53 protein-coding genes (2 of these 53 cut by a window edge) are annotated in these 56300 nt (G+C 71.9%); 37 read left to right on the forward strand and 16 right to left on the reverse strand.

Annotated features, from left to right (window positions below; genetic code table 11):
- Together aceB and AC07EG_RS17605 are read left to right on the forward strand one after the other, a co-directional pair.
- Window positions 1-1281, forward strand: the 3' portion of a protein-coding gene (gene aceB, locus AC07EG_RS17600; RefSeq protein ID WP_478254158.1) for a malate synthase A. It extends 321 nt beyond the left edge of the window; only the last 1281 of its 1602 coding nucleotides appear in the window; its start codon lies beyond the left edge, outside the window; it ends in the stop codon at window positions 1279-1281.
- 131 nt (window positions 1282-1412) lie between these two features.
- On the forward strand, window positions 1413-2396 hold the full coding sequence (locus tag AC07EG_RS17605) for a M28 family metallopeptidase (RefSeq protein WP_478254159.1): 984 nt from the start codon (window positions 1413-1415) through the stop codon (window positions 2394-2396).
- Between the two features lie 58 nt (window positions 2397-2454).
- Here the strand turns inward: AC07EG_RS17605 and AC07EG_RS17610 are convergent, their stop codons facing one another.
- Window positions 2455-3708 (reverse strand): glycosyltransferase family 4 protein, encoded by a 1254-nt coding sequence (locus tag AC07EG_RS17610; RefSeq protein WP_478254160.1) that lies wholly within the window; start codon window positions 3706-3708, stop codon window positions 2455-2457.
- Between the two features lie 72 nt (window positions 3709-3780).
- On the opposite strand from AC07EG_RS17610, the gene AC07EG_RS17615 reads away from it, so the two are divergent.
- The 5 genes from AC07EG_RS17615 (at window position 3781) to AC07EG_RS17635 (ending at window position 8642) form a co-directional block, all read left to right on the forward strand.
- Window positions 3781-5502, forward strand: a complete 1722-nt coding sequence (locus tag AC07EG_RS17615; protein ID WP_478254161.1) for a glycoside hydrolase family 2 protein — start codon at window positions 3781-3783, stop codon at window positions 5500-5502.
- A gap of 75 nt (window positions 5503-5577) precedes the next feature.
- Window positions 5578-5970, forward strand: coding sequence for a pyridoxamine 5'-phosphate oxidase family protein (locus tag AC07EG_RS17620; protein WP_478254162.1), 393 nt, complete (start codon window positions 5578-5580; stop codon window positions 5968-5970).
- Entirely contained in the window at window positions 5967-6611 is a 645-nt protein-coding gene (locus AC07EG_RS17625) for a response regulator (protein WP_478254163.1), read from the forward strand. Before AC07EG_RS17620 ends, AC07EG_RS17625 begins: the two co-directional genes overlap by 4 nt.
- A gap of 51 nt (window positions 6612-6662) precedes the next feature.
- Window positions 6663-7658 carry a GAF domain-containing sensor histidine kinase gene (locus AC07EG_RS17630; RefSeq protein WP_478254164.1) on the forward strand — a complete coding sequence of 332 codons (996 nt, stop codon included), beginning with the start codon at window positions 6663-6665 and terminating at the stop codon, window positions 7656-7658.
- 96 nt (window positions 7659-7754) lie between these two features.
- Window positions 7755-8642: an Acg family FMN-binding oxidoreductase gene (locus tag AC07EG_RS17635; protein ID WP_478254165.1), complete on the forward strand. Its 888-nt coding sequence runs from the start codon at window positions 7755-7757 to the stop codon at window positions 8640-8642.
- A 693-nt stretch (window positions 8643-9335) separates the two neighbouring features.
- On the opposite strand, the gene AC07EG_RS17640 is transcribed toward AC07EG_RS17635, so the two are convergent.
- The 3 genes from AC07EG_RS17640 to AC07EG_RS17650 are packed head-to-tail and all read right to left on the reverse strand — an operon-like array spanning window position 9336 to window position 12051.
- Entirely contained in the window at window positions 9336-9824 is a 489-nt protein-coding gene (locus tag AC07EG_RS17640; RefSeq protein WP_478254166.1) for a glutathione peroxidase, read from the reverse strand.
- Between the two features lie 8 nt (window positions 9825-9832).
- Entirely contained in the window at window positions 9833-11290 is a 1458-nt protein-coding gene (locus AC07EG_RS17645) for a 1,4-alpha-glucan branching protein domain-containing protein (protein ID WP_478254167.1), read from the reverse strand.
- Window positions 11287-12051, reverse strand: a complete 765-nt coding sequence (locus AC07EG_RS17650) for a class I SAM-dependent methyltransferase (RefSeq protein ID WP_478254168.1) — start codon at window positions 12049-12051, stop codon at window positions 11287-11289. The genes AC07EG_RS17645 and AC07EG_RS17650 overlap by 4 nt, the downstream gene beginning before the upstream one ends.
- A 45-nt stretch (window positions 12052-12096) precedes the next feature.
- On the opposite strand from AC07EG_RS17650, the gene AC07EG_RS17655 reads away from it, so the two are divergent.
- A complete protein-coding gene (locus tag AC07EG_RS17655; protein ID WP_478254169.1) occupies window positions 12097-12525 on the forward strand; it encodes a hypothetical protein in 429 nt (142 codons plus the stop codon).
- Between the two features lie 78 nt (window positions 12526-12603).
- On the opposite strand, the gene AC07EG_RS17660 is transcribed toward AC07EG_RS17655, so the two are convergent.
- Window positions 12604-12759: a hypothetical protein gene (locus AC07EG_RS17660; protein WP_478254170.1), complete on the reverse strand. Its 156-nt coding sequence runs from the start codon at window positions 12757-12759 to the stop codon at window positions 12604-12606.
- Window positions 12760-12840: 81 nt separating this feature from the next.
- Window positions 12841-13665 carry a DegV family protein gene (locus AC07EG_RS17665; RefSeq protein ID WP_478254171.1) on the reverse strand — a complete coding sequence of 275 codons (825 nt, stop codon included), beginning with the start codon at window positions 13663-13665 and terminating at the stop codon, window positions 12841-12843.
- 264 nt (window positions 13666-13929) lie between these two features.
- Here AC07EG_RS17665 and AC07EG_RS17670 point away from each other — a divergent pair, with 264 nt between their 5' ends.
- From AC07EG_RS17670 to mnmA, 7 genes are all read left to right on the forward strand, one after another.
- Window positions 13930-14718, forward strand: coding sequence for an electron transfer flavoprotein subunit beta/FixA family protein (locus tag AC07EG_RS17670; RefSeq protein ID WP_478254172.1), 789 nt, complete (start codon window positions 13930-13932; stop codon window positions 14716-14718).
- Between the two features lie 25 nt (window positions 14719-14743).
- Window positions 14744-15703 carry an electron transfer flavoprotein subunit alpha/FixB family protein gene (locus AC07EG_RS17675; RefSeq protein ID WP_478254173.1) on the forward strand — a complete coding sequence of 320 codons (960 nt, stop codon included), beginning with the start codon at window positions 14744-14746 and terminating at the stop codon, window positions 15701-15703.
- Window positions 15704-16004: 301 nt separating this feature from the next.
- On the forward strand, window positions 16005-16787 hold the full coding sequence (locus AC07EG_RS17680) for a GNAT family N-acetyltransferase (RefSeq protein ID WP_478254174.1): 783 nt from the start codon (window positions 16005-16007) through the stop codon (window positions 16785-16787).
- On the forward strand, window positions 16784-17653 hold the full coding sequence (locus AC07EG_RS17685) for a lysophospholipid acyltransferase family protein (protein WP_478254175.1): 870 nt from the start codon (window positions 16784-16786) through the stop codon (window positions 17651-17653). Before AC07EG_RS17680 ends, AC07EG_RS17685 begins: the two co-directional genes overlap by 4 nt.
- Before the next feature lie 39 nt (window positions 17654-17692).
- A complete protein-coding gene (locus AC07EG_RS17690) occupies window positions 17693-19054 on the forward strand; it encodes an MFS transporter (protein WP_478254176.1) in 1362 nt (453 codons plus the stop codon).
- A gap of 40 nt (window positions 19055-19094) precedes the next feature.
- The gene (locus tag AC07EG_RS17695; RefSeq protein ID WP_478254177.1) at window positions 19095-20285 is read left to right on the forward strand and encodes a cysteine desulfurase family protein; all 1191 of its coding nucleotides are present in this window, start codon (window positions 19095-19097) and stop codon (window positions 20283-20285) included.
- 5 nt (window positions 20286-20290) lie between these two features.
- Window positions 20291-21379: a tRNA 2-thiouridine(34) synthase MnmA gene (gene mnmA / locus AC07EG_RS17700; RefSeq protein ID WP_478254178.1), complete on the forward strand. Its 1089-nt coding sequence runs from the start codon at window positions 20291-20293 to the stop codon at window positions 21377-21379.
- Window positions 21380-21991: 612 nt separating this feature from the next.
- Here mnmA and AC07EG_RS17705 read toward each other — a convergent pair.
- The 4 genes from AC07EG_RS17705 to AC07EG_RS17720 form a co-directional block, all read right to left on the reverse strand.
- Entirely contained in the window at window positions 21992-22387 is a 396-nt protein-coding gene (locus tag AC07EG_RS17705; RefSeq protein ID WP_478254361.1) for a GNAT family N-acetyltransferase, read from the reverse strand.
- A 61-nt stretch (window positions 22388-22448) separates the two neighbouring features.
- Entirely contained in the window at window positions 22449-23495 is a 1047-nt protein-coding gene (locus AC07EG_RS17710; protein WP_478254179.1) for an MBL fold metallo-hydrolase, read from the reverse strand.
- Window positions 23496-23498: 3 nt separating this feature from the next.
- Window positions 23499-24308: an LURP-one-related family protein gene (locus AC07EG_RS17715; RefSeq protein WP_478254180.1), complete on the reverse strand. Its 810-nt coding sequence runs from the start codon at window positions 24306-24308 to the stop codon at window positions 23499-23501.
- 71 nt (window positions 24309-24379) lie between these two features.
- On the reverse strand, window positions 24380-25213 hold the full coding sequence (locus AC07EG_RS17720) for a nitrilase-related carbon-nitrogen hydrolase (RefSeq protein WP_478254181.1): 834 nt from the start codon (window positions 25211-25213) through the stop codon (window positions 24380-24382).
- Window positions 25214-25337: 124 nt separating this feature from the next.
- Between AC07EG_RS17720 and AC07EG_RS17725 the strand changes: the two genes are divergently transcribed.
- From AC07EG_RS17725 to AC07EG_RS17750, 6 genes are all read left to right on the forward strand, one after another.
- Window positions 25338-26354: a methionine synthase gene (locus tag AC07EG_RS17725; protein ID WP_478254182.1), complete on the forward strand. Its 1017-nt coding sequence runs from the start codon at window positions 25338-25340 to the stop codon at window positions 26352-26354.
- Between the two features lie 15 nt (window positions 26355-26369).
- Complete coding sequence (locus tag AC07EG_RS17730) at window positions 26370-27065, forward strand: hypothetical protein (protein ID WP_478254183.1); 696 nt, start codon at window positions 26370-26372, stop codon at window positions 27063-27065.
- A gap of 11 nt (window positions 27066-27076) precedes the next feature.
- On the forward strand, window positions 27077-29227 hold the full coding sequence (gene ligA, locus AC07EG_RS17735; protein ID WP_478254184.1) for an NAD-dependent DNA ligase LigA: 2151 nt from the start codon (window positions 27077-27079) through the stop codon (window positions 29225-29227).
- Between the two features lie 531 nt (window positions 29228-29758).
- Entirely contained in the window at window positions 29759-30688 is a 930-nt protein-coding gene (locus AC07EG_RS17740; protein ID WP_478254185.1) for a TIGR03621 family F420-dependent LLM class oxidoreductase, read from the forward strand.
- Window positions 30681-30887, forward strand: coding sequence for a type II toxin-antitoxin system VapB family antitoxin (locus AC07EG_RS17745; RefSeq protein ID WP_478254186.1), 207 nt, complete (start codon window positions 30681-30683; stop codon window positions 30885-30887). Before AC07EG_RS17740 ends, AC07EG_RS17745 begins: the two co-directional genes overlap by 8 nt.
- Window positions 30888-30925: 38 nt before the next feature.
- Window positions 30926-31225: a PIN domain-containing protein gene (locus AC07EG_RS17750; protein ID WP_478254187.1), complete on the forward strand. Its 300-nt coding sequence runs from the start codon at window positions 30926-30928 to the stop codon at window positions 31223-31225.
- A gap of 4 nt (window positions 31226-31229) precedes the next feature.
- On the opposite strand, the gene AC07EG_RS17755 is transcribed toward AC07EG_RS17750, so the two are convergent.
- Window positions 31230-31883: an ACT domain-containing protein gene (locus AC07EG_RS17755; protein WP_478254188.1), complete on the reverse strand. Its 654-nt coding sequence runs from the start codon at window positions 31881-31883 to the stop codon at window positions 31230-31232.
- A 207-nt stretch (window positions 31884-32090) separates the two neighbouring features.
- Between AC07EG_RS17755 and gatC the strand changes: the two genes are divergently transcribed.
- From gatC to AC07EG_RS17785, 6 genes are read left to right on the forward strand one after another with little or no spacing between them, the layout of a single operon-like run.
- Entirely contained in the window at window positions 32091-32387 is a 297-nt protein-coding gene (gene gatC, locus AC07EG_RS17760; RefSeq protein WP_113693768.1) for an Asp-tRNA(Asn)/Glu-tRNA(Gln) amidotransferase subunit GatC, read from the forward strand.
- Between the two features lie 2 nt (window positions 32388-32389).
- The gene (gene gatA / locus AC07EG_RS17765; RefSeq protein WP_478254189.1) at window positions 32390-33904 is read left to right on the forward strand and encodes an Asp-tRNA(Asn)/Glu-tRNA(Gln) amidotransferase subunit GatA; all 1515 of its coding nucleotides are present in this window, start codon (window positions 32390-32392) and stop codon (window positions 33902-33904) included.
- Window positions 33901-34104 (forward strand): hypothetical protein, encoded by a 204-nt coding sequence (locus AC07EG_RS17770; RefSeq protein ID WP_478254190.1) that lies wholly within the window; start codon window positions 33901-33903, stop codon window positions 34102-34104. The genes gatA and AC07EG_RS17770 overlap by 4 nt, the downstream gene beginning before the upstream one ends.
- The gene (gene gatB, locus AC07EG_RS17775) at window positions 34101-35606 is read left to right on the forward strand and encodes an Asp-tRNA(Asn)/Glu-tRNA(Gln) amidotransferase subunit GatB (protein ID WP_478254191.1); all 1506 of its coding nucleotides are present in this window, start codon (window positions 34101-34103) and stop codon (window positions 35604-35606) included. Before AC07EG_RS17770 ends, gatB begins: the two co-directional genes overlap by 4 nt.
- 11 nt (window positions 35607-35617) lie before the next feature.
- Window positions 35618-36100, forward strand: coding sequence for a hypothetical protein (locus AC07EG_RS17780; RefSeq protein ID WP_478254192.1), 483 nt, complete (start codon window positions 35618-35620; stop codon window positions 36098-36100).
- A gap of 24 nt (window positions 36101-36124) precedes the next feature.
- Complete coding sequence (locus tag AC07EG_RS17785) at window positions 36125-36838, forward strand: cupin (RefSeq protein WP_478254193.1); 714 nt, start codon at window positions 36125-36127, stop codon at window positions 36836-36838.
- A 488-nt stretch (window positions 36839-37326) separates the two neighbouring features.
- On the opposite strand, the gene AC07EG_RS17790 is transcribed toward AC07EG_RS17785, so the two are convergent.
- Window positions 37327-38523: a PQQ-dependent sugar dehydrogenase gene (locus AC07EG_RS17790; protein ID WP_478254194.1), complete on the reverse strand. Its 1197-nt coding sequence runs from the start codon at window positions 38521-38523 to the stop codon at window positions 37327-37329.
- 68 nt (window positions 38524-38591) lie between these two features.
- Here AC07EG_RS17790 and AC07EG_RS17795 point away from each other — a divergent pair, with 68 nt between their 5' ends.
- Together AC07EG_RS17795 and AC07EG_RS17800 are read left to right on the forward strand one after the other, a co-directional pair.
- Window positions 38592-39500, forward strand: a complete 909-nt coding sequence (locus AC07EG_RS17795) for a 2-hydroxyacid dehydrogenase (protein ID WP_478254195.1) — start codon at window positions 38592-38594, stop codon at window positions 39498-39500.
- A gap of 50 nt (window positions 39501-39550) precedes the next feature.
- A complete protein-coding gene (locus AC07EG_RS17800; RefSeq protein WP_478254196.1) occupies window positions 39551-40183 on the forward strand; it encodes a DoxX family membrane protein in 633 nt (210 codons plus the stop codon).
- Window positions 40184-40236: 53 nt separating this feature from the next.
- On the opposite strand, the gene ilvD is transcribed toward AC07EG_RS17800, so the two are convergent.
- Together ilvD and AC07EG_RS17810 are read right to left on the reverse strand one after the other, a co-directional pair.
- The gene (gene ilvD / locus AC07EG_RS17805; RefSeq protein WP_478254197.1) at window positions 40237-42081 is read right to left on the reverse strand and encodes a dihydroxy-acid dehydratase; all 1845 of its coding nucleotides are present in this window, start codon (window positions 42079-42081) and stop codon (window positions 40237-40239) included.
- 139 nt (window positions 42082-42220) lie between these two features.
- Window positions 42221-42643, reverse strand: coding sequence for a PH domain-containing protein (locus AC07EG_RS17810; RefSeq protein WP_478254198.1), 423 nt, complete (start codon window positions 42641-42643; stop codon window positions 42221-42223).
- Window positions 42644-42931: 288 nt separating this feature from the next.
- Here AC07EG_RS17810 and AC07EG_RS17815 point away from each other — a divergent pair, with 288 nt between their 5' ends.
- The 4 genes from AC07EG_RS17815 (at window position 42932) to AC07EG_RS17830 (ending at window position 46658) form a co-directional block, all read left to right on the forward strand.
- Window positions 42932-44770 (forward strand): acetolactate synthase large subunit, encoded by a 1839-nt coding sequence (locus tag AC07EG_RS17815; protein ID WP_478254199.1) that lies wholly within the window; start codon window positions 42932-42934, stop codon window positions 44768-44770.
- The gene (ilvN, locus tag AC07EG_RS17820) at window positions 44767-45273 is read left to right on the forward strand and encodes an acetolactate synthase small subunit (RefSeq protein WP_113693759.1); all 507 of its coding nucleotides are present in this window, start codon (window positions 44767-44769) and stop codon (window positions 45271-45273) included. The genes AC07EG_RS17815 and ilvN overlap by 4 nt, the downstream gene beginning before the upstream one ends.
- A 78-nt stretch (window positions 45274-45351) precedes the next feature.
- The gene (gene ilvC, locus AC07EG_RS17825) at window positions 45352-46365 is read left to right on the forward strand and encodes a ketol-acid reductoisomerase (protein WP_478254200.1); all 1014 of its coding nucleotides are present in this window, start codon (window positions 45352-45354) and stop codon (window positions 46363-46365) included.
- A gap of 65 nt (window positions 46366-46430) precedes the next feature.
- Window positions 46431-46658, forward strand: coding sequence for a DUF397 domain-containing protein (locus AC07EG_RS17830; protein WP_478254201.1), 228 nt, complete (start codon window positions 46431-46433; stop codon window positions 46656-46658).
- Between the two features lie 6 nt (window positions 46659-46664).
- Here the strand turns inward: AC07EG_RS17830 and AC07EG_RS17835 are convergent, their stop codons facing one another.
- Window positions 46665-47987, reverse strand: a complete 1323-nt coding sequence (locus tag AC07EG_RS17835) for an ankyrin repeat domain-containing protein (RefSeq protein ID WP_478254202.1) — start codon at window positions 47985-47987, stop codon at window positions 46665-46667.
- A gap of 134 nt (window positions 47988-48121) precedes the next feature.
- Entirely contained in the window at window positions 48122-48943 is an 822-nt protein-coding gene (locus tag AC07EG_RS17840; protein WP_478254203.1) for a TIGR03620 family F420-dependent LLM class oxidoreductase, read from the reverse strand.
- Between the two features lie 164 nt (window positions 48944-49107).
- On the opposite strand from AC07EG_RS17840, the gene AC07EG_RS17845 reads away from it, so the two are divergent.
- From AC07EG_RS17845 to AC07EG_RS17860, 4 genes are all read left to right on the forward strand, one after another.
- Complete coding sequence (locus AC07EG_RS17845; protein ID WP_478254204.1) at window positions 49108-49674, forward strand: TetR/AcrR family transcriptional regulator; 567 nt, start codon at window positions 49108-49110, stop codon at window positions 49672-49674.
- A 167-nt stretch (window positions 49675-49841) separates the two neighbouring features.
- On the forward strand, window positions 49842-51440 hold the full coding sequence (gene serA, locus AC07EG_RS17850) for a phosphoglycerate dehydrogenase (protein ID WP_478254205.1): 1599 nt from the start codon (window positions 49842-49844) through the stop codon (window positions 51438-51440).
- Between the two features lie 311 nt (window positions 51441-51751).
- Window positions 51752-55090 carry a S8 family serine peptidase gene (locus tag AC07EG_RS17855; RefSeq protein ID WP_478254206.1) on the forward strand — a complete coding sequence of 1113 codons (3339 nt, stop codon included), beginning with the start codon at window positions 51752-51754 and terminating at the stop codon, window positions 55088-55090.
- Between the two features lie 267 nt (window positions 55091-55357).
- On the forward strand, window positions 55358-56300 hold the 5' portion of the coding sequence (locus AC07EG_RS17860; protein WP_478254207.1) for a 3-isopropylmalate dehydrogenase. The gene runs 95 nt beyond the window's last position; 943 of the gene's 1038 nt are visible here — the first part of the coding sequence; its start codon is at window positions 55358-55360; the stop codon falls past the right edge of the window.

Consider the following 56300-nt stretch of genomic DNA (forward strand, 5'->3'; position numbering starts at 1 on the left):
AACTCCGGGGCCAAGGTCTGGCTGGCCGACTTCGAGGACGCCAACGCCCCGACCTGGCACAACATGATCGAGGGGCAGCTCAACCTCTACGACGCCATCCGCCGCGACATCGACTTCACCGGCGAGAACGGCAAGCGCTACACCATCGGCGACGACCCGGCCACCATCGTCGCCCGCCCCCGCGGCTGGCACCTGGTGGAAAAGCACATCCGCATCGACGGCCGCCCGGTCTCGGCCAGCCTGGTCGACTTCGGCCTGTTCTTCTTCCACAACGCCCGCCAGCTGCTCGCCCGCGGCCGCGGCCCGTACTTCTACCTGCCGAAGCTGGAGAACCACCTCGAGGCGCGGCTGTGGAACGACGTCTTCCGCTTCGCCCAGCGTGAACTCGGCCTGCCGCAGGGCGCGATCCGGGCCACCGTGCTGATCGAGACGATCACCGCCGCGTTCGAGATGGACGAGATCCTCTACGAGCTGCGCGAGCACGCGGCCGGGCTGAACGCCGGGCGCTGGGACTACATCTTCAGCGTGATCAAGAACTTCAGCGAGCACGGCGCCGACTTCGTGCTGCCGGACCGCGCGCAGGTCACCATGACCGTGCCGTTCATGCGGGCCTACACCGAACTGCTGGTGCAGACCTGCCACAAGCGCGGGGCGCACGCCATCGGCGGCATGGCCGCGTTCATCCCCAGCCGCGACCCGGAGGTCAACGCGAACGCGCTGGAGAAGGTGCGCCAGGACAAGGAGCGCGAGGCGGGCGACGGGTTCGACGGCTCGTGGGTGGCGCACCCCGGCCTGGTCCCGGTCTGCCGCGAGGTTTTCGACGAGGTGCTCGGCGGCTGGCCGAACCAGCTCGGCAAGCTGCGCGAGGACGTCGTGGTCACCGCCGAGGACCTGCTCGACGTGGCCAGCGCCGGGGGTGAGGTCACCGAGGCCGGGCTGCGCGCCAACATCAACGTCGGCCTGCGTTACCTCGACTCGTGGCTGCGCGGCACCGGGGCCGCGGGCATCTCGAACCTGATGGAGGACGCGGCCACCGCGGAGATCGCGCGCTGCCAGGTGTGGCAGTGGATCCGCAACGGCACGAAGCTGGCCGACGGCACCGCGGTGACCACCGAGCTGGCCTTCGAGCTGCTGCGCGAGGAACTCGGCCGCATCCACGCCGACCTCGGTCCCGGCAACCGGCTCGACGACGCGCGTGACATCTTCGTCGAGACCGCGCTCGGGGAGAAGCTGCCCGCCTTCTTCACCACTTCGGCCTACGCGCGCTACCTGACCTCCTGACCGCGTGGAAAACATCCGGAACCCGCAACTTTAGGTACGCCTACTTAGCGGGTTCCGGATTGTTTTCACGTTCGGCCAGCGGGCAGGCTCCGGCGAGTCGGACAATCTCCCCCTCGCTGAGGAGCTTCGTGATGAAACTGCGTCACGCGCTGGTCCTGGTGGCCGCTTCCGCACTGCCGATCGCAGTGCTGAGCGCGCCTGCCACCGCCGCGCCGGTACTGGCCGCGCCGGACATCCCGGTGGCGAACGTGCAGGCCCACCTCACCGCACTGCAGAACATCGCCACCGCCAACGGCGGCAACCGCGCCCACGGCCGGGCCGGCTACAAGGCCTCGATCGACTACGTGAAGGGCAAGCTCGACGCCGCCGGGTACCAGACGCAGCTCCACACCTTCAGCTACAACGGGGCGACCGGCTACAACCTGATCGCCGACTGGCCCGGTGGGGACGCCGGCAACGTCATCATGGCGGGCGGGCACCTGGACAGCGTCACCGTCGGCCCCGGCATCAACGACAACGGCAGCGGCTCGGCCGGGCTGCTCGAAGTCGCGCTGACCGTGGCGAAGCAGAACCTGCAACCGCAGAAGCACCTGCGCTTCGGCTGGTGGGGGGCCGAAGAGCTGGGGCTGATCGGATCCACCCGGTACGTCAACAGCCTGACCACCGCGCAGCGCTCGGTGATCAAGGGTTATGTGAACTTCGACATGACCGGTTCGCCGAACCCGGCGTACTTCGTCTACTCCAGCTCGGGTCAGCCGTCCGGCTCGACCACCATCGAGAACACGCTGAAGGCCGGGTTCCAGGCCAAGGGCGTGCCGACCGAGCCGACCAGCGTCGGCGGGCGGTCCGACCACGCCGCGTTCGCGCGGTCCGGCATCCCGGTCGGCGGCACGTTCAGCGGCGCCGAGGGCATCAAGACCGCGGCGCAGGCGCAGAAGTGGGGCGGCACCGCCGGCCAGGCGTACGACCGCTGCTACCACCGCTCGTGCGACACCACGAGCAACATCAACGCCACCTCGCTGGACCGGCACACCGACGTGATGGCCTACACCCTGTGGTCGCTCAGCGGCGCCCCGGTCAAGGCCGCGGCCGACTGCGTGCGCTGCCCGATCTAGGCCCCAGCCAGCCCTCGTGGCCGCGTGACTGGAGCCGCGGCCACGGGGGTGTTCAACCTCAGCCGGGAAAGGCGTTGCCGGTGGCGATCTTCGGCCGGCCCAGCACCTCGGGCTCGCGGACCTTCGCCCGGCGGTAGACGGCCGCGGTGTCCTCGGCGATCCGGCACCAGTCGAAGTCCGCGGCCAACCGGGCCTGCGCGGCGGCGGCGCGGCGCCGCGCGGCCCGGGCGTCCGCCAGCACCGCGTCCACCGCGGTACCCAGCGCGGTCACGTCCCCCGGGGTGAAGGCCAGCCCGGTCACCCCGTCGACCACCACCTCACCGAGGCCACCCGCGGTCGACGCCACCAGCGGTGCCTTCGCCGCCGCGGCCTCCAGCGCGACGATGCCGAACGGTTCGTACCGGCTGGGCAGCACCACCGCGTCGGCCGCGGAGAGCACCGCCCGCAGGTCGCGGTCGGACAGGTGGCCGACGAACTCCACCGCCCGCCGCACCCGCAGCTTCCTGGCCTGCTCGACCAGCTCGTCCAGGTGCCGCCCCTTGCCCGCCACCACCAGCCGGGTGCCGGGGTGGTCGCGGCGGATGCGCGGCAGGGCGGCGAGCAGGTCCTGCACGCCCTTCTCCCACTCCAGGCGGCCGAAGTAGAGCAGCAGGGGCGCGCCCTCGGGGCTGTGGGTCCGCCGCGCGTGCGCCACCTCGGCGGCGGGCACCTGCCAGCCGCGTTCCTCGATGCCGTTGTGGATCACGGTGATCTCTTCCGGTGACACCTCGAACAGGTGCCCGACCTCCGCGCGCATCGCCCGCGAGCAGGTGATCAGCGCGTCGGCCCGGTTCGCCAGCCACCACTCGACCGAGTGCACCTGCTGGTTGAGCGGGTGCGACAGCCAGCCGGAGTGCCGCCCCGCCTCGGTGGCGTGGATGGTGCCGACCAGCGGCACGCGGGCGGCGTCGGCCAGCGCGATGGCGGGGTGCGCGACCAGCCAGTCGTGGGCGTGCACCACCTCGGGCTGCCAGCCGCGCAGCAGTTCGTTGCCCGCCCGGACCATGGCGTGGCCCATGGCCAGCGTCCAGGCCACCAGGTCCCGCTCGAAGGTCACGTGCATCGGGTCCTCGGCCACCCGGATGATCCGGACGCCCTCGACCACCCGATCGGTCTGCGGGTGCGTCGAGGCGTCGGTCCCGGCGACGTGGCGGCAGAGCACCACCACCTCGTGCCCGTCGCGGACCAGGTGCCTGGCCAGCGCGTGGACATGCCGGGCCAGTCCGCCGACGACAACCGGCGGGTACTCCCAGGACAGCATCAGCACGCGCATGCAGGGCAGGTTACTCGTGAGTCAAGCGCGGATCCGTGCGGCGGTCGCCGATCTTTGCCAGCATCGGGGGTGATGAGCACGGAGTTCACCGCCAAGCCGCCCGTCCTGCCCACCCCGTGGACGCACCGGGTCGACCCGGAGCACGTGCTGCCGGAGTACCCGCGCCCGCACCTGGTCCGCGACCGCTGGCTGAACCTGAACGGGCTGTGGGAGTACACCACCGAGACCCGCCGCGGCGAGCTGATCCTGGTGCCCTACCCGCCGGAGTCGGCGCTGTCCGGGATCGGCGCGCACGACGACCTGATGTGGTACCGCCGCACCTTCGAGGTCCCGGCGGACTGGGCGGGGGACCGGGTGCTGCTGCACTTCGGCGCGGTCGACCAGCGTGCCCGCGTTTGGGTCAACCACCAGCTGGTCGCCGAGCACGAGGGCGGGTACACCGCGTTCAGCGCGGACATCACCGAGGCGCTCCGGGCGGACGGCCCGCAGGAGGTGCTGGTGCGCGCCGAGGACCGGGTCGACACCGGCACGCACCCGCTGGGCAAGCAGCGCCGGGACCCCGGCGGCATCCTCTACACCGGCGCCTCCGGCATCTGGCAGACCGTCTGGCTGGAACCGGTGCCGCCCGAGCACATCCGGCGGCTCGACCTCGACAGCGACCTGACCGGGTTCACCCTCACCCCGCGCGTGTCCGGCGGCGACCGGGTGGAAGTGGTGGTCCGCACCCCGGACGGCGAGGAGGTGACCCGGGCCGACGGCCCGGCGGGCCGGGCGATCCGCGTCGAGGTGCCGTCGCCGCGGCTGTGGTCACCGGAGGACCCGTACCTGTACGACCTGACCGTCCGGCTGGGCGAAGACGTCGTCCGCGGGTACACCGGCCTGCGCACCATCGGCGTCGCCAGGGACGAGCGGGGCAGGCCGCGGATCGCGCTGAACGGCCGCATCACCTTCCTGCACGGCCCGCTGGACCAGGGTTACTGGCCGGACGGCGTCTACACCGCCCCCACCGACGAGGCGCTGCGGTTCGACCTGGAGCAGACCAAGGCGCTCGGCTTCAACTTCGTCCGCAAGCACGCCAAGGTGGAACCGGCCCGCTGGTACCACTGGACCGACCGGCTCGGCCTGCTGGTCTGGCAGGACATGCCGTCCCTGCCGGTGCTGCTGGACAACCCGCCGGGACCGCAGGCGCCACCGGTCCCCGAGGCGCGGCGGCGCTTCGAAGCCGAACTGCTCGAACTGATCGACCAGCTGCGCGGGGTGACCTCCCTGGTCGGCTGGGTGCCGTTCAACGAGGGCTGGGGTGAATACGACACGGTGCGCATCTCGGCGCTCGTCCGCGAAGCCGACCCGACCCGGATGGTGAACGCCAGCAGCGGCGTGAACTGCTGCCACTCCCACCCCGACACCGGAGCGGGCGACATCTACGACGACCACACCTACGTCGGCCCCGGCCGCCCGGAGATCATCGACGCGCGGGTGCGGGTCGACGGCGAGTACGGCGGGCTCGGCCTGGTGCTGCCGGGGCACGTCTGGCCGGGACCGCCGATGGCCTACGAGATGACCGGCAGCCGCGAGGAACTCACCCGCCGCTACGCCGAGGTGAGCGCCGAACTCACGCGGCTCATCCCGGAACTGGGCCTGTCCGGGGCCGTCTACACGCAGGCCACGGACGTGGAGAACGAGGTGAACGGCTTCTTCACCTACGACCGCCGGGAAGCCAAGCTCGACATCGCGGTGGCCGCGGCACACAATCGGGAGGCGATCGAGGCGGGCAGTCAGGCCCGAGCTCGGTGACTTTCGGCCCTTTCCCGGAGCCCGGCGGGTTTGCCAGGTTGAGCCCGCGCGCCGGGGAAGCACACGGAGGCCGACATGGAGTCGCTGAGCCACGGTGAATGCCTGCACCTGCTGGGAAGGACCGGGGTGGGGCGGGTGGTCTACACCAAACACGCGATGCCGGCGATCGACCTGGTCGGCTACACCATGCGCAACGGCGCGGTGGTCTTCCGCAGTGCCGGGGACAGCGAACTGCCCGCCGCGGTGCGCAACGCCGTGGTGGCCTTCCAGGCCGACCGGCTCTCGCCCGACCTGACCCGCGGCTGGACGGTGAGCGTGGTCGGGCACGCCACCGAGATCTCCGACCGCGCCGAACTGGCCGCGCTGTCCGCCACCGCGGTGACCCCGTGGGCGGCCTCGGCCGCCGACCGGTTCCTCAAGATCACCGTGAAGCTGGCGTCCGGCACCCGGATCGGCAACGGCCGATGATCCGGGTGTTCCTGGTCGACGACCACGAGGTGGTCCGGCGCGGGGTGGCGCACCTGCTGGCGGCGGACCCGGACCTGGAGGTGGTCGGCGAGGCGGGCACGGCGGCGCAGGCGCTGGCGCGCATCCCCGCGCTGCGGCCGGACATCGCGGTGCTCGACGTGCGCCTGCCGGACGGCAACGGGGTGGAGCTGTGCCGTGATCTGCGGTCGCGGCTGCCCGGCCTGAACTGCCTGATGCTCACCTCGTTCACCGACGAGCAGGCCATGCTCGACGCGATCCTCGCCGGGGCCGGGGGTTACGTGATCAAGGACATCGACGGCCTGCGGCTGGTCTCCGCGGTGCACGACGTCGGGTCCGGGCTGTCGCTGCTGGACAACCGGGCCGCCGCCACGCTGATGGCGAAGCTGCGTGCCGACGTGGCCGCCGAAGGCCCGCTGGCGGCGTTGTCCGAGCGGGAGCGGGAACTGCTGGTGTTCATCAGCGACGGCCTGACCAACCGCCAGATCGCCACGCGGATGAACCTGGCGGAGAAGACGGTGAAGAACTACGTTTCGCGGCTGCTCACGAAACTCGGCATGCAGCGCCGCACCCAGGCCGCCGTGCTGGCCACCCGGTTGCGCGGGCGGCCCCCCGGCTCCTGAGCCCCCTGGACGGCGCTGTCCTCCGGGGGCGCGGGGTGCCAGTCTGGTGGCGTGACCGAGGGTGAGGTCCTGCGCCTGGTGGTCGTCCGCGCCCGGACCCGGCTCGGTGCCGACCACGTCCTCCTGGCGCTGCCCGGCGAGGACGGCGGGCTGGCGGTGGTGGCCGCCGCCGGACCGGACGCACCCCAGCGGATCCCGCTCGAGGGCACGATCGCCGCGGCGGTGCTGCGCTCCGGCAGGCCGCGCCGGGCGGGCACGCCGGGTGCCGGGCTGGCCGGGCGGTCCGGGCCCGCGCTCGCGGTCCCGCTGCCCGGGGTGACCGGGGTGCTGATCGCCCTGCGGGACAGGGACGGCGAGCCGTTCACCGCCGACGGCGTGGCGGTCGCGAAGGGCTTCGCCGAGCAGGCCGCGCTGGCCGTGCGAGCCGCGCGGGAGCACCTGCACCAGTACCAGCTGGACCTGCTCAACGAACGCGACCGGATCGCCCGCGAACTGCACGACCACGTGATCCAGCGGGTGTTCGCGGTCGGCCTGTCGCTGCAGAGCCTGCAGCAGCAGGCCGGATCCCCGGAGGTCCGGCGGCGGCTGGGGGAGAGCGTGGCCGACCTGCAGGAGGTGGTGCGTGAGATCCGCGGCACCATCTTCGACCTGCACGGGGACCCGGAGGACGCGACCCGGCTGCGGCGGCGGTTGCAGCAGCTGGTCGGCGAGCTGGTCGCCGGCACCGGGGTGCGGCCGGTGGTGCGGATGTCCGGCCCGCTGAGCGTGGTCCCGCCGGAACTCGCCGCGCACGCCGAAGCGGTGGTGCGGGAGGCGGTCGGCAACACCGTGCGGCACGCCGGGGCGAGCACGGTCACCGTGGCGGTGGCGGTGGAGAACGAGCTGAGCATCGGCGTCACCGACGACGGCACCGGCATCGCCCCCGGCGCGGTCCACAGCGGACTGGCGACGCTGGCCGCGCGGGCCGCCGGCGCCGGGGGCACCCTGCACGTGCAGGCTTCACCCGAAGGGGGCACCCGGTTGCTCTGGTCGGTGCCGCTGCCCTGAGGGTCCCCGCGGAAGTCCCCACGAGCGGGGACTTCCGGCCCTGCGGGGTCCCGCTCCGGTTGTGCCATCGTCTGATCCTGGCTAAGGAGGCGCGCCATGGCCCACCCCGGCGAGCGGACCGTGCGGATGGCGATCGGGCTGGCCGTGCGCGCCCCGTCGGTGCACAACTCGCAGCCGTGGCGGTGGGGGCTCGACGGCCGGGCGGTGCACCTGTACGCCGGCCGCGACCGGCAGGTCCCGGAAACCGATCCCAACGGCGCCCGACTGCTGATCGCCTGCGGGGTGGCGCTGCACCACCTGCGGATCGGGTTCGCCGTGCAGGGCTGGCGCACACGGGTGCACCGGCTGCCGGAGCCGGACGACCCCGGCCACCTCGCGGTGGTCGAGCCGTACCGCGGGGAACCGGGTGCCGACGAGGTCGCGCTGGCGGCCGCGATCCCCCGGCGCCGCTCCGACCGGCGTCGCTACGACCAGCGATGGCCCCCCGAGACGCACCTGTCGCTGATCACCGACCGGGCCGAGGCCACCGGGGCGCTGGTGCGCGCGGCCACGGACGGCCGGGCCCGGCCCCAGCTGGTGCGGGCGCTCGCCGAGTGCGCGCGCTACCAGCTGCTGGGCCCGGCGGTGCTGCTCGAACTCGCCGGTGGGCACTGGCCGCCGAGCGTGCCGGACCACGACCACGAGTCGGTGCTGCTGGTGGTCGGCACCGAGGTCGACGACCGGCGGGCGCGGCTGCGGGCCGGGGAAGCGCTGAGCGAGATCCTGCTGGCCGCCACCGGGCTGGGCCTGGCCACCTGCGCCCTGACCGACCCGCTCGGCGTGCCCGACGTGCGGCCGGTGCTGTCGAAGGAACTGCTCCACGGCGGGCACCCCCAGGTGGTGTGCCGCCTCGGCTGGGCGAGGCGGCACGCCGAACCCCTGCCGGCCACCACACGGCGGCCACTGGACGAGGTGGTGCAGAACCTCGTGCCCGTCGCCGTGTGACCGAGGGCCGCGAAGGGCCGGCCAGGCGTGCACAGCCGCCGCCCCTTCGCGGCCCGCCAGCGCCCCCCCGGGTGGGTGAGGGCTGGGCCGGTACCGCGCGGAGTGCTCGCCGCACGGCCCCGGCCCACCCCACCCGGTGCGCCTCGGTGGGCGCGCCCTCGGGCTTCGCTCCTTGGCCGATGCGCCTCGGTTTGCCCTCTTGGCTTTGGCGTCTTGGCCGGGTGCCTTGGTTGTTGCTCTTGGCTTTGGCGTCTTGGCCGGGGTGCCTTGGTTCTTGCCCTTGGCTTTGGCGTCTTGGCCGCGTGCCCGCCTTGCCGGTGTGCTTCTTGGCCGGTCTCCCCGGTTTGTGCTCCTGACCGGTGCTGTGCGTTCTCGGCCGGTGTGCCCACTCGCCGGTGTGCCCACTCGCCGGTGTCCGCCTCGGCCGGTGTCCGCCTCGGCCGGTGTCCGCCTCGGCCGGTGTCCGCCTCGGCCGGTGTCCGCCTCGGCCGGTGTCCGCCTCGGCCGGTGTGCCCGCCTTGGGCGGTGTGCCCGCCTCGGGCGATGTGCCCGCCTCGGCTGGTGCAATCCTCAGCCGGTGGCCCACTCGCCGATGTGCACCTCTGGCCTGTACGCCCCAGCCGGTGCTGCTGACCGGTGCCCTCCTTGGTCCACGTGCACCCTCGGGCCCACTCCTTCCCGAAGCTGGGCCGGTCAGGAAGGCAGCGCGGCTTCCACGGCCTTCACCAGCGCCTCGTCCTCGGGCTCCGTCCGCGGCCGGAACCGTCCCAGTACCGTGCCGTCCACGCCGACCAGGAACTTTTCGAAGTTCCACTGCACATCACCGGCCACCCCGTCGGCATCCGGCGCAGCCGCCAGAGCCGCGTAGAGCGGGTGCCGTCCCGGGCCGTTGACCTCGATCTTCGCGAACAACGGGAAGGTCACGCCGTACGTCGTCGAGCAGAACGTGCGGATTTCCGCGGCGCTCCCCGGTTCCTGCCCGGCGAACTGGTTGCACGGGAACCCAGCCACCGCGAAACCCCGCGAGCCGTAGCGCTCCTGCAACGCCTCCAACCCGGTGTACTGCGGCGTCAGCCCGCACTTCGACGCCACGTTCACCACCAGCAGCGCCTTCTCGCCCAGCGCGCCGAGCGTGGTCGGCTCCCCGTCGAGGGTCTCCACCCCGATGTCCTTGATCCCCATCGAAATCCTCACAGCAGATCGCGGGCATCCAGCTGCCCGAACGGCCGGTCCTCGAACGACACCGCGCCCCCGCCCACCAGAGCGTCGAACCGCTCGGTGTGCACGCGCGCCCGCCGCCGAGCGTAGTCGGCGGCCGAGTCCTTGGTGACCATGAACGCCCAGTCGCTGGACAACGCCAGCAGCGCCTCGGTCACCAGCTGGTCCCGCACCGGGTCGCGGTGGCCCCGCGCGGACGGCGGCAGCGCGAGCAGGCGCCGCTGCAACGAGGCGTTCGCCGCGACCATGTCCGCGACCTGCTCCCCGTCCCACACCCGCCAGTCCTTGCCCGAACCCCACGACGACGCGGGGAGGTCCGCCGGCGCGCCGAGGTGCCCGGCTTCCAGCGCACCCCGCAGCGTGGTCACCCGCACGCCCGCCTCCGGCAGCGCCCGCAGCACCGCCTCCAGCCACGCCGGGCCTTCGTGCCACCAGTGCCCGAACAGCTCCGTGTCGTACGCCGCGACCACCAGCGACTCGCGCCCGTGCCGCTCCCGCAGCGACCGCAGCCGCGTCACCACGGTGTCCACGAAGTCCTTGACGTGCGAGCGGAGCGTGTCCGCGGCCAGCGCCGGGTCGTAGGGCGCCTTGTCCGACGGCGCCACCTGCTTCCCGGTCACCCGCGACGGTTTCAGCCCGACCTCGTGGTCCCAGGTGTGGAAGTCCCGGTAGGACCCGTGCCCCGGGTAGCCCGCCTTCGGCGACCAGACCCGGTACGTCACCTCGAGGTCACGCCCGAAGCAGACCACGTCCGACGAGCCGACCGTGCGCGCCGCCGAGGTGTCACCGCGCAGCGAAGGCCCGTCGACCAGGAACCGCCGCACGCCCGCCGCCGCGTAGTCGGCCTCCATGCCCGGCGCGTAACCGCATTCCGGCGCCCAGATGCCTTCGGGACGGTGGCCGATGCGCAGCCGGGTGTCGTCGAGGCCGGTGCGCAGCGCGAAACCCCGCACCCGCGGATCGAGCAGCGGCTGGAACGGGTGCGTCGCCGGGCCGCCGAGCAGCTCGATCGTCCCGGAGTCCACAAGGGACCGAAGCACCGGCGAAAAGCCGTGCCGCCACCGGGTTTCCAGCTCCTCGCAGGCGCGATCGGCAGCCAGGTGCTCCTCGGCGGCCAATGAGCGCAGCAGCGGGTCGCCGGACCAGAGCGTGGCCGCCTGCCGCGCCCGCAGCTGCCAGTGCCCGAGCCAGTGGTGGAACGCACGCAGGCAGTACGGGTCGTCCAGCTGCGCGGCCAGCACCGGCGTGACACCGAGGGTGAGCACGTCGCGCCTGCCCTCGTCGGCGAACCGCCGCACCAGGTCGACCACCGGCAGGTACGAATGCGCCCACGCCTGGTACAGCCACTCCTCGCCGACCGGCCAGGAACCGTGGTGCGCCAGCCACGGCAGGTGGCTGTGCAGCACCAGGCAGAAGGTGCCCTCGCTCACGGCCGCACCGCCACGGCCACCAGGTCCAGGCTCTCGTCGAGGTCCTCGCCGTGCACCACGAAATCGCCGGTGCGGATCGAATCGACGTCGGCGAGCAGCTCGGCGGGCCAGGTCGCCTGCCCCGGCAGCGAGCCCATCACCACGTCCAGCTGCGCCTGGATGATCGAACCGCCGTACCGCTCGTCCAGCGCGCGCACGGCCGGGCCGTGGTGCAGCCCGTGCAGCAGTTCCACCTCGAACCCGGCGGCGCGCAGCAGCTCGTCCAGTTCGGCCGCGGACAGTTCCCTGGTGTGGTACGGGTTCAGCGGCACGTCGCTGTCCGGGGTGAAGGTGAGCCGGTTCGGCGTGGTGACCAGCAGCCGTCCGCCGGGCCGCAGCACGCGCAGGCACTCGGCGAGGAAGCCGCCCTGGTCCCAGAGGTGCTCGAGCACCTGGAAGTTGGCCACGGCGTCCACAGTGGACGAACGCAGCGGCAGGCAGGCGAGGTTCCCGCGGACGACGTCCAGCGCCGGGTAGCGCCGGGCAACGTGCGCGGTGGTCGGCTCGTCGTAGTCCAGCGCCAGCACCCGCGGCGCGGAGGTGGCGATCAACCCGGCACCGTAACCTTCGCCACAGCCGGCGTCCAGCACCGTCGCACCCGCGCAGTAGGGGAGCAGGGCGGCGTAGGCGGCCTCGTGGCGCCTGAACCAGTAGTTCTCCTCGGGAACGTCCGGCACGGTGCGTTCTCCGGTGAGGTGCAGGGCCTCGGCGGGGGTGGTCACCCGGTCACCCTGTCACACCCACCGGGGCGGCCCCGTCCAAAGGTCATGCAGTCGACATTCACCCGCGCCACACTGGCGCTGCTCGGCCTGGCCGGACTCCTCACCGGGGGGTGGGCGTGCTTCCTGCCGGAGTCGTTCTACCTGGACTTCCCCGGTTTCCGCCGCGGCTGGGTCTCGGCCGACGGGCCGTTCAACGAACACCTGGTCCGGGACGTCGGGGCGATGTTCCTGGCACTGGGCGTGGTCGCCTTCGGCGCGCTGGCGATGAAGAGCGCGTCAGCGGCACGGCTGGCGGGGGCCGCCTGGCTGGTGCTGAGCGTGCCGCACACCATCTACCACTTGATCCACCTGCACGTGCTGCCGCCGGTGGACCAGGTGCTCAACGCCGTGGGCCTGGTCGCGGGCACGCTGGTGGCCCTGCTGGTGGTGCTGGTGCCGGGAAGAACTCCGGCACCAGCGGTTTCGGCCCAATGATCACGTTGCGAGGTCGCTTTTGAGCCGGCCACCGGGTCAAAAGCGACCTCGCCGCCGCGCCGGAGGCGCGGCCGAATCTCAGCGCTTGCCCCTGCCGCGCAGCTTGCCGAGGGCTTCCTTGGCCTGCTGGCGCTTGCGTGGGTCGTTGGCGTACCGCTTGACCTGGTCGATCGTCCGGCGGCCCTGCGGGCTTCTCGCGAACCGCGCGATCTTGTGGAACAGCGATGATGCCATCTCGGTCCTCCTGCGCGTGGCGGTTTGTCCGGTTCGTCGGGACAACGAACCACCTTTCCGTGTGGTTCCCGGGCTACCCCGTCACCCCGCTGGGGAAACGGTGATGCCCAGTGCACCCGGACCCACGTGCGCGCCGATGATCGTGCTGGCTTCCAGGGTCATCGTTTCGCGCACCTGCGGCAGCCGGTTCCGCAGCTGCTCGGCGAGGTCGAGCACGCGCTCGTCGTCGCCGAAGCGGACCAGGGCCACGTCGACCGGTTTGTCCCGCGCCTGCCGGGTGGCCAGCTCGACCAGCTTGTTCAGCGCCCGCCGCCGCCCCGGCACCCTGGACAGCGGGGCGACCTCGCCCTCGCGCACGGTCAGCAGCGGCTTCAGCGCCAGCGCGCTGCCGACCATCGCCTGCGCGGAGCCGATCCGGCCGCTGCGCTTGAGGTATTCGAGGGTGTCCACGTAGAGCAGTTCGGTGCTGGTGCGGAAGCGGTACTCGGCGGTCTCGATCACCCGCCGCGGGTGCGCGCCCGCCGCCGCGGCCCTGGCCGCCGCCAGCACGGCGAAACCGAGGCTCATCCCGGTGGTGCCGCTGTCGAGCACGTGCACCGGGAGCTGCACCTGCTGCGCGGCCTCCCTGGCCGCCTGCACCGTGGCCGACATGCGGCCGGAGAGGTGGATGCTGACGACGGCGGTCGCGCCGCGGCTCATCGCGTCCTGGTAGGCCCAGAAGAAGGCGCCCGGATCGGGCGGGGAGGTGGACACCGCCTGGCCCGCGCGCATGGCGGCCAGCAGGTCGGCGCGCTGGAAGCGCTGCTCGTCGTCGAGCCGGTCCCCGACGTGCAACTGGACCTGGGCGACACCGATGTCCCACTGCCTGGCCAGCGCGTCGGGCAGGCAGGCGGTCGAATCGGTCATCACGGCTACGCGGTTCAGCACAGTCAGGCAGGCTAACCCGGCGCGTCCGAATGGAGGAACCGCGATGCCACTGGATGGGATGGAACGCACACCGTACGCAGTCCGCCGAGAACTAACGGGACGATCGTCCTGATTTTTGGCGCATCCAGGTGAATGGCGTCACCTCGGCGCGCCAGCGACCCCGCACCTGCGCTTAACTACCGGCGAGTACAGCCCTGCGGGTGCACTGAGGCGCCCGAAGTAACGGGAGGTCGTGAAGGACCCATGACGAACATCGTTGTCCTGGTCAAGCAGGTGCCCGACACCTACTCCGAGCGCAAGCTCAGCGAGTCCGACCACACCCTTGACCGCGAGTCCGCCGACGCGGTGCTCGACGAGATCAACGAGCGTGCGGTCGAAGAAGCGCTGAAGATCAAGGAAGCCGGCGAGGGCGAGGTGACCGTGCTCGCGGTCGGCCCGGACCGCGCCACCGACGCGATCCGCAAGGCGCTGTCGATGGGTGCCGACAAGGCCATCCACGTCTCCGACCCGGCGCTGCACGGTTCCGACCTGCTCGCCACCGCCAAGGTGATCGCCGCCGCGGTGCGCAAGGTGGACAACGTCGACCTGGTGATCGCCGGCAACGAGGCCTCCGACGGCCGCGGTGGCGCGGTCCCGGCGATCGTCGCCGAACTGCTCGGCCTGCCGCAGCTGACCCACGCCCGGCAGCTGACCGTCGAGGGCACCTCGGTCAAGGTCGACCGCGAAACCGCGGACGAGGGCCTGACCCACCTCGAGGCGAGCCTGCCCGCGCTGGTCAGCGTCACCGAGAAGATCAACGAGCCGCGGTACCCGTCGTTCAAGGGCATCATGGCCGCGAAGAAGAAGCCGGTGGAGACGCTCACCGTCGCCGACCTCGGGGTCGACGCGGGCGAGGTCGGCCTCGGCAACGCGTGGTCCGCCGTGGTCGAAGCCGCGCCGAAGCCCCCGCGCACCGCCGGTGAGCGCGTCGAGGACGACGGCGACGGCGGCACCAAGGTCGCCGAATACCTGGTCGGCCAGAAGATCATCTGAGACTGAGACTCGCTAGGAGACGGAAATGTCTGAAGTTCTGGTCCTCGTCGACCACGTCGACGGTGAGGTCAAGAAGTCCACGCTGGAGCTGCTGACCGCGGCCCGCGCGCTCGGCGAGCCGTCGGCCGTGGTGGTCGGCGAGCCGGGCACCGCGAGCAAGGTCAAGGACAGCCTGGCCGCCTACGGTGCCGCGAAGGTGTACGTGGCGGAGTCCGCCGACGCCGCCACCTACCTGGTCACCCCGAAGGTCGACGCGCTCGCGCTGCTGGCCGGGAAGGCGTCCCCGGCCGCGGTGATCGTGGCCGCCACCGCCGAGGGCAAGGAGGTGTCCGGCAGGCTCGCCGCGCGGCTGGACTCCGGCCTGCTCTACGACGTGGTCGGCGTCAACTCCGACGGCACGGTCGACCAGTCGGTCTTCGGTGGCGCGTACTCGGTGAAGTCGAAGTCCGCCAAGGGCACGCCGATCATCTCGGTCCGCCCGGGCGCGATCGAGGCGGAGCAGGCCGACGGCGCCGCCGCGGAGGAGACCGTCGAGCTGCCCGCGGTGGACCCGGCCAAGGCGGCCAAGATCACCGGCGTCGAGCCGGTCGTCGGCGGTGACCGGCCCGAGCTGACCGAGGCCTCCATCGTGGTCTCCGGTGGCCGCGGGGTCGGCTCGGCCGACAAGTTCGACGTGGTGGAGAAGCTGGCCGACTCGCTCGGCGCGGCCGTCGGCGCCTCGCGCGCCGCGGTGGACTCCGGGTACTACCCGGCGCAGTTCCAGGTCGGCCAGACCGGCAAGACGGTCTCGCCGCAGCTGTACATCGCGCTCGGCATCTCCGGGGCGATCCAGCACCGGGCCGGCATGCAGACCTCGAAGACGATCATCGCGGTCAACAAGGACCCCGAGGCCCCGATCTTCGAGATCGCCGACTTCGGTGTGGTGGGGGACCTGTTCAACGTGGCCCCGCAGCTGACCGAGGCGGTTGCGAAGCGCAAGGGCTGAGCGGGGTGTTCCACCCCGGTTCTTCAGTGTGACCACGGCGAGGATGACCTTGCCAAGGCGGGGAAGCTGCCTTGACGAGGGCATCCTCGCCGTGTTTTTGGCGGTGGACCGAGGCGGGGGTGGGGAGTCTGGGCGGGTGCTCTTGTTCGGTGCCCGGGCGGCGGTGGGGCACTTGGTTGGGGAGCGGGTTTCGGCGTTTCCTACCTGAGAGGAGGCTGAGAACCCGCTATTAACGGAACGTGCACCGAGACGCCACCGCGTGGCTCTCCCGGTGGTTCTTCCCGGGCGTAGACCTACCGGTATGACTCGATCACAGCTGCTCGTCAGCACTGATCAGGCCGGTGCCGAGCTGCCGGCGGGCGCGCCCCGCTACTCCCTGCTCGTCGCCAACGACAACGAAGAGGTCGTCGCCGCGCAGCGGCTTCGTCACCGCGTTTTCGCCGAGGAAATGGGCGCCACCCTGCACTCGCCCCAGCCGGGGCTGGACATCGACGAGTTCGACCGGTTCTGCGACCACCTGGTGGTCCGCGACGACAACAGCGGCGAGATCGTCGGCACCTACCGGATGCTGCCGCCCGAGCGCGCCGCCGAAGCGGGCCGCCTCTACTCGGACACCGAGTTCGACCTGACCGCGCTGGCCGCCCTCCGCGGCTCGCTGGTCGAGACCGGCCGCTCCTGCGTGCACCCCGAACACCGCAGCGGCGCCGTGGTCAGCCTGGTCTGGGCGGGCATCGCCCGCTACATGCTGCTGTCCGGGCACCGCTACCTGGCCGGCTGCGCCTCGGTGCCGCTGACCGGCCACGGCAGCTACGCCGCCGGGGTCTGGGACCTGTTGCGCACCAAGCACTACGCCGCCGACGAGCTGCGCGTGCGGCCCCTGGACCCGTGGCACTGCGACGACGTGCCGCGGCCGTCCCGGTCGGTGCTGCCGCCGCTGATCAAGGGCTACGTCCGCCTCGGCGCCAAGGTGTGCGGGCCGCCCGCGCTGGACGCCGACTTCGGCGTGGCCGACTTCCTGGTCCTGCTGGACCTGCAGAACGTCGACGAGCGCTACCTGAAGTTCTTCCTCGGGGCGAACGGATGAGTGCCCGGCACGCGTGGATGCCGCCGTCGCCGTGCGGTGACCACTGCCTGACCCACGGCGAGCCGACCGTCCACCTCGCCCGCCGCGCCGGTCGCTTCGCCGCGGCGATCGTGGTGGTGCTGGCCGCGCTGGCCGCCGTCCCGGCGCTGCTGGTGCTGCGCGGCCGGGCCCGCGACCGCCTGGTGCGCCTGGTGTTCGGCGGGGTGCTGCGTTCCTTCGGCATCCGGCTGGTGGTGCACGGCGGCGCCGAACTGGCCGAGGACCCGGCCCGCGGCGCGCTGGTGGTGAACAACCACATCTCGTGGCTGGACGTCGTCGCGGTCAACGCGGTGCGGCCGATGCGGGCGCTGGCCAAGCGGGAGATCGCGAGCTGGCCGGTGCTCGGGCTGCTGGTGGCCAAGGCGGGCACCATCTTCCTCGACCGCGAACGCCTGTCCACCCTGCCGTCCACGATGGACCGGCTGGCCGAGGCGCTGCGCGGCGGTTCGCTGGTCAACGTCACCCCGGAGGCCACCACCTGGTGCGGTCGCGCCTCCGGCCGGTTCACCACGGCCACCTTCCAGGCGGCCATCGACGGCGGGGTGCCGGTCCGCCCGATCGCGTTGCGCTACCGCCTCGCGGACGGCCGGGAAACCACCTGGCCCGCGTTCATCGGCCCGGAATCGCTGATCGACTCGCTGCGCCGGGTGGCCCGGTTGCGCGGGTTGGTGCTGGAGGTCTTCGTCTGCCCGGAGATCGCGCCGGGCCGGGCGGCGGACCGCCGGGAGCTGGCCGGGCTCGCCGAAGCCGCGGTCTCCGCCGCGCTCGGCACGGTCTCCCTCCCCGCGCAGCGCCGCCGCCGGGTCGTCGCACCGGTCAAGGTCTGAGTTTGACCTCCACCGCGGTGGAGATCGCAGACTGGGACCATGACCGAGACCCTGGCCCCGGGCCGCGGCGTGCTCTGGAGCCGGGAGCACCGCGTGACCACCACCGGCATCCTGCTGGTGATCACCCTGGTCGCGTTCGAGAACATGGGCGTGGCCACGGCGATGCCGACGATGGTGGCCGAACTGCACGGCACCGCGCTCTACTCCTGGCCGTTCACCTCGTTCCTGGTCGCCAGCGTGGTGGCCACCGTGCTGTCCGGCAGGCTCGGTGACGCCCGCGGCCCGGCGCTCGGGCTGCTGACCGGGCCGCTGCTGTTCCTGGCCGGGCTGGTGGTCGCCGGTACCGCGGTGAACATGCCGCTGCTGCTGCTCGGGCGGGTGCTGCAGGGCTTCGGCGCCGGGCTGGTGCTGGTGGCGGTGTCCCTGCTGATCGGGCTCGTCTACACCGATCGTGAACGGCCGGTGATCTACGCGGCGAACGCGGCGGCGTGGGTGCTGCCGGGGGTGCTCGGGCCGTCGATCGCCGGGCTGGTCACCGAGCGGTTCGGCTGGCGCTGGGTGTTCCTCGCGTTGATCCCGCTGGTGGGGCTCGCCATGGCGCTGCTGCTGTCGGTGGTGCGACGGCTCGAACCGCACGTCCCCGGGGCGGGCGAGCGGCGTGCCGGGGTGCCGTCGGCGGTGGTCGTGGCGATCGGCGTGGCGGCGCTGACCTGGGCCGCGCAGCACCCCTCCCCGGTGGCGCTGGGCTACGGCGCCGTCGGCGCGGTCGCGCTGGTGCTGTCGCTGCGCCGCCTGCTGCCACCCGGCACGCTCACCCTGCGCCCCGGCCTGCCGACCGTGGTCGGCGCGCGGGCGCTGCTGTCCGGGGCGTTCTTCGGCATGGAGGCGTTCCTGCCGCTGACCCTGAGCAGCGTGCACGGCTACGGCCCGGCGCCGGCGGGGTTGCCGTTGACGGTCACCGCGCTCGGCTGGTCGGCCGCCTCGATGCTGCAGGGCCGGTATCCGGACTGGTCGCGGGAGTCGCTGCTGCGCACCGGGTTCGCGCTGGTGGCGGCCGGGGTCGGCGGGTTCGTGTTCGTCGCGCAGCCGTGGGCGCCCGGCTGGCTGGCCTTCGCCTGCACCGCGGTCGGCGGGGCGGGCATGGGGCTGGCGATGCCCTCGGTTTCACTGCTCCTGCTGCGGTTCTCGCCGGTCGCCGAGCGCGGGTTCACCATGTCGGCCAGCCAGTTGGGGGACTGGGTGGGCTCGGCGCTGACCGTCGGGTTCGGCGGGGTGCTGCTGGCCGCGTTCGGCCCGGCCGACCGGCCGTCGGCGGCGATGGCGGTGGTCGGTGCGGCGATGGCCGGGGTCGCCCTGGTCGGCTTCTTCGCCACCCGCCGGCGGCCTCACCAGGGTAGGTGAGCATCGTCACACGCCCTCCGGGGCTACCCTGGAGGGCGCGATGACCTATCTCGACCACGCGGCGACAACCCCGATGTTGCCCTCCGCCATCAAGGCGATGACCGAGGCATTGTCCACCGTGGGCAACGCCTCCTCACTGCACTCCTCGGGGCGGCGGGCGCGGCGGCTGGTCGAGGAGGCCAGGGAGGTCGTGGCCGGCGCGCTGGGCGCGCGACCGTCCGAGGTGGTCTTCACCGGCGGCGGCACCGAAGCCGACAACCTGGCGGTCAAGGGCATCTTCTGGGCGCGCCACCGCGCCGACGACCGGCGCCGCCGCATCCTGGTGAGCGCGGTCGAGCACCACGCCGTGCTGGACACCGCGGAATGGCTCGCCGAGCACAGCGGTGCCGAGATCGACTGGCTGGCCGTGGACGAGACCGGCCGCGTCGCCCCGGAAACGCTGCGCGAAGCCGTCGAGCGCGACCCGTCGGACGTCGCGCTGGTCACGGTGATGTGGGCGAACAACGAGGTCGGCACGGTCAATCCGATCGCCGAGCTGACCGCGATCTGCGCCGAGCACGGCATCCCGCTGCACACCGACGCCGTGCAGGCGATCGGCGCGGTGCCGGTGTCGTTCGCCGGGAGCGGCGCCGCGGCGCTGACGCTGACCGGGCACAAGGTCGGCGGCCCGTACGGGGTCGGCGCGCTGCTGCTCGGCCGCGACACGCCGTGCACCCCGCTGCTGCACGGCGGCGGGCAGGAGCGCGACGTGCGCTCCGGCACCCTGGACGTGCCCGCCATCCACGCGTTCGCGGTGGCCGTGCAGGCCGCCGTCGAGGCGCAGCCGTCGCAGGCGGAACTGCTGGGTGAGCTGCGGCAGGAACTGGTCACCGCGGTGCTGCGCGAGGTGCCGGACGCCCGGCTCAACGGCCACCCCGAGCACCGGCTCCCCGGCAACGCGCACTTCACCTTCCCCGGTTGCGCCGGCGACAGCCTGCTGATGCTGCTCGACGCCAAGGGCATCGAGTGCTCCACCGGCTCGGCCTGCACGGCCGGGGTCGCGCAGGCCAGCCACGTGCTGCTGGCGATGGGTGCCGAACCCGCGGCGGCGCGGGGTTCGCTGCGGTTCTCGCTGGGGCACGACTCCACGCGGGCGGACGTGGACGCACTGGCCGCGGTGATCGGCGGGGTGGTCGCGAGGGCGCGGCAGGCCGGGCTTTCCGGGATGCGCAAGGCGAAGGCGAAGGTGTGAGGCGGATGCGCGTACTGGCCGCGATGAGCGGTGGCGTGGACTCGGCGGTCGCCGCCGCCCGTGCGGTGGCGGCGGGGCACGAGGTGGTCGGGGTGCACTTGGCGCTGTCGGCGAAACCGGGCACGCTGCGCACCGGTTCGCGCGGCTGCTGCACGATCGAGGATTCGCGGGACGCCAGGCGGGCCGCGGACATCCTCGGCATCCCGTTCTACGTCTGGGACTTCGCCGAGCGGTTCACCGAGGAAGTGGTGGAGACCTTCGTCGGCGAGTACGCCGCCGGGCGCACCCCGAACCCGTGCGTCACCTGCAACGAGAAGATCAAGTTCGAGGCGTTGCTGGACAAGGCGATGGCGCTCGGCTTCGACGCGGTGGCCACCGGGCACTACGCGCGGTTGTCCGTCGTGGATGGTGTGCCGGAGCTGCGCCGGAGCGTGGACTCGGGCAAGGACCAGTCGTACGTGCTGGCTTCGCTGACGCCGGAGCAGCTGCGCCACTCGATGTTCCCGCTGGGTGACTCGTGGAAGACCGAGGTGCGGGCCGAGGCGGAGCGGCGGGAGCTGGCGGTGGCGAAGAAGCCGGACAGCCACGACATCTGCTTCATCCCGGACGGCGACACCAAGAGCTTCCTGGAGAAGCGGCTCGGCACGCGACCGGGTGACCTGGTCGACGCCGAGACCGGTGCGGTGCTGGGGCGGCACACCGGGGTGCACGGTTTCACCATCGGCCAGCGCAAGGGGCTGGGCATCGAGGCCCCGGCGCCGGACGGGCGGCCCCGGTACGTGTTGTCGCTGGAACCGGTCAGCGGGACGGTGAAGGTCGGTTCTTCGCGTGATCTCGGTGTGACGCGGATTTCGGCGGATCGTCCCGTTTGGCCTGCTGGACCCCTGGACGGGCCGACGGAGTGCGTGGTGCAGGTGCGGGCGCACGGTGGACTGGCCTCGGCGGTGGCCGAGGTTTCGGGGGATCAGGTGAGCATCCAGCTGCGGGAGCCGTTGCGGGGGGTGGCGCCGGGACAGGTCGCGGTGCTCTACCGGCCGGATGCGGAGAACGGGGACCTGGTGCTGGGGAGCGCGAAGATTTCCGGGACCGGGTGAGGAACTGGTGAGGACGGGGTGAGGAACGGGTGAGGAACGGCCACCCCGGCTTTTCAGTGTGACTACGGCGGGGATGGCTTTGTCAAGGCGGGAAAGATGCCTTGACAAAGCCATCCCCGCCGTGTTTTTGGCTGTGGACCGGGGTGGGGTGGGGGGTCTGGGTGGTCGTGCCGGTTTAGCGCTGCTGGCTTGCGTTGGGTGGGTGGGGGTGTGGGGTCGTGCTGGTTGGGCTGCTGGCTTGCGTTGGGTGGGTGGGGGTGTGGGGTCGTGCTGGTTGGGCTGCTGGCTTGCGTTGGGTGGGTGGGGTCGTGCTGGTCGCGCTGCTGGCTTGCGTTGGGTGGGGGTGTGGGATCGCGCTGGTTGCTCTCTTGGCTGGCGTTGGGTCCGGTCTGAGGGGGCGCGGTTTGGTCTGTTGGCTTGCGTTGGGTGGTGGGGTCTGGTGGTCGTGCTGGTTGAGCTCTCTGGTTTGCGTTGGGTGGGTGGGGAACTGTTGCTTCGGCGGGGCCGGGCGGTTCCTCGCGTGGTGGGTGAGGGTGCTCGTCCTGGCTCCCGAGCTTGCCCGCTGGGGCGGTCGCTCAGCAGGCGTCCTTGCCAGCCGCGCCGCAGGGGGCCTCAGAGAGGCAGTTTGAAGCCGGTGTGGGTGGCGGTGAAGCCGAGGCGTTCGTAGAAGCGGTGGGCATCGGTGCGCCGGGCGTCCGAGGTGAGTTGCACCATCGCGCAACCCCGGCGCCGCGCTTCGTCGATCGCCCAGGTCACCAGGGTGGTGCCCAGGCCGGTACCCCGCTGGCTCGAGTGCACCCGCACCCCCTCGACCTGGGCGCGGGTGGCTCCCCGCCGAGACAACCCGTGGATGATCGACAGCTGCAGCGTCCCGACCACCGAACCATCCGCATCGGCGACCACCAGCACCTGGTTCGGATCGGCGTCGATGGCCTCGAAGGCGGCGAAGTACGGGTCCAGCCGGGTGGGGTCCTCCCGGCCCGCACCGATGGCATCATCCGCGAGCATCGCCGCGATGCTCGCCACGTCGTCCCGCCGCGCTCGCCGAATCACGTGCCCAGTATCCCACTCACGGGAGCCGGTAGTGCCGGACACCGTCTACATCGGACAACCGCAGCCTGCCCTGGGCGGCCAGCAGGTCCAGGTGCGCCCCGGTCTCGTTGACCGCGAGGCACTGGTTGAACGCGTCCAGCTCACCGAGCTCGCGCTGCCGCCGCGTCCAGCCCAGCCGCAGGGCGACCTCGTAGGCGGTGCTCGCGCCGTCAGCCACCCGCGTGCCCATCTCGTCGAGACGCTCCTCGTGGTGCACCAGCAGTTCGTCGACGCGGGCGTGCACGCTCGGCGCGACCGGGCCGTGTGCGGGCAGCATGCGCCGGTCGGGCAGGCCGCGCACCAGGCGCAGCGACTCCAGGAAGTCCTGCAACGGCAGGTCCGGCCCGGCGGGCTGGAAGCCGATCGACGGGGTGATGTGCGGCAGCACGTGATCCCCGGTGAACATCAGGTCCGCCACGTCGTCGACGAAGACCAGGTGACCGGCGGTGTGGCCGGGGGTGGCGACCACGTCCAGTTCGCGGTCCGGCAGCACGGAACGGCGACCGGGGGTGAGCCACTCGTCGGGTGCCTCCCACAGCGCGGTGTCCGTGCGGGGGCGCCGGTAGTCGCCGAACATCTTCGCCAGCGCCTCGATCACCGGGGTCGCGCCCGCCCGGGCCAGCGACCGCAGCTGCGCGTTCATCGGCATGGTCGACGGGTCGGCGCTGATCTCCAGCGACGGCCGTTCGTCCGCGCCGAGCGCCACGTGCCCGCCGAACTCGCGGCGCAACGCCACCGCCTGCGTGTAGTGGTCGCGGTGCACGTGGGTGATCAGGAACTCGGCGATGTCCCCGAGTTCCGCGCCCAGCGCCTTGAGCCCGGCGCCGAGCAGTTCACGGGCCTCCACCAGCGCCCAGCCCGAATCGACCAGCACCAGCCGCGAGCCGTCGGAGACCGCGTAGACGTTGATCGCCTTCAGCGCGTCGTTGGGCAGCGGCAACGGGATGCGGTGGACGCCGGGCGAAACCGCGTACACCCCCGGTTCCGCCCAGTGCCGCGAACCGTCGTCTTCGGTGATCTCCACGGGTCAGTCCGAATCCTGTTTCAGCGCGGTGTCGATGGTCAGCGCCGCGGCCACCACCATGCTGGCCAGCGGGTCCGGCAGCTGCCGGTGGATCTGCACCACGTAGTTGTCCGCCGTGGTGAAGGCGGCCTTGACGAACCCGCCGAAGGTCTTGGTCACCCTGGCCACCTCCTCGCCGGATTCGTCGCGGATGGAGAAGTTCCACGCGCGCCAGTTCTCCGCGTGGATGCCTCCCACCTTACGATCACCGACCAGGAAAGCGAACCTGATCTTGCCGAGCACGTTCTCCTGCACGATTTCGCCGATCGGCGAGTCGTCCGCCCTGGTCACCAGGAACCGCGACTTGAAGATCTTGCGCGGCCGGGTCACCTTGAGCACCGTGCTGTGGTTGGCGTCACGCACCTCGAAGCGGTGCGTGAGGTACTGGTCGTAGGCGCTGAGCAGGCGCAGCACCTTGCGCAGCGCGCTCTGCCCGACCTGCACCACCCCGCCCAGCCGGTTGCCGTCCGCGTCGAACACGCCGAACTCGCTGGCCAGCTCGATCAGCTTCGCCCGCTGGTTGACCACCAGCACCGGCTCGGTGAACAGGGTGCCCCCGCCACCGCGCACCGCCTGACCCCTCATCGCCTTCGCCGCCTGCGCGCGGATCCGCTGCGGATCCGGGGTGCCCTCGATGTCCAGCTCGATCCGCTCGGCGTCGTGCGGGCGCGGGGCCGGGCGGGTGTGCTCGGTCCACGCGGTGCCGTCCCACCAGCGTTGCGAAGCCGGGTCGGCCCGGTCGGTGTACCAACCCGGCTGCGAAGAGGTGGTCATGGCGGTCGAGCGTAGTGCGAGCACCCCCGAAGTGGCGGTGATCAGGGGATTTACGGGAAATGTCCGTGTCTCTAGTCCGGCCCGCTCTCGGTGATCAGCCGCTCCAGTTCCCGGCGGAGCAGGCCGAGCCGGGCGTCGGCCAGCAGCGGGATCTCCCGGCGACGGCGGCGCACCGCGGTCGGGTCGATGTCCACCAGCGTCAGCGACTCCTCCCAGGTGGGCGCGGTGGCCACCACCGAACCCCACGGGTCGACCACCCGCGAACCACCCCAGAACCGCACCCCGGCCTCGTCACCGACCCGGTTCACGAAGATCACCCAGCACTGCTGCATGCGCGCGGTGAACACGAGCAGGTCGTGCCAGTACTCGGCCGGGTCGAACGAGCCGCCGGTCAGCTTGGCCGCGCTGTTCGTCGGCACCACCAGTATCTCGGCGCCGTCCTGCGCGGCCAGCCACGGCAGCATCGGCTGCCAGGCGTCGTTGCAGATCAGCGTGGCCATCCGGCCGTGCCGGGTGTCGAAGGCGCGCATGGTCTGGCCGGGGCTGGCGTGCTTGCGCTCCTCCCAGATCAGGTAGTTGGGCAGGTAGAGCTTGCGGTGGTTGTGCACCAGTTCGCCGTCGGACAGGTACAGCGCCGAGTTGTGCCGCCGGATCCGGCCGTCCTCCAGCAGGCCGATCACCACGTCGGGGCCGTGCCTGGACAGTTCGGCCAGGCGCGCGTCGTCCGGCCAGAGCGAGATGTCCTCGGCGAGCTGCCCGAGCGCGTAGCCGGTGAGGCTCAGCTCGGGGAACACGACCAGGTCCGCACCCTGGGCCGCGGACTCCTTGATGAGCTGCTCGGTGCTGGTCAAGTTTCCGTCGACGTCGCCGAGGCGGCAGTCGGTCTGGGCCAGTGCCACGCGCATCGCGGTTTCACCTCCTCGGTGATCATCTGGTGCTGACTGCCCACAGTGTGACTTCCACGGCCCGGGAACGACAGGCGGCGGGGCGACCGTTTACCCGCGCGCAACACCGAGCACAATCGGCCGGGTGAACGAGCGAGCATGGCGAGCCGGCGCAGCCACCGGAATCGGATCGATGCCGGGTACCGACGCGGGTGAGGCGGCGGCGGTGATCTTCGGCGAGCTGCCGGACTTCCCGCACGAACCGGAACTGCCCGCCCGCGGCGTGGGTGCCGACCTGCTCGGCCGGACCGCCGCGCTGCTGGTCGACCTGGCGGTCGAGGTGGTGCCCTCGGGTTACCGCACCGCCGCGCGACCGGGCCACGACCACCGCCGCGCGGTCGACCTCCGGCGCTGGGACCTGGACGCGGTGCAGGAGGCAGCCGGCCGTCCCGCGTTGCTCAAGGCGCAGGTCGCCGGGCCGTGGACGCTGGGCGCCGGCATCGAACTGCCGCGCGGGCACCGGGTGCTGACCGACCGCGGGGCGCTGCGGGAGTTCGGCGATTCACTGCTGGAAGGGCTGCGGGCGCACGTGGCCGAGCTGACCGCGCGGACCGGCGCGAAGGTGGTCGTGCAGCTGGACGAACCGTCGCTGCCCGCGGTGCTCGACGGCTCGCTGTCCACGCCGTCCGGCTACGGGAGCGTGCCCGCGGTGCCCGAGCCGGAAGCCCGCGAGCTGCTGACCCGCGTGATCGACGGGGCGCGGTCGAGCACCGGGCAGCCGGTGGTCGTGCACTGCTGCTCCGCACGGCCGCCGTTCTCCCTGTTGCGGGCGGCGGGGGCCGGGGCGATCGCGTTCGACCTGTCCGCGGTCGACCTGTCGTCCGCGGTGCTCGACGAGATCGGGGAGACCTGGGACTCCGGCGTCGAGCTGTTCCTCGGGCTCACCCCGGTCACCCAGCGCGAGACCAGCCTGCGGGCGCTCGCCCGCCCGGCGCTGGAACTGGTGGACCGGCTGGGCTTCAACCGGTCCATCCTCGCCGAGCGGGCGGTGCCGACGCCGGTGTGCGGCCTCGCCGGGGCTTCGGCGGACTGGATGCGGCGAGCGCTTTCGCTGACCAGGGACCTGGGCAAGGCGTTCGTCGAACCTCCGGAGGGCTGGTGACCTAGAGTCGCCTCCGTGGGCATCCGGGACCTCTTCCGCCGCAAGCAAGCCACTCCCGATCCGCGGACCGGGTGGCCGGAGCAAACCGTGCCCGAAGACCCCGAAGCCGCCGCGGTGGCGTTCTGGGAACGCTGGTACGAGCTGCTGCCGGAGATCAGCGCGGCGCTCGGCGACCGGGAACCGCAGCGCGTCGAGCACGAGCTGTGCCGGGCGGTGGCGCTGCTGCACCCGGACCTCCAGTTCTCCCTCGACCGCGGGCAGCGCGCGATCTACTCGCTGGTGCTGACCGGCCAGGAGGACCCGGGACTGCGCCGCTACACCGACGCGTGGAAGGCCGCCGCGCCCGCCGAGGACGCCATCTGGGAGTACCACGACTCGGTGCCACCGGTCCCGGACCCGACCGAGGTGACGGTCAACCTCGGCGAGCACCGGATCCCGCTCGGCGAGGTCCGGGTGGTGGCCCAGGTGGACGAGGCCGAGCAGGTGGTCGACGTGGCGGTGTTCCACCCGCTGCTGGCCGAACTGACCGACGACTCGCGCCGGGCGATGACCTTCCTGCCGCTCGACGCCACGCTCGGTGAGCGCCTGGCGGCCGAACGGCTGCGCCGCGTGGAAACCGCCGAGACCGAGCCGGCGGACACCATCACCCTGTTGGAACTGCGTTCCCTCGTCCACGGTCTGTCGCCGGAAACTGTCGGGGGCACGGACTAGTCTTACCCACCGTGAGCAGCGAAGAACTCCCGCCAGACCAGGTCGCCCAGGCCGCCGCGCAGGACATCGCGGACGTGCCTGCCGACGCCCGCGAGCGGCACACCGCGCTCGCGGAGGAGATCCGCGGGCACCAGTTCCGGTACTACGTGCTGGACTCGCCGACGATCTCCGACGGTCAGTTCGACGCGCTGCTGCGCGAACTGGAGGAACTGGAGCAGACCCACCCGGGGCTGGCCACCCCGGATTCGCCGACCCAGCAGGTCGGCGGCACCTTCTCCACCGACTTCACCGCGCACGACCACCTCGAGCGCATGTTCAGCCTGGACAACGCGTTCGACGCCGAGGAGCTCAACGCCTGGGTGGAGCGCACCGAGAAGGAGATCGGCGCCACCCGGTACCTGTGCGAGCTGAAGATCGACGGCCTGGCGATCAACCTGCTCTACGAGCGGGGCAAGCTGACCAGGGCGCTGACCCGCGGTGACGGCCGCACCGGCGAGGACGTCACGCTCAACGTCCGCACCCTGGACCAGGTGCCCGACCGGCTGAGGGCCACCGACCGGTTCCCGGTGCCGGAGCTGGTCGAGGTGCGCGGTGAGGTGTTCTTCCGGGTGGAGGACTTCACCGAGCTGAACGCGAAGCTGGTGGAGGCGGGCAAGCCGCCGTTCGCCAACCCGCGCAACACCGCCGCCGGTTCGCTGCGGCAGAAGGACCCGAAGGTCACCAAGAGCCGCAAGCTCCGGCTGATCTGCCACGGCTTCGGCAAGCGCGTGGGGTTCGAGCCCACCCGCCAGTCCGAGGCGTACGAGGCGCTGGCGGCCTGGGGCCTGCCGGTGTCCGCGCACACCAAGGTGGTGGATTCGGCCGCCGAGCTGACCTCGCACGTCGAGTACTGGGGTGAGCACCGGCACGACGCCGAGCACGAGATCGACGGCGTGGTGATCAAGGTCGACCAGGTGTCGCTGCAGCGGCGCCTCGGCACCACCTCGCGGGCCCCGCGCTGGGCGATCGCCTACAAGTACCCGCCGGAGGAGGCCACCACCCGGCTGCTCGACATCCAGGTCAACGTCGGGCGCACCGGCCGGGTCACCCCGTTCGCGGTGATGGAGCCGGTGAAGGTGGCCGGGTCCACGGTGTCCATGGCCACCCTGCACAACGCCGAGGAGGTCAAGCGCAAGGGCGTGCTGATCGGCGACCGGGTGGTGATCCGCAAGGCCGGGGACGTGATCCCGGAGGTGCTCGGCCCGGTGGTGGACGTGCGCACCGGCGAGGAGCGCGAGTTCCTGATGCCCACCCGCTGCCCCGAGTGCGGCACGAAGCTGGCGCACCAGAAGGAGGGCGACGTCGACATCCGCTGCCCGAACGCGCGGACCTGCCCGGCGCAGCTGCGTGAGCGGCTGTTCCACCTGGCCGGTCGCGGGGCCTTCGACATCGAGGTGCTCGGGTACGAGGCCGCGGCGGCGTTGCTGGAAGCGGGTGCGGTGGCCGACGAGGGCGACGTGTTCGACCTCGACGAGGAGCGGCTGTCGCAGGTGGAGTTGTTCCGCACCAAGGCCGGTGAGCTCTCCGCCAACGCCCGGCGGCTGCTGGCGAACCTGGACGCGGCCAAGGACCGTCCACTGTGGAAGGTGATCGTCGGCCTGTCCATCCGGCACGTGGGGCCGACCGCGGCGCAGGCGCTGGCGCGGGAGTTCGGTTCGCTGGAGCTGATCGAGCAGGCCACCGAAGAGCAGCTGGCCGACGTCGACGGCGTGGGCCCGACGATCGCCAGGGCCGTGCACGAGTGGTTCCAGGTCGACTGGCACTGCGAGGTGGTCCAGAAGTGGCGGCGGGCCGGGGTGCGGATGGAGGAGGAGCGCGACTCGTCCATCCCGCGGAACCTGGAGGGCCTGTCCATCGTGGTCACCGGCTCACTGGAGACCTTCTCGCGGGACGAGGCCAAGGAAGCCATCATGGCGCGGGGTGGGAAGGCAGCCGGTTCGGTCTCGAAGAAAACCGCCTTCGTGGTCGTCGGGGACTCGCCGGGTTCGAAGTACGACAAGGCGGTGCAGCTGAAGGTCCCCGTTCTCGACGAGACGGGTTTCCGGGTGCTGCTGGAACGAGGCCCGGACGCGGCGGCTGAGGTCGCGCTGGTGACCGAGGAGCCTGCCACGGCGGAGGAGTGAGGCGCGGGATCAGGGTTCACCCCGGCGGGGTGTCTCGGTGTTGCCTGCTCGGGTGTTCCCGCGGACGGGTCTTGCCCCGGCGGTGGTGGGGTGGCTGAGCGGTGACGGGTGCCTTGGTGATCGGTGCGTGCTCGGGTGGGCGGCGTGGGCGGTGATCGAGAAGCCCGCCGTCGCGGAGGAGTGAGGCGCGGGATTCGTCGGCTGTGGTGGGCTCGCCATCGGTGGGTGGCGGGGTCTGATGGGGTGCCTTGGTGAGCGGCTGGCGGCGTGGGGTCTGACAGCGGCGGGCGAGGTTGCGCTGGTGATTGAGGGAGGTTGTCGCTGCGGGGGAGTGGGAGCCGAAGCCGCCCCTCGGGGCCACACTTGTTCGGGTGATCGATGTTGTCGGCGTGGGGCCGAGGGCTGGAGGAGTGAGGCGCGGGATCCGTCGACTGCGGCGGCCTCGTCATCGGTGGGAAAGCCTGCCGAGCCTGGTGCCGTGAGGTCCGAAACCCGCCAGCTCCCGGTGGAGGGTTCCTCGATGATCGGCTCATGCGGGAGTTTCGATTCGGGGTGCTGGCGGAGTCCGTGCGCGATGGCGCCCAGCTGATCGACACGGCAAAAGAGGCCGAACAGCTCGGCTACTCGACCCTGTTCATCCGCGACCACTTCACCACCGAGCCGTTCGGCGACCAGCTGTCCCCGATGCTCGCGTTGACCGCCGTGGCCGTGGCGACCAGGCGGTTGCGGGTGGGCACGCTGGTGCTCTCCAACGACTACCGGCACCCGGTGCTGCTGGCGAAGGAAGCCGCCACCCTGCAGCACCTGTCCGGCGGCCGGTTCGAGCTGGGGCTCGGCGCGGGCTGGCTGCTGGACGAGTACGAGCGCGCCGGTCTGCCGTTCGATCCGGCGGGCACCCGGGTCGACCGGCTGGCGGAGTCGCTCACCGTGCTGGACGGGCTGTTGAGCGGGCGGAAGTTGACCTGGTCGGGTGACCACTACCGGGTGCGCGAGCTGTCGGTGTTCCCGCCGGCCCCGCGCCCGCCGCTGCTGGTCGGCGCCGGGGGCAAACGCATGCTCCGCCTGGCCGGGCGCGTCGCGGACACCGTCGGCATCCTGCCCATCGCCCTGCCCGGCGGTGCCATCTCGGACGCGATGTCGGAACGCTCCCCCGAGACGATGGAACGCAAGGTCGCCTGGGTCCGCGAAGCGGGCCGCGACGTCGAGCTGAGCCAGATCCTCTCCGTCGACCTGGCCGACGACCACCGCGCCGCCGCCGAACGCACTGCTCGCAGCCGCGGCTGGGGCGCCGCCGCCACCGACTTCGTGCTCGACATGCCGTCACGCGTGATCGGTTCAGCCACCCGCATCGCCGACGAACTGCACCGCCGCCGGGCCCGGTACGGCCTGAGCTACCACGTCATCTCGGACCGGGACATGCGTGCTTTCGCGCCCATCGCCGCCACCCTGCGAGGTGTGTAGTTGGTGTATTGCGCGCACAAACATCGACATCGACGAGGAACTCGTTGACCGGGTGATGCAGCGGTACGGCTTGCGCACCAAGAAGGAAGCCGTCAACTTCGCCTTGCGCAAGGTGGCCGGTCCTCGGTTGAGCGAGGCTGACCTGGACGCAGCGCGGGGCACCGGCTGGGAAGGCGACCTGGGGGGAGCTGCGCGGTGACCGGGTGGTCGAGTGGTAGAACTCCGCGAGGATGCCCGGTGGATCGCGATCACCCAGCCGGTGGCCATGGAAGTCCGGCGGGTACCAAGCGGGAAAACCTGGCGGCGGTTGATCGCCTGCTGGACAACGCCGTGCAACTCGGTGTCGAGCCCGAGCTGGATTTCGACACCGCGGGTGAGCTGTATCGGCGCTGCCGCGAGCTCGGCAGGCCGGTGCGAGCTCTGGTGGACTGCCTGATCGCCGCGGTCGCCCTGCGCACCGGAGCGGTCCTGTTGCACCAGGACCGCGACTACGACACGATCGCCGCCGTTGCTCCTGACCTGCGGGTCCGCCGCTGAGGGCTCAGCCGTCCAGCACGACGGCGACGATGCCGGCCAGGTGCGCCAGCCGGGCCACCTCCGCCGCCCGGAACATCGGCCCGCCCGGGCGGCCGACCAGCAGCGCCCGGTCCGGCTTGCCCAGCGGGGTGGCCGCCAGCTCGGTGCCCAGTTCCTTCCACGTCTCCGGGATCCACGCCGCCTCGCTGTCGAGCACGGTGGCCCGTTCCAGCGGCAGCCACGGCAGGTCGGTGATCGGCGCTTCGGGCGCGGCCGCCGACGAGGCGAGCCGCTGCAGGGAGTCACCCGCCGGGGTGACCACGATCGCCCAGCCCGACCGGATGATCCGCGGCACGCCCTCGGCCAGCAGGTCCAGCCCGGTCTTCGGGGTGGCCGCGATCTCCTCGACCAGCTCCAGTTCCCGGTGCGTGTCCAGCACGCCCGCGTACGGCCGCACCGCGTCGACCTCGACGCCTTCCACGCTCTCCGCGGCGGTGATCAGCGCGTCGGGCAGGCTGCCGGTCGGCAGCTCCACCACCAGGTCGTCGATGGCCACGCCGCTGGTGCGCTCGACCACGTCCACGCTGAGGATGTCGGCCCCGACCGTGCCCAGCGCGGTGGCCACCGCGCCGAGCGTCCCCGGGCTGTCCGGGAGCTGGACCCGGAGCAGGAACGACACAGCGAACCCCTCTCACGCCGGGCGCGGAGCCTCACCGTCCACGCAGGTGCCGGGCGCCGATTGTGGCAGACGGAGATGACGATGGGGATTCGCCGTCCGGCTCACGGGACACCGGGCGTGCCGACAACCCAGTCGAGTGCGCCGGGGCAGTCACCATAGACTGGCGACCTCGGAAGAACCACCGGAGAGCCACGGAGAGTCACTCGCGTGCCCAACATTTCCCGCGACGAGGTCGCACACCTGGCCAAGCTCGCCAGGCTGGCCGTCACCGACGAGGAGCTGGCCACCTTCGCCGGCCAGCTCGACCAGATCCTGGACGCCGTGGCCAAGGTGGGCGTCGTCGCCGATCAGGACGTTCCGCCCACCTCGCACGCCGTGCCGCTGACCAACGTCTTCCGCGAGGACGTGGTCCGGCCCAGCCTCGCGCAGGAACAGGCGCTGGCCGGTGCCCCGGCCGCCGAAGACGGCCGCTTCCGCGTGCCGCGCATCCTGGGGGAGGAGTAAGCATGTCCGAGCTGACCAGGCTCACCGCCGCCGAACTGGCGGACAAGATCAAGTCCCGTGAGGTCTCCGCGGTCGAGGTCACCCAGGCCCACCTGGACCGGATCGCCGAGGTCGACGGGTCGCTGCACGCCTTCCTGCACGTCGACACCGAGGGCGCGCTGGCCGCCGCCCGCGCGGTCGACGCCGAGGCCGCCGAAGGCCGCCAGGCCTCGCCGCTGGCCGGTGTGCCGCTGGCGCTGAAGGACGTGCTGACCACCAAGGGCCTGCCGACCACCTGCGGTTCGCGCACGCTGGAAGGCTGGCTGCCGCCGTACGACGCCACCGTCACCCGCAAGCTCCGCGACGCGGGTGTGGTGATCCTCGGCAAGACCAACATGGACGAGTTCGCGATGGGCTCCTCCACCGAGAACTCCGCCTTCGGCCCGACCCGCAACCCGTGGGCGCACGACCGCATCCCCGGTGGTTCCGGCGGTGGTTCCTCCGCCGCGATCGCCGGGTTCGAGGCGGCGCTGGCCATCGGCACCGACACCGGCGGCTCGATCCGCCAGCCGGGTGCGGTCACCGGCACGGTCGGCGTGAAGCCCACCTACGGCGGCGTGTCGCGGTACGGGCTGGTCGCCTTCTCCTCGTCGCTGGACCAGGCCGGTCCGTGTGCGCGCACCGTGCTCGACGCGGCGCTGCTGCACGAGGTCATCGCCGGGCACGACCCGCTCGACTCCACCTCCATCGACGCGCCGGTGCCGCCGGTGGTGGCCGCCGCCCGCGAGGGCCTCAACGGCGACCTCAAGGGCGTGCGCGTCGGCGTGGTGAAGGAGTTCTCCGGCGAGGGCTACCAGCCGGGGGTGCTGCGGTCCTTCGAAGCCGCCGTCGAGCAGCTGCGGGCGCTCGGCGCCGAGGTGGTCGAGGTGTCCTGCCCGAACTTCACCCTGGCGCTGCCCGCCTACTACCTGATCGCGCCGAGCGAGGCTTCGTCGAACCTGGCCCGGTTCGACGCCATGCGGTACGGCCTGCGCGTCGCCGACGACGGCACGCACAGCGCCGAGGAGGTCATGTCGCTGACCCGTGAGGCCGGTTTCGGCCCGGAGGTCAAGCGGCGCATCATGCTCGGCACCTACGCGCTGTCGGCGGGTTACTACGACGCCTACTACGGCTCGGCGCAGAAGGTCCGCACGCTGATCACCCGCGACTTCGAGGCCGCGTTCAACCAGGTCGACGTGCTGGTCAGCCCGACAACGCCGACCACGGCGTTCAAGCTCGGCGAGCGCACCGACGACCCGATGGCGATGTACCTGGCCGACCTGTGCACGATCCCGGCCAACCTGGCGGGCAACGCCGCCATGAGCGTCCCGAGTGGACTGTCCGAAGAGGACGGCCTGCCGGTCGGCCTGCAGATCATGGCGCCCTCGCTGGCCGACGACCGGCTCTACCGGGTGGGCGCCGCCTACGAGGTCGCGCGCGACGCCGCGGCCGGTGGCTCGCTGGTGCACCGCGTTCCGGAACTGGAGGCAGCGAAATGAGCAAGAAGAAGAACCAGATCCGCGGCCTGATCGCCCTCGGCACCTCGGCGGCCAGCGCGACCAGCGCCTTCTCCGGCGTGCGCACGGCGCGGGAGAACGGTGACAAGCTGACCATGGTCAACGCCGCGGCGAGCGCCGTGGTGGCGGTCACCGGGGCCCTGCTGGCGGTGCGCACGCTGCGGAAGGGCGGGAAGAAGTGACGGCCGTGGCGGAAACCCTCGACTACGCCGAGGTGATCGAGCGCTTCGACCCGGTGCTCGGCCTCGAGGTGCACGTGGAGCTGTCCACGAAGACCAAGATGTTCTGCGGCTGCGAGAACCGGTTCGGCGGTGAGCCCAACACGCACGTCTGCCCGACCTGCCTCGGCCTGCCCGGCGCGCTGCCGGTGGTCAACGGCCTGGCGGTGGAGGGGGCGATCCGGATCGGCCTGGCGCTCAACTGCGAGATCGCGCAGTGGTGCCGGTTCGCGCGGAAGAACTACTTCTACCCGGACATGCCGAAGAACTTCCAGACCTCGCAGTACGACGAGCCGATCGCCTTCAACGGCCACCTCGACGTCACCCTCGACGACGGGGAGGTCGTGCGCATCGAGATCGAGCGCGCGCACATGGAGGAGGACACCGGCAAGTCGCTGCACGTCGGCGGCGCCACCGGGCGGATCCACGGCGCCGAGCACTCGCTGCTCGACTACAACCGCGCCGGCGTGCCGCTGATCGAGATCGTCACCAAGCCGATCACCGGCACCGGCGCGCGCGCACCCGAGGTGGCCCGCGCCTACGTCACCGCGTTGCGCGACCTGCTGCGGGCGCTGGACGTGTCCGACGTGCGGATGGACCAGGGTTCCCTGCGCTGCGACGCCAACGTGTCGCTGATGGCCAAGGGCGCGGCCGAATTCGGCACGCGGACCGAGACCAAGAACGTCAACTCGCTGCGCAGCGTGGAGCGGGCCGTGCGCTACGAGATGACCCGCCAGGCGGCGATCCTGGTCGGCGGCGGTTCGATCACCCAGGAGACCCGGCACTTCCAGGAGGCCGACGGCACCACGTCGCCCGGCCGCACCAAGGAAACCGCCGAGGACTACCGGTACTTCCCGGAGCCCGACCTGGTGCCGATCGCGCCGTCGCGGGAGTGGGTCGAACAACTGCGCGGCACCATGCCGGAGCTGCCGTGGGAGCGGCGCAAGCGCGTGCAGGCCGAGTGGGACCTGACCGACGCCGAACTGCGCGACCTGATCAACGCGGGGGCGGTCGACCTGATCGCGGCCACCGTCGACCGGGGCGCGAGCCCGGCCGACGCGCGGGGCTGGTGGGTGTCGTACTTGACCCAGCAGGCCAACAAGGCGGGGGTGGAGCTGGCCGAGCTGGCCATCACCCCGGCGCAGGTGGCGCGGGTGATCGCGCTGGTCGGCGAGGGCGCGCTGACGAACAAGCTGGCCCGCGAAGTGGTCGACGGTGTGCTGGCCGGTGAGGGCGAGCCGGACGAGGTCGTGGAGAAGCGCGGCCTGAAGGTCGTTTCGGACGATTCGGCGCTGTACAAGGCGGTCGACGAGGCGCTGGCGGCGAACCCGGACATCGCGGAGAAGATCCGCGGCGGCAAGGTGCAGGCGGCGGGCAAGATCGTCGGTGACGTGATGAAGGCGACCAAGGGCCAGGCGGACGCCAAGCGCGTGCGTGAACTGGTCCTGGAACGCGTCGGGGGTTGAACCCCCGGCGGGTGCCCTGGTGGCAGTGGCTCGGGTTCGGGGCGGGGGTCGTGGCGTTCGCCGCGATGTTCCTGCCCTGGACCGCGCTGCACGCGGCCGACCCCGAGGTCGCCGAGGCGTTGCGCGAGCTGCCCGCCGGTGACGTGGTGCGCACGGCGTGGCACTCGGGCTTCTTCGCCTGGGCCGCGCCGATCCTGCTGCTGCTCGCCGGGGTGGCCGCGGTGGTGTTCGGCCGGTCCAGGGCGGCGCGGGTGAACGGGCTGCCGCACCTGTGGCTGATCGTGGCGGCGTTGTCGGTGCTGCTGCTGGGGCTGGGCTGGTGGTTGATCGACTGGCAGTTCAGCGAGGACCAGCGCGGGGTGCTGCAGGCGGGTGACGTGTCCATCGACGCGGGGCTCGGCCGGTACCTGGGGCTGGCCGCCGCGGTGGCTTCCGTGGCAGGCTCGGTGTTCGACGTCCGAGCTGCCCGTGCCCGGTACCGGGGCAAGCGGTAGCGACTGCTGGCAGGAGAACGCGCGATGTCGCATGTCCCGCTCCCCGGTGCGGTCGGGGTTTCGCACCTGAGCTGCTACGAATGGCTGGCCGAGGACGGGGTGCGCGGCGGCAGTCCGCACGTGCACCTGACCTGCACCGAGGCGTACGTGGTCACCGGCGGGACCGGCGCGGTGCAGACGCTGACCGTCGAGGGGTACCAGGAGCACGACCTCGCGGCGGGATCGATCGTCTGGTTCACGCCGGGCACCGTGCACCGGATGGTCCAGCGCGACGACCTGCGGATCACCGTGCTGATGCAGAACAGCGGCCTCCCGGAAGCGGGCGACGCGGTGTTCACCTTCCCGCCCGAGGTGCTGGCGGACCCCGCGAAGTACGCGGAAGCAGCCGCGCGCCCGGAGGACGAGGCCGCCGCCCGGCGACGGCGTGACCTGGCGGTCGAGGGGTACCTGGTGCTGCGGGAAGCCGCGCTGGCCGGTGACGACGGGCCGATGCGCTCCTTCCTCCGCACGGCGGCGGCGCTGGTGGCGCCGAAGGTGGAGCAGTGGCTGCCGATCTGGCAGGGGGGTGCGCTGGCCGCGGCGGAGCGGACGGGGGCGCAGTTGAAGGCGCTGATGGACGGGGACGCCGGTTACCTGGAGCGGGCGCGGGTGGTGGCTGCGGAGCCTGCGCGGTACGGGGGGTTCGGCATGTGCGGGCGGCGGGATGAATACGAGCTGCCCGGGATGGTTCTTGGGTGACTCGCGGTTGACGGGGAGCCACCCCGGTTTTCGCCGTGTTTCCGACTTGGACCGGGGATGGGGAGGGAGTGGGCGGCCACTGGGGTTTGGGTGGGCCGGTCACTTTTGCGGGTTTGCTCCGGGGTCGTTGGGTGGGTGGTCGTCTTTGAGGTTTGGGTGGGCTTGTTGAGTGGGTGGTTTGGGGTTTGGGTGGGTGGATTCGGGCTTGGTTGGACTCGTTGGGCGGGTGGTTTTGCGGCTTGGCCCGTTGGGTGGGTCGCTTTGAGGCTCGCCCTGGGGGGCGTGGTGGCCGTTGGGTGGGGGCGGCCCGTTTGGGGCCACTTGGGGCGTTGTGTGAGGGGCCTTGCGGCTCGCCTTGCCGCTCGCTTTCGGGCCGGGCCGCTGTTTGGGTGCTTTGCGACCCGTTGGGCGTGGCGTGGGGGTGAGCGCCTTTGCCGTCCCGGTTGAGGCCGTCGTGTGGGTTGGCCCACCCTCCCTTGGCGGGTGGGTCAGTCCTTGCCGGGGATGGCGGCGCTGGGCTGGATGACGATCAGCACCACGCGGTCGTCACTGGAGACCGGCTGGCCGCCGTCCTTGTTGACCGTGCCCGCGACGGCCAGTTCGGCGCTGACCTGCTCCATGCCCGCCAGGCGGCCGTAGGTGCGGCCGTTCTGGCCGTCCAGGGTCACCGAGGGCTTGCCGCTGATGGAACCGTCGGCGGCGACGGGCAGGTTCTGCACGTTCCCGGCGGTCGAGGTGGCCACCATGATCAGGCTCGTGCCGTCGACGCAGCCCGCGACCCCCGGCTTCTCCGGCCAGGTCCAGGCCGGCGAGGTCAGCGGCTGCCCGGCGGTGATCCGGTACAGCGCGTCCTTGTCGGCGGCGCGGTCGGTGACCCACAGGCGCGAGCCGTCCGGGGACTTGCACAGGCCGCCGGGGGCGGTCAGGCCGCCGGCCAGCACGGCCGACGACGGGTTCGGGTTGCCCTGCGCCGGCTGCCCGGAGGTGTCGATGCGCAGCACCTTGCCCGCCAGCGAGTTCGGGTCGGCCGCCGCGGCCGGGTTGCCCGCGTTGCCGGTGGCGACCAGCAAGGCACCGTTGCCGTCGGTGGTCAGCGCGCCCTGGTTGCCGCTGGCACCCCGCGGGATGCCGGTGAGCACCGGCTTCGGCTCTTGGCCCTTGGCGAAGCGCACCACGCGGTTGTCGCTCGGGGTGGTCACGTAGGCGAAGACCAGCTGGTCCTCGGCGAAGCTGGGTGACAGCGCCAGGCCGGTCAGCCCGCCCCCGCCGGCCGCGTCCACGGCCAGTTCGGCGTACTGCTCCTTCTCCGCACCCGCGCTCACCCGGTAGACGCGGCCGCTCTTGCGCTCACCGGCCAGCGCCGCCGGGTTCTGCCCGCCGGGCAGCGCGGTCACCGCGGCCACGGTGTCCAGGCAGGTGCCGATGACCGCCTCGTCGAAGTCCTTGCAGCCCTGGGGCGGCGGTACCGAGGTCGGCGGGGCGGACGGGCCGCGGGAACCGGGTGCGGAACCGTCGGCGCCGGGCAGCTCCGGCTGCGGACCGGCCTGCGGGGTCAGCTCGGGTGCGGGCTTCCAGTCCTGGGCGGTCGGCGTGCCGTCGAAGTCGGCGCAGCCGGACAGCAGCAGCAGGCCGCAGGCCAGCGGGGCCAGCGACCACCGGGCAGTCCGCCGTGACCTGGTGCGCATGATCTCCAGAGGGTAAGCGCCCGCCCGTGAATCCCGGGTGAGCGCCCCGACCGGCTAACGTGGCGATCATGCCGCTCATCGTGCTCGTGCCCGACGACGACGGTGTGACCGCGCTCTCCCGCGTTCCCGGGGTGAAGCCCGTGCGGTACACGCCAGGTTCGGCCCTGCCGCCGGAGGCCGCGGAAGCGGAGGTCCTGGTCCCGGGGCCGGTTCGCTCGGCCCCCGAACTGCTGCCGCGACTGCCGAAGCTGAAACTCATCCAACTGCTGTCAGCCGGGGCCGAGGACTGGATCCCGGTGGTCCCGGGGGACGTGCTGCTGTCCACCTGCCGCGGCGCGCACGGCGGGGCCACGGCCGAATGGGTGGTTGCCGCGTTGCTGTCCACCTACCGGGAACTGGGCCGGTTCGGTGCCGATCAGGCCGCCCGCGTGTGGAACCGCCACAGCACCGACACCCTGCAGGAGAAGCGGGTGCTGATCATCGGCGCCGGCGACCTCGGGCAGCAGCTGCGGCGACGGCTGGAGCCGTTCGACACCCACGTGACCATGGTCGGGCTGACCGCCCGCGAAGGCGTTTCGGGCGTGGGCGAGCTGCCCGCGCTGCTGCCGCAGCACGACGTGGTGGTGCTCATGGTGCCGCTGACCTCCCGCACCCGCGGCATGGTCGACGCGGGCTTCCTCGCCTCGATGCGCAACGGCGCGGTGCTGGTCAACGTCTCGCGCGGCGCCGTGGCCGACACCGACGCGCTGGTCGCGGAGCTGTCCACCGGCCGCCTGCGGGCCGCGCTGGACGTGGTGGACCCCGAACCGCTGCCGCCGGACCATCCACTGTGGACGATCCCGGGCGTGCTGCTGACCCCGCACGTGGCCGGGTCGGCGCGGGGCTCGCGGGCGCGGTCGTACGCGGTCGCGGCCACCGAGATCGGGCGGTACGCCAGCGGTGAGCTGCCCGACAACCTGGTGCACGGCGAGTATTAAAAATCACGCTCAGGCATGCGCCGGACAGCCGTATCGCTTACCCTGCGCGCGTGAGCACTCACGATGACGAGTACCGGACGAGCGGCACCGGCAGCGGCAGCCTGTTCGACGACAGCGCCTACCCCACCACGCAGACCACCCTGATCGGCGAGGTGGAGGACAAGCCGGTCAAGGACACCACCCGGTGGCACGGTGGCCTCGACCTCGGGCTGCTGCTCCTGCGCCTGGTGCTGGGCGGCACGATGGGCGCGCACGGGCTGCAGAAGCTGTTCGGCTCGTTCGGCGGGCCGGGCATCGACGGTTTCGCCGGCTACCTGCAGCAACTCGGCTTCACCGGACAGTTCACCCTGCTGTCGTGGATCACCGCGCTGAGCGAGGTGGTCGGCGGGGTGCTGCTGGTGCTGGGGCTGTTCACCCCGATCGGCGCGTCGGCCCTGCTCGGGGTCACCGCGAGCATCGTCTACGTCAAGTTCGGCGGCGGGTTCTTCAGCGGGACGGGCGGCAAGGGCTTCGAGTACGAACTGCTGCTGGCCACCGCCGCGCTGGCGCTGCTGTTCACCGGCTCGGGCCGGATCGCGCTCGACGTGAACACCCCGTGGCGCCGCCGGCCGATGCCGTTCGCCATCTTCGGCCTGCTCCTCGCGGCGGCCGCCACCGTGCTGGTGCTCGTCCTGTGCCGCTAGCGGCGGGGGCATTCCTCGCCGAGCGCGAAGACGCGAGGAACGCCCCCCGCGGCTCAGCGGTTGGGGTCGCGGACGGCGCCGGTGTCGGCGGAGGTGGCCATCCGCGCGTAGGCACGCAGCGCGCTGGTCACCGGGCGCTGGCGCTCGGCCGGCTGCCACGGCCGTTCGCCGGCCTCCATCTTCGCCCGCCGCTCGGCCAGCACGTCGGCGTCGACGAGCAGTTCGAGCCGCCGTTCCCGCACGTCCAGCAGGATCTCGTCGCCGTCCTGCACCAGGCCGATGGTGCCGCCGGCCGCGGCCTCCGGTGAGATGTGCCCCACCGAGATGCCCGAGGAACCACCCGAGAACCGGCCGTCGGTGATCAGCGCGCACTTCTTGCCGAGCCCGGAGCCCTTGAGGAACGCCGTCGGGTGCAGCATCTCCTGCATGCCCGGCCCGCCCGCGGGGCCCTCGTAGCGGACCACCAGCACCTCACCGGCCTGGATCTGCTTGCCGAGGATGACCGAAACGGCCTCCTCCTGGCTCTCCACCACCCTGGCCGGACCCCGGAAGCGCCACAGCGACTCGTCGATGCCCGCGGACTTGATCACCGCGCCGTTCTCGGCGAGGTTGCCGCGCAGGATCGCCAGGCCGCCGTCGGCGGTGTGGGCGTGCTCGACGTCGCGGATGCAGCCGCCGGCCGCATCGGTGTCCAAAGAGGACCAGCGGTTCGAAGTGGAGAACGCCTGCGTGGTGCGCACCCCGCCCGGGGCCGCGTGGTACAGCTCCAGTGCCTTCGCCGACGGGTTCTCCGCCCGGATGTCCCAAGTGGACAGCCACTCGGCCAGCGTCGGCGTGTGCACCGAGGTGACCCCCTCGTTGAGCAGGCCACCGCGCCACAGCTCACCGAGGATGGCCGGGATGCCACCGGCCCGGTGCACGTCCTCCATGTGGTAGTCCGAGTTCGGCGCCACCTTCGACAGGCACGGCACGCGCCGCCCGATCGCGTCGATGTCGTCGATGGTGAAGTCGATCTCACCCTCCCGCGCGGCGGCGAGGATGTGCAGCACGGTGTTCGTCGAGCCGCCCATGGCCATGTCCAGCGCCATCGCGTTCTCGAACGCCTGCTTGTTCGCGATCGTGCGCGGCAGCGCGGTCTCGTCGTCCTCGCCGTACCAGCGCTTGCACAGCTCGACCACGGTGCGGCCGGCCTCGGCGAACAGCTCGCGGCGCGCGGCGTGCGTGGCCAGCGTGGAACCGTTGCCGGGCAGGGAGAGCCCGAGCGCCTCGGTGAGGCAGTTCATCGAGTTCGCGGTGAACATGCCCGAGCACGAGCCGCAGGTCGGGCAGGCCGAGCGCTCCACCTCGGCCAGCGACTGCTCGTCGACCGCGGCGTTGGCCGAGGCGGAGATGGTGGTGATCAGGTCGGACGAGGGGTGCACCACGTCGCCGACGACCACGGCCTTGCCCGCTTCCATCGGGCCGCCGGAGACGAAGACCACCGGTATGTTCAGCCGCATCGCGGCGTTGAGCATGCCGGGGGTGATCTTGTCGCAGTTGGAGATGCACACCAGCGCGTCGGCCTGGTGCGCGTTGACCATGTACTCCACCGAGTCGGCGATGATCTCGCGCGAGGGCAGCGAGTAGAGCATGCCGCTGTGGCCCATGGCGATGCCGTCGTCCACCGCGATGGTGTGGAACTCACGCGCCACGCCACCGGCTTCGGCGACCGCCTCGGCCACGATCTCGCCGAGGTCCTTGAGGTGCACGTGCCCCGGCACGAACTGGGTGTAGGAGTTGGCGATGGCGACGATGGGCTTGCCGAAGTCGCTGTCGGTCATCCCGGTGGCGCGCCACAGGGAACGGGCGCCCGCGGCGTTGCGGCCGTGGGTGGTGGTGCGGGAGCGCAGCTGAGGCACGGCTCCTCCGTAACTTGTGCTGGAAACTCAGGAGTTCGATCCAGGCGCGGGTGTGCGCCACAGGGACCTTGCCGGGTGCGGTGGACCCGAGGTTACCCGCGTTCGTCAGCTCGGGGGACGACCCCCGGACCCCCGAGAACTACTCCGGGTCGCTCAGCTGACCGCTGGGGTCGTCCAGCCTGCCGCCGCTGACCAGGCTGAGCACCGGCAGGTGGCGGGTGCGCACGGCGGGCAGCGCGACCTTCGTGTCGTCGCCGAGCACGGCGATCACCTTCGACTTCCCGGTCAGGGCGAACCCCTTCAGCGAGTCCCACGGCAGCACGCGCTTGCCGAACAGCGTGCGCACGGTGAGGCCGCCGGCGTCGGCGACGGTCCGCGTGCGGACCACCCAGGCCCCGAGGCCCAGCGGGATGAGGTAGAGCAGCGGCAGGAACGGCAGGGTGAATGCGACCGGGGTCACACAGACCGCGAGGAACAACACGGCCAGCAGCGCCGTGCCGGGTACCCGGAAGATCGCCTTCGGCGGGGGAGGGGCGTTGTCCTGCGGTGATTCTTCGGCCACCCGGAAATGGTGCACCGGCGGCGGCACCGGCTTCGACCGGGGTGTCGGCTCCCAGCATCCGGACTCGCCGTCCCGCAGAGTTGACACCTTCGCCGCCGAAGGATTAACGTCCGTGCCGTGACACCGCAGACCGGCCTCGTACTTCCTCAGCGCGTCGACGCTTAGGGAGAGCCCGCTGCGTCGACGCGCGACCCTCGTGCGACCTTTATCGGTCGGCGGGGGTTTTTTGTTGCCCCAGCCCCGTTTGCCACCCGAATGAGTGACACCGACACCCTCGAGGCAGAACCGATGACTAGCGCCACCTCGCGATCGGAAACGAACGCCGGGCCGCCCGCGGCAGTGCCCGGGCACCGTCCGAAGCCCACCCCGCCGGCCGGCACCCCGGTCCGGGTGACCGGAGCCCAGTCCCTCGTGCGCTCGCTCGAGGCCGTCGGCGCCGAGGTGGTGTTCGGAATCCCCGGCGGCACGATCCTCCCGGCCTACGACCCGCTCCTCGACTCGACCAAGGTCCGGCACGTGCTGGTCCGCCACGAGCAGGGCGCCGGCCACGCGGCCACCGGGTACGCCCAGGCCACCGGCCGGGTCGGGGTGTGCATGGCCACCTCCGGCCCCGGGGCGACGAACCTGGTCACCCCGCTGGCGGACGCCAACATGGACTCGGTGCCGGTGGTCGCCATCACCGGCCAGCAGTCCCGCGCGCTGATCGGCACGGACGCCTTCCAGGAAGCCGACATCTGCGGCATCACCATGCCGATCACCAAGCACAACTTCCTGGTCACCAATCCGGCCGACATCCCGAGGGTGATCGCCGAGGCGTTCCACCTGGCGATCACCGGGCGGCCCGGCCCGGTCCTGGTCGACATCCCCAAGGACGTGCTGCAGGAGACCACCTCCTTCAGCTGGCCGCCGGAGATGCGCCTGCCCGGCTACCGGCCGACGCTGCGCCCGCACGGCAAGCAGGTCCGCGAGGCGGCGAAGCTGATCGCGCGCTCGCGCCGCCCGGTGCTCTACGTCGGCGGCGGGGTGATCAAGGCCAAGGCGTCGCGGCAGCTGCTGGAACTGGCCGAGGCCACCGGCATCCCGGTGGTCACCACGCTGATGGCCCGCGGTGCCTTCCCCGACTCGCACCGCCAGCACCTCGGCATGCCCGGGATGCACGGCTCGGTCGCCGCGGTCGCCGCGATGCAGCGCGCGGACCTGCTGATCGCGCTGGGGGCCCGGTTCGACGACCGGGTCACCGGCCAGCTGTCCTCGTTCGCGCCGGACGCCACCGTGGTGCACGCCGACATCGACCCGGCGGAGATCTCCAAGAACCGCAAGGCGGACGTGCCGATCGTCGGCGACTGCGCGGAGATCATCAGCGAGCTGATCACCGCCGTGCGCGGTGAAGGCGACCGGCCCGACCTCGCCGCCTGGTGGACCCAGATCGACTCGTGGCGCGACACCTTCCCGGCCGGGTACGAGTGGCCGGTCGACGGCACGCTCTCGCCGCAGTACGTGATCGAGCGGATCGGGCAGCTGGTCGGCCCGGACGCGGTCTACACCGCGGGCGTCGGCCAGCACCAGATGTGGGCCGCGCAGTTCATCAAGTACGAGAAGCCCGCCACCTGGATCAACTCCGGCGGCCTCGGCACCATGGGCTTCGCCGTGCCCGCCGCGATGGGCGCGCAGTTCGGCATGCCGGACAAGCAGGTCTGGGCGATCGACGGCGACGGCTGCTTCCAGATGACCAACCAGGAGCTGGCCACCTGCGCCATCGAGGGCGCGCCGATCAAGGTGGCGGTGATCAACAACGGCAACCTCGGCATGGTCCGCCAGTGGCAGAACCTCTTCTACTCGGAGCGGTACTCGAACACCGACCTCGGCACGCACAAGCACCGCATCCCCGACTTCACCCTGCTCGCCGAAGCGCTCGGCTGCGCCGGTCTCCGCTGCGAGACCAAGGAGGAGGTCGACCAGGTGATCCAGCGCGCGATGGCGATCAACGACCGGCCGGTGGTGATCGACTTCGTGGTCGGCAAGGACGCGCAGGTGTGGCCGATGGTGGCCGCGGGCACCGGCAACGACGAGATCATGGCCGCCCGCGGCATCCGCCCGCTCTTCGACGACGACGAGGTTTCGCAATGACCAACCACACGCTGAGCGTTCTCGTGGAGAACGTGCCCGGTGTGCTCGCCCGGGTTTCCGGGTTGTTCTCGCGCCGGGGCTTCAACATCGAGTCCCTCGCCGTCGGACCCACGGAGAACCCGGAGGTGTCCAGGATGACGATCGTGGTGGCCGTCGACGAGTTACCCCTCGAGCAGGTCACCAAGCAGCTCAACAAGCTGGTCAACGTCATCAAGATCGTGGAACTCGAACCGTCCACCGCGGTCCGCCGCGAACTGCTGCTGGTCAAGGTCCGGGCCGACGCCACCGTGCGCAGCCAGGTGCTCGAGACCGTGCAGTTGTTCCGGGCCAAGGTGGTGGACGTCTCGCCGGAGTCGCTGACCGTCGAGGCCACCGGCACCAGCGACAAGATCGGTGCGCTGCTGCGCATGCTCGAGCCGTACGGGGTGCGGGAACTCGTGCAGTCGGGCATGGTCGCCGTCGGCCGCGGTCCGCGTTCCATCACCGCAACCAGCACTCGTTAACCCACCCGTCACCCGACCACCACCCCCATCGTGGCGCTGCGCGCCGCAGTTTCAACTCGGAAGGAAGCAGTAACCCTCATGGCAGTGGAAATCTTCTACGACGACGACGCCGACCTCAGCATCATCCAGGGTCGCAAGGTCGCCGTGATCGGCTACGGCAGCCAGGGGCACGCGCACGCGCTGAGCCTGCGCGACTCCGGCGTCGACGTCCGGATCGGCCTGCCCGAGGGATCCAAGTCCCGGGCGAAGGCCGAGGAGCAGGGCCTCAAGGTGCTCACCCCGGCGGAGGCTTCGAAGGAAGCCGACCTGATCATGATCCTGGCGCCGGACACCAAGCAGCGCTTCATCTACACCGAGGACATCGAGCCGAACCTGACCGACGGCGACGCGATCTTCTTCGGCCACGGCTTCAACATCCGGTACGACCTGATCAAGCCGCCCGCCGGGGTGGACGTGGGCATGGTCGCGCCGAAGGGGCCGGGGCACCTGGTGCGCCGCCAGTTCGTCGACGGCAAGGGCGTGCCCTGCCTGATCGCGGTGGAGCAGGACGCCACCGGTGGCGCCGAGGCGCTCGCCCTGTCCTACGCCGCGGCCATCGGCGGGGCCCGCGCCGGGGTCATCAAGACCACCTTCACCGAGGAGACCGAGACCGACCTGTTCGGTGAGCAGGCGGTGCTCTGCGGTGGGGCGTCGGCGCTGGTGCAGACCGGTTTCGAGGTGCTCACCGAGGCGGGTTACGCGCCGGAGATCGCCTACTTCGAGGTGCTGCACGAGCTGAAGCTGATCGTGGACCTGATGTACGAGGGCGGCATCGCCCGCCAGCGCTACTCGGTGTCCGACACCGCCGAGTACGGCGACCTCACCCGTGGCCCGCGCGTGATCACGCCGGCGGTCAAGGAGGAGATGAAGAAGATCCTCGGCGAGATCCAGGACGGCACCTTCGCCCGCGAGTGGGTGGCCGAGGACGAGGCCGGGCGGCCGAAGTTCACCGAGCTGGAGAAGAAGGGCGCCGAGCACCCGATCGAGGAGACCGGCAAGAAGCTGCGCGATCTGATGTCGTGGGTGGACCGGCCGATCACCGAGACGGCCTGAGCCCCGCTGGTGCGCGGCCCCGGTTCGGCGTGAGCGCGCCGGACCGGGGCCGCTACCGTGTGTGCATGGACGACAAGGCACACATCCGGCACCAGCTCGATCTGTCGGCCGCGCAGTGGCGGCAGGCGGGGCCGGAGGGGGAGGTGGCGTTCGTGCCGCACACCGACGGGGTCACCTACATCGCCCTGCGGAAGGCGGGCGGCGAGAAGGTGCTCGTGTTCACCCCCTCGGAGTGGGCGGCCTTCAAGGCGGGCGCCCTCGACCACCAACTGGACCGCCCGGACGACCTCTGACCCCGGTCACCGCGGGCGCAACAGGGCGGCAGCGGCGGTGTGCCCGCCGAATTCCGCCCAGCTGAGGGCGTCGCCGTGGTGGCGGTGGTCCCGGAGGGCGGGGTCGGCGCCGGCGGTCAGGAGCAGGGTGATGACGCCGGTGTGGCCGTGCTGGGCGGCGAGGTGCAGGGCGGTGACGCCGTCGCCGTGGTCGTGGCCGCCGAAGGTGCCCCGGTGGTCCGGGTCGGCGCCGAGGTCGAGCAGGCGGCGGACGGCCCGGACCCGCCCACCGGCGGCGGCCCAGGCGAGGGCGGTGCCGCGGTAGACCTCGGCGTCGAGGCGGGCACCGGCGGACACCAGGGCGGTGATGGCGTCGGCCTGGTCGTTGCGGGCGGCCCAGCTCAGCGCTTCGTCCAGGACCTCGGCCCGGGCCGGTGACGGCTGCCAGGCCGGGAAACCGCTGTGCGGCCGGTAGAACTCCCGGTGCGCACCGGGGTCCGGGCCGGTCAGGTCCAGCCGCCCGAGACCGGCGGCCACCCGCAGGTTGCGCGGCCACACCGAATGCGCCGCCAGCACCCCGGCCGTCGCCGTGTGCCCCCAGAACAACGCGACGACCAGGGGGCTGCCGCCGTCGCCACGGGCGGACACCTCCGCCGACGCCCCCGCGTCCAGCAGCAGGCGCGCCAGCCCGGGTGACCCGGCGTAGCCGGCCTGGTGCAGCGCGGTCCAGCCGTGCGCGTTGGCGTGGCCGACGTCGGCACCGGCGTCGAGCAGCACCCGCACCAGGCGTTCGTCGCCGGTGGCGGTGGCCATGCCGAGCAGGTCGTTGCCGTTGGTGCCCTGCGCGCCGACCAGACCGGGGGAGCGCTGCAACGAAGCAGACAACTCCGGCACGTCCCGCGCTTCGATCGCCCGGTACGCCCGCGTGAACGGTTCATCGAGGTCGCGCACGTGCCGCAGCAGTGCCGCCCAGCTGTCGAACCCGTGCTCGCCCGCCACCACCGCCCGCGCGCCCGCCCTGGTCAACGGTGCCTCTCGGGCGGCGAAGGCGGCCACCGCGGCGGGGGTGCCGTCCTTCGCCGACTCGAGCAGGCCGAGCGCGCGACCGGTGTAGTACTCCGGATCCGGGTGGTAGGCGTGCCGCAGCGCGGGCCCGAGCCGGGCCGACCTGTCCACATAGGACTTCAGTCTCGGCCAGCTGGGGAAGCCCTGCTCACGGGCGATGGCGTGCTGGGCGTCGGCCAGTTTCGCCGGTCCGCGGGTGGCGAGTCGTCCGACGGCGGCCGGATCGCCCGCGCGGTACGCCCGCAGCAGGTCCTTCGCGCGCTTGCGCAACTGTTCGAGGTGCACGGCACTTCCTTCCCCGCGCCCGTCGTCCGCCGTACCGGGCAGGAAGAAAGCACTGGTGGCGTGGGGTGGAGCTTCGGGGTGGGCTCGGCCCTGCCCGCGGACGGGGACGCGGCCCCGGCCGCGCCCGGCCGACGCTACACCAGCTCCGCCAGCGCCCGCCACTGCGCCCGCGGGGGCCGGTCGCCGATCACCTGCACGCAGACGTGATCGGCCCCGGCGTCGAGCTGGGCGCGGATGCGGTCGTGCACCGCCTGCTCCCCGCCGAACGCCACGATCGCCGTCACGAGCCGGTCGCTGACCTGGCCGAAGTCGTCGTCGGTGAAGCCGAGGCGCCGCAGGTTCGCCCGGTGGTGGGCGGCCAGCCCGACGTACTGGCCGACGAACTCGCGGGCCGCCCGGCGGGCCGCGGCCGGGTCCGGGTCGAGCACCACGGTCTGCTCGACCGCCAGGAAACCCTTGGGTCCCAAGGCTTCGCGAGCGAGCACGGTGTGCTCCGGCGGCACGAAGTACGGGTGCGCGCCGTCGGTGCGCGAGGCGGCCAGCTCCAGCATCCGCGGGCCGAGCGCGGCCAGCACCCGGCGGGACGAGCCCGCCGGGAAGGTCGGTTCCGCGGCGTCCATGCCGTCGAGGTAGTCGGTGATGCTCCGAAGTGGATGGTCGCCGGGCCGGTGCCCGCCGAGGCCGAGCACGAACCGCCCCGGATGGGCCTCGGCGAGCGTGCGCCGGGCGGCGGCCGCGGCCGAGGGGGTCCGCTGCCCGAAGCGCGCGACGCCGGTCGCGACGGTGAGCCGCCGGGTGGCCGCGAGCAGCAAACCGGCCTGGGTGAAGGCTTCCCGCCCGGCGAACTCGCCGAACCAGAGCGATTCGAACCCCAGTTCCTCGATCTCCTGCGCCGACTCGACGACCTCGCCGACGGGCTGCGCGTCGAAGGCGAAGGTCCAGATGCCCACGCTCATCGACCGGCCTCCCACCGCGCGAGCGCGAGTTTCCCGGTGTTCCACCGCGGCTCTGGTTTGTCCGATCAGTTCCATGAACGCCCTAACGTGAGGCTGCCTCCGGTTGTCCGGGCCGACTATACGGAGGTGGCCTCCGTAACGCCAGCGACTATGCTCCGGCAGCGATGACCTCCGCCAAACCCCGGCGCGCCGACGCCCGCCGCAACTACGACCGGCTGCTCGCCGAAGCGGGCGCGGCGTTCGCCCGCCACGGTGTCGACGCGTCGCTGGAGGACGTCGCGAGAGCCGCCGGGGTCGGCATCGGCACGCTGTACCGGCACTTCGCCACGCGCACCGCGTTGCTGGAGGCGTTGCTGCGCGAGCAGTTCGACCGGCAGGCGGAACTGGGCCGCGAACTGCTCGGCCACGACGAGCCGGGTGAAGCCCTGTTCCGCTGGCTGCGTGAACTCGCCACCCTGTCGACCGGTTTCCGCGGGCTGATCGAAACGCTGGCGACGGCGTTGAGCGACGAAAAGTCCGAGTTGCACGAGTCCTGCCACGTCATGCGGGGAATCGGCGAGCGGTTGGCCACGCGGGCGCGGGCGGCGGGCGAACTCCGCGAAGACGTCGCAACGAAGGACGTGTTCCTGCTGGTCCACGGGGTAGCCTGGGCGTCGCAGCACGATCCGGCGGGGGCGGCGAGCGTGCCCGGGTTGCTCGAACTTGTTTTTTCCGGGTTGCGTCCCAGTTAACGAGACGGGTCTTCCGCGGGCTAAACTGCGCCTGGTCCGGGCACGCCGTCGTGGCCGGTCAGCGGAGGTGGAGCGCGAGCGGCTTACTGGCACGGATCGGCTGACCGCGGGGAAAAGCGTTGCCACTCAAGCACTTTCTGCCGATTCCGAATATTGGGAGCCCCATCGTGACCACGCCAGGCAAACCCGTCGTACTCATCGCGGAAAAGCTCGCGCCGTCCGTGCTGAGCGTGTTCGGCGACGAGGTCGACGTCCAGCATGTGGACGGCACCGACCGGCAGGCGCTGCTCGAGGCGGTGCGGGGGGCCGACGCGCTGCTGGTGCGGTCCGCCACCAAGGTCGACGCCGAGGTGCTCGCCGCCACCACCCGGCTGAAGGTGGTCGCGCGCGCCGGGGTGGGCCTGGACAACGTCGAGGTGCCCGCCGCCACCGAGCGCGGGGTGCTGGTGGTCAACGCGCCGACGTCGAACATCGTCTCGGCCGCCGAACACGCGGTCGCGCTGCTGCTCGCCGTGGCCCGCCGGGTGCCCGCGGCCAACCAGAGCCTGCAGGGCGGGGAGTGGAAGCGCAGCTCCTACTCGGGGGTCGAGCTGAACGGCAAGACCATCGGCGTGGTCGGCCTCGGCAAGATCGGCCAGCTGTTCGCCCAGCGCCTCGCCGCCTTCGGCACCACGCTGATCGCCTACGACCCCTACGTCTCGGCCGCGCGCGCCGCGCAGCTGGGCATCGAACTGGTCGAACTGGACGAGCTGCTGGCGCGGGCCGACGCGTTCTCCATCCACCTGCCGAAGACCCCGGAGACCAAGGGCCTGATCGGCGCCGAGGCGCTGAAGAAGACCAAGCCGGGCGTGATCGTGGTGAACGCCGCCCGCGGTGGCCTGGTCGACGAGGAAGCGCTCGCCGCGGCCATCCGGGAGGGTCACGTGGGCGGGGCCGGTGTCGACGTCTTCGTCACCGAGCCGACCACCTCCAGCCCGCTGTTCGGCCTGCCCAACGTGGTGGTCACCCCGCACCTCGGCGCGTCGACCGCGGAGGCGCAGGACCGCGCGGGCACCGACGTGGCGCGCTCGGTGCTGCTGGCGCTGCGCGGCGACTTCGTGCCGGACGCGGTGAACGTCTCGGCGGGCGGCCCGGTGGGCGAGGAGGTCCGGCCGTACCTGAGCCTGACCCAGAAGCTCGGCACCGTGCTGGCTTCGCTGGACCCGAAGGCGCCGACCACGCTGACCGTGCACGTGCGCGGTGAGCTGGCCGACGAGGACGTCAGCATCCTGCCGCTGGCCGCCGAGCGCGGGGTGTTCTCCGGTGTGGTGCGCGACCCGGTCACCTTCGTCAACGCGCCGCGGCTGGCCGAGGAGCTCGGCGTCCGGGTCGAGCTGACCAAGGAGCCGGAGAGCCCCAACCACCGCAGCCTGGTCACCGTGCGCGCGGTGCACGCCGACGGCAGCACGCTGTCCGTTTCCGGGGCGCTCACCGGCAAGGACGAGGTGGAGAAGCTGGTCGAGGTGAACGGCCGGTCGTTCGACCTGCGTGCCGAAGGCAACCTGCTGCTGCTGGAGTACCCGGACCGCCCGGGCATCATGGGCCGGGTCGGCACCCTGCTCGGCGAAGCGGGCATCAACATCGAGGCCGCGCAGATCAGCCAGACCACCGACCGCACCGACGCGGTGATGCTGCTGCGCGTGGACCGCGCGGTCGACCAGCACGTGCTGGAGCCGATCGGCACCGTGGTGCAGGCGAGCACCATCCGCGCCATTTCCTTCGGCTGATCCCGGTGGGTGCGCGGAACCTCTTCACGGTTCCGCGCACCCACCGAGTTGCTTCCTCCCGTCATTTCGAATGCGTAACGCAGGCGCCCGGTTACCGCCGTCCTCGCAGGTCGGCCCGGGCGCCCCTCATCCGGCCGGGTGGCGCTCACTCGAATGGCCTACCAAAGTAGGTGCATTCTGCGACTAAATTTCCACCCGCGAGGCTGAACCGCGCGCCGTCGAGGGCACGGCACGCACGCCGGGAGCGCACCGTCGGGGGTGTTCGAGCCCGGGCAGGTTCTCAGGTGAGCCTCGGGTGAGGGCATCCAGTCATGTCAAACACTCGCGTACCCAGATGGGCCGCGCGGTCGTCGATCGCGGTGCTCTCCGCCGTGCTGGCGGCCGGATTCACCGGGGTCCCGGCGGCTTCGGCCCAGGACGTCCCGCTCGCCGACGCGCTGCCGCAATCCGGTGCCGCCGGTTTCGCCGGCAAGGTCGAACCCCGCCTCGGCACCGCGCAGGGCAAGGTGACCGCGTTCGTCGAACTGGCGAAGCGGCCCGCGGTCGACGCGTTCCACGCCGAGCAGAGCAAGGGCGCGGGCAAGGAGCAGGCCAAGCGGGCGGCGAAGGCGGCCAAGGCCGAGACCGAAGCCGCCGTCGACTCCGTGGTCGGCCAGCTGACCAGCGCCGACGCGGGCACCGAACTGCTCGCGGAAACCTCGACCGCGGTGCCCGGCGCGGTGGTGACGGCCGACGCGGCGAAGATCCGCGAACTGGCGCACCGCGACGACGTGGTCTCGGTCCGCACGGTGGTGCCGAAGAAGCGCACCAACACCAGTGCGGTGCAGCTGACCCAGGTCCTCAACGCGTGGCAGCAGACCGGCCGCTACGGCGACGGCGTCCGCGTCGGCATCATCGACGACGGCATCGACTACACCCACGCGGACTTCGGCGGCCCCGGCACGAAGGAGGCCTACGACGCGATCGACCCGACGCAGATCGCGCCGTCGTTCTTCCCGACCGCCAAGGTGGTCGGCGGGGTCGACCTCGTCGGCGACGAGTACGACTCGGGCGGCGAAGGCGACATCACCATCCCCAAGCCCGACCCCAACCCGATCTCCTGCGGTTCGCACGGCACGCACGTGGCCGGCACCACCGGCGGGTTCGGCGTGAACGCCGACGGCAGCACCTTCACCGGTGACTACTCGAAGCTGACCCCGGAGACCGTCGCGCAGATGCGCATCGGGCCCGGCACCGCGCCGAAGTCCCTGCTGTACGCGATCAAGGTGTTCGGCTGCCACGGTTCCACCAACGTGGTCAGCGAGGCGCTGGACTGGGCGCTGGACCCCGACCGCGACGGCGACCCGACCGACAAGCTCGACCTGGTGAACCTCTCGCTGGGCAGCGACTTCGGCGCGCCGGACGACCCCGATTCGCTGTTCGTGCGCAAGCTCGCCGCGAACGGCGTGCTGCCGGTGTTCTCCGCGGGCAACGGCGGTGACCTCAACGACGTCGGCGGTTCGCCGGGCAACACGCCCGAGGCGCTGACCGTGGCCAGCACGCGGGACGCCTCGGTCCTGCGCGACGCCGTCGACGTGCTCGCCCCGGCGGGTTCGGCCGGGCAGAAGCCGGGCCAGTTCAGCCAGGACTACGCCGGCTACGACACGCTCGACGTGACCGGCCAGGTGGTCAAGCTCTCCGCGGCCAACGCGGCGGGCTGCGCGCCCTACTCGGCCGCCGACAAGGCCGCCGTGCAGGGCAAGATCGCCTGGCTGGAGTGGGACGACAACGACGCCACCCGCCCGTGCGGTTCGGCGGCCAGGGCGAACAACGCGCAGGCGGCGGGGGCCACCGGCGTGCTGCTGTCCTCCTCGCTGGAGAACTTCGCCGCGGGCATCGCCGGCAACGCCGCCGTGCCGATGTTCCAGCTGACCGGTTCGGCCACCGCCGCGGTGCGCCCGGCGCTGGACGCCGGTGCGCTGCAGGTGCGCCTGTCCGGGGCCGGCCGGTCCGCGCTGCAGACCTTCGACCAGTCCATTGTGGACACCCCGAGCTCGTTCACCTCGCGCGGGGGCCGCGGTCCGGCGGTCAAGCCGGACGTCGCCGCGCCCGGTGACAGCATCTCCTCGGCGTTCAGCGGCAGCGGCAACGGCCGCACGGTGATGTCGGGTACCTCGATGGCCGCCCCGCACACCTCCGGGGTCGCCGCGCTGCTCCGCCAGGCCCACCCGGACTGGTCGGTCGAGGAGGTCAAGGCCGCGGTGATCAACACCGCCGGCAGCGACGTCTCCGAGGGCGGCAAGGTGTTCGGCCCGCAGCGGGTCGGCGCCGGCCGGATCAACGCGAAGTCCGCGCTGGACAACCAGGTCCTCGCCTACGTGCAGGACAACCCCGGCGTGGTGAGCGCTTCGTTCGGCACCGTCGAGGCCGCCGGTCCGGTGAGCCTGACCAAGACCATCAAGGTGGTCAACAAGGGCGTCAAGCCGGTCGAATACGCCGTCGCCTACCAGGGCGTCACGCAGATGCCCGGCGTCCGGTACGAGCTGAACAAGAACAGCGTGAAGCTCAGCCCGCGCGGCATCGCCACGGTCACCGTGACGCTGAAGATCGACGACCCCAAGGCGCTGCGCAAGGTGATGGACCCGACCATGCAGGCCACGCAGGCCGGCCTGGCGCGCCAGTTCCTCGCCGACGCCTCCGGCCGGGTGGCGTTCACGCCGAAGAACGGCGCGACCGTCGGCCTGCGGGTCCCGGTCCACGCGGCGCCGAAGCCGGTCGCCGCGATCACCACCCCGGCGCAGGTCGGCTTCGCCGCCGGACAGCAGCAGGCGGTGGTCAACCTCGGTGGCCGCGGGGTCAGCCAGGGTTCGGGTTCGCAGGCGTACCGGTCGCTGGTGAGCGTGTTCGAGCTGCAGGCGCAGTCCCCGCAGCTGCCCGAGTGCGACGACCAGCCGACGCAGTGCACGATCAACGGCACCGCGAAGGGCGGCGACCTGAAGTACGTCGGCGCGGCCTCCACCGCGCCGCTGGCCAAGCAGCAGGGCGCTCCCGAGGAGGCGCTGCTCGCCTTCGGCATCGCCACCTGGAGCAACTGGGCCAACATCGGCAGCAACACCATCCCGTTCGTCGACATCGACACCAACGGCGACGGGCAGCCGGACTTCGAGTCCTACGTGACCAAGGCGACCTCGAGCGACGTGCTCCTGGTCAACACGGTGGACCTGAACAAGCCGGGCTTCCCGTCGGTGGACCTGCAGCCGCTCAACGGGCACCTGGGTGACGTGGACACCAACGTGTTCGACACCGACGTCGCGGTGCTGCCGGTGCGCCTGGCCGCACTCGGCATCGACCCGAACGCGGACTCGCACCGGATCGCCTACACGGTCGGGGTCGCCGGGTACTACACGGCGCCGGGCAGCGGCGTGATCGACAGCATCGACACCCCGCTGTCGTTCGACGCGGTTTCGCCGGGGTACTGGGTGCAGGGCGGCGGGGACGCCGCGCTGTCCTACCTGGCGCGCCCGGGCACCGCGCTGGTGGTCAACCGCGACGCCGACGCGGCGGCCGGGGACACCGTGCTCGGGCTGCTCGCGCTCAACCACCACAACGCGTCGGGCAACCGGGCCAATGTGGTGCAGCTGAACGTCAACAACACGGTCGACGCCAGCTGAGCCATCTCGTGGATCCGGCGCCCGGGAGCCACGGCTCCCGGGCGCCGTTCGGGTTCACCGCACCGCTCAACCGACCGTGTGAAAAAGTGAGACTTGTTCCTAACGGAGTAGCGGACGACACTTCCGGGTGTCTCACCACGCGGGAGGATCAGACGTAAGGGTGGTGCGGCTTCGGCCGAATGTCGGCAGCCGGTAACCTGCCGTCGCTGGAGTTTTGTGCGGATGGGCCATCCGGGACGCCGGACCCAGATCGACGGAGGTGTGTGGATGCGGCTCGCTGTGATCCCAGGTGACGGGATCGGGCCCGAGGTGGTCACCGAGGCGCTGAAGGTGCTGGGTGAGGTCGCGCCGAACGCGGAGACCACCAACTACGACCTCGGCGCCGCGCGGTGGCACTCCACCGGCGAGCTGCTCCCCGAGTCGGTGCTCGGCGAACTGCGCCAGCACGACGCGATCCTGCTCGGCGCGGTCGGCGACCCGACGGTGCCCAGCGGCATCCTCGAGCGCGGCCTGCTGCTGCGCCTGCGGTTCGAGCTGGACCACCACGTCAACCTGCGCCCGGCCCGGCTCTACCCCGGGGTGCGCGGTCCGCTGGCCGATTCGGCCGAGATCGACATGGTGGTGGTCCGCGAGGGCACCGAGGGCCCGTACGCGGGCAACGGCGGCCTGCTGCGCAAGGACACCGAGCACGAGATCGCCACCGAGGTCAGCGTGAACACCGCGTTCGGCATCCGGCGGGTCGTCTCCGACGCCTTCGACCGCGCCGAGCAGCGCCCGCGCAAGCACCTGACCCTGCTGCACAAGACCAACGTGCTGGAGCACGCCGGTTCGCTGTGGTCGCGCGTGGTCGAGGAGGTCTCGCTGGAGCACCCCGACGTCACCGTGGCCTACTCGCACGTGGACGCCGCGACCATCCACATGGTCACCGACCCCGGCCGGTTCGACGTGATCGTCACCGACAACCTGTTCGGCGACATCATCACCGACCTGTCCGCCGCGGTCACCGGTGGCATCGGCCTGGCGGCCAGCGGCAACCTGGACATCACCCGCCGCAACCCGAGCATGTTCGAGCCGGTGCACGGCAGCGCGCCGGACATCGCCGGGCAGGCGCTGGCCGACCCGACCGCCGCGGTGCTCTCGGTCGCGCTGCTGCTGGACCACCTCGGCCAGAAGGAGCCGGCGCGCCGGATCGAGGCTTCGGTGGCCTTCG

It is taken from the genome of Amycolatopsis sp. NPDC045836, assembly GCF_056431745.1.

What these genes read in the sequence shown, in the direction of transcription:
- ilvC (WP_478254200.1), top strand. Translation starts at nt 45,352, where the DNA reads ATGGCAGTGGAAATCTTCTACGACGACGACGCCGACCTCAGCATCATC.
- AC07EG_RS17660 (WP_478254170.1), bottom strand. Translation starts at nt 12,759, where the DNA reads ATGGCATCATCGCTGTTCCACAAGATCGCGCGGTTCGCGAGAAGCCCG.
- ilvN (WP_113693759.1), top strand. Translation starts at nt 44,767, where the DNA reads ATGACCAACCACACGCTGAGCGTTCTCGTGGAGAACGTGCCCGGTGTG.
- AC07EG_RS17665 (WP_478254171.1), bottom strand. Translation starts at nt 13,665, where the DNA reads ATGACCGATTCGACCGCCTGCCTGCCCGACGCGCTGGCCAGGCAGTGG.
- AC07EG_RS17685 (WP_478254175.1), top strand. Translation starts at nt 16,784, where the DNA reads ATGAGTGCCCGGCACGCGTGGATGCCGCCGTCGCCGTGCGGTGACCAC.
- AC07EG_RS17845 (WP_478254204.1), top strand. Translation starts at nt 49,108, where the DNA reads ATGACCTCCGCCAAACCCCGGCGCGCCGACGCCCGCCGCAACTACGAC.
- AC07EG_RS17840 (WP_478254203.1), bottom strand. Translation starts at nt 48,943, where the DNA reads ATGAGCGTGGGCATCTGGACCTTCGCCTTCGACGCGCAGCCCGTCGGC.
- AC07EG_RS17605 (WP_478254159.1), top strand. Translation starts at nt 1,413, where the DNA reads ATGAAACTGCGTCACGCGCTGGTCCTGGTGGCCGCTTCCGCACTGCCG.
- AC07EG_RS17635 (WP_478254165.1), top strand. Translation starts at nt 7,755, where the DNA reads ATGGCCCACCCCGGCGAGCGGACCGTGCGGATGGCGATCGGGCTGGCC.
- AC07EG_RS17785 (WP_478254193.1), top strand. Translation starts at nt 36,125, where the DNA reads ATGTCGCATGTCCCGCTCCCCGGTGCGGTCGGGGTTTCGCACCTGAGC.
- AC07EG_RS17740 (WP_478254185.1), top strand. Translation starts at nt 29,759, where the DNA reads ATGCGGGAGTTTCGATTCGGGGTGCTGGCGGAGTCCGTGCGCGATGGC.
- AC07EG_RS17715 (WP_478254180.1), bottom strand. Translation starts at nt 24,308, where the DNA reads ATGACCACCTCTTCGCAGCCGGGTTGGTACACCGACCGGGCCGACCCG.
- AC07EG_RS17795 (WP_478254195.1), top strand. Translation starts at nt 38,592, where the DNA reads ATGCCGCTCATCGTGCTCGTGCCCGACGACGACGGTGTGACCGCGCTC.
- AC07EG_RS17830 (WP_478254201.1), top strand. Translation starts at nt 46,431, where the DNA reads ATGGACGACAAGGCACACATCCGGCACCAGCTCGATCTGTCGGCCGCG.
- AC07EG_RS17690 (WP_478254176.1), top strand. Translation starts at nt 17,693, where the DNA reads ATGACCGAGACCCTGGCCCCGGGCCGCGGCGTGCTCTGGAGCCGGGAG.
- AC07EG_RS17695 (WP_478254177.1), top strand. Translation starts at nt 19,095, where the DNA reads ATGACCTATCTCGACCACGCGGCGACAACCCCGATGTTGCCCTCCGCC.
- mnmA (WP_478254178.1), top strand. Translation starts at nt 20,291, where the DNA reads ATGCGCGTACTGGCCGCGATGAGCGGTGGCGTGGACTCGGCGGTCGCC.
- AC07EG_RS17720 (WP_478254181.1), bottom strand. Translation starts at nt 25,213, where the DNA reads ATGCGCGTGGCACTGGCCCAGACCGACTGCCGCCTCGGCGACGTCGAC.
- gatA (WP_478254189.1), top strand. Translation starts at nt 32,390, where the DNA reads ATGTCCGAGCTGACCAGGCTCACCGCCGCCGAACTGGCGGACAAGATC.
- AC07EG_RS17705 (WP_478254361.1), bottom strand. Translation starts at nt 22,387, where the DNA reads ATGCTCGCGGATGATGCCATCGGTGCGGGCCGGGAGGACCCCACCCGG.
- AC07EG_RS17680 (WP_478254174.1), top strand. Translation starts at nt 16,005, where the DNA reads ATGACTCGATCACAGCTGCTCGTCAGCACTGATCAGGCCGGTGCCGAG.
- AC07EG_RS17610 (WP_478254160.1), bottom strand. Translation starts at nt 3,708, where the DNA reads ATGCGCGTGCTGATGCTGTCCTGGGAGTACCCGCCGGTTGTCGTCGGC.
- AC07EG_RS17620 (WP_478254162.1), top strand. Translation starts at nt 5,578, where the DNA reads ATGGAGTCGCTGAGCCACGGTGAATGCCTGCACCTGCTGGGAAGGACC.
- AC07EG_RS17615 (WP_478254161.1), top strand. Translation starts at nt 3,781, where the DNA reads ATGAGCACGGAGTTCACCGCCAAGCCGCCCGTCCTGCCCACCCCGTGG.
- AC07EG_RS17670 (WP_478254172.1), top strand. Translation starts at nt 13,930, where the DNA reads ATGACGAACATCGTTGTCCTGGTCAAGCAGGTGCCCGACACCTACTCC.
- AC07EG_RS17790 (WP_478254194.1), bottom strand. Translation starts at nt 38,523, where the DNA reads ATGCGCACCAGGTCACGGCGGACTGCCCGGTGGTCGCTGGCCCCGCTG.
- AC07EG_RS17855 (WP_478254206.1), top strand. Translation starts at nt 51,752, where the DNA reads ATGTCAAACACTCGCGTACCCAGATGGGCCGCGCGGTCGTCGATCGCG.
- AC07EG_RS17625 (WP_478254163.1), top strand. Translation starts at nt 5,967, where the DNA reads ATGATCCGGGTGTTCCTGGTCGACGACCACGAGGTGGTCCGGCGCGGG.
- AC07EG_RS17815 (WP_478254199.1), top strand. Translation starts at nt 42,932, where the DNA reads ATGACTAGCGCCACCTCGCGATCGGAAACGAACGCCGGGCCGCCCGCG.
- AC07EG_RS17770 (WP_478254190.1), top strand. Translation starts at nt 33,901, where the DNA reads ATGAGCAAGAAGAAGAACCAGATCCGCGGCCTGATCGCCCTCGGCACC.
- AC07EG_RS17675 (WP_478254173.1), top strand. Translation starts at nt 14,744, where the DNA reads ATGTCTGAAGTTCTGGTCCTCGTCGACCACGTCGACGGTGAGGTCAAG.
- AC07EG_RS17640 (WP_478254166.1), bottom strand. Translation starts at nt 9,824, where the DNA reads ATGGGGATCAAGGACATCGGGGTGGAGACCCTCGACGGGGAGCCGACC.
- AC07EG_RS17655 (WP_478254169.1), top strand. Translation starts at nt 12,097, where the DNA reads ATGCAGTCGACATTCACCCGCGCCACACTGGCGCTGCTCGGCCTGGCC.